Raw genomic sequence first — 56,652 nt, 5'->3', positions numbered from 1 at the left:
CCAGGGTCAGCGTGGCCTTGGCATCGACCCGGCTGCGCAAATCCACGCCCGCGGTGGGCTTGGCGGCAAATTGACTGCTGGTGAGTGTATTCACGCCGCTCAACAGGGGTTTTTGCTGCTTGTTGGCAAGCATCTGGGCATTGGCATAGCTATAAGGCGCGCTGAAATCGAAACGATCCCGCAGTTCAGGAGTCACAGCGATGTGGTTGATCGCCACGTCGTACTTGCCGCTTTCCACACCGGGCAGCAAGTCGCTGTCGTCGGTGGTGATAAAGGAGGCGCGTACGTCCATTTCCCGAGCCAGCAACTCACCCAGGTCCACTTCAAAGCCGGTGAGTTTGTCGCCTTCCTTGAAGTTGAAGGGCGGCGTGTCCGCTTCCAGGGCAATGCGCAGTTCGCCACGGTCAAACACCTCGTCGAACAGTTCGGCGTGAGCCAAGGGGCTCAGCAAAGGCAGCACAAGTAACAGGCCAGGCAAAAAACGCATGGTCACTCCTAAAGAATTCGAAGGTGCGAGACGCGGTTAAGGCTCGCTTTGCTATGGTGTTGAGTGCCTTGGACAACGTTTCGTCACTAAGTTGTCTTAACCCTACAGATTTCATAGAAAAACTGGAGAAGTTAATGAAAGCCATTTTGTCTCGTGCAACCCTGGCCAGCTTGCTGCTGGGGGCTTCAATGCTGGCGTCTGCGGCGGATATCCCGCGCACACCGGCACCCAAAGGGGCTGAAGTGTTCATTGTTTCGCCCAAGGATGGCGCCACCGTCGACAAGACCTTCACCGTCGAGTTTGGCATCAAGGGCATGGACCTGGAGCCCATCGACAAACAAGTCCCGGGTGCAGGCCATCACCACCTGCTGGTCGACCAGGCGCAACTGCCTGATCCAAGCCAGCCGATTCCGGCCACCGACACTGTGATCCACTTCGGCAAGGCGCAAACCAAGACCGAACTGACCCTGGCCCCAGGCAAGCACACGCTGCAACTGGTGGCGGGCGATAACCTGCATCGTCAGTTCGAACCTACTGTAGCCTCAAAAGTGATCACTGTTACGGTGAAGTAAGATTTGTTCAGACGAAAAAAAGGGAGCCCCGTGGGGCTCCCTTTTTCGTGGTGCGCTTGAAACCTTAGAACAACACGCGGCTACGAATAGTACCGCTGATGTGCTGCAGCTTCTCTTGCGCCAGGTCCGAGTACTCGGCGTCTACGTCGATCACCACGTAGCCGACCTTCTCGTTGGTCTGTAGGAACTGACCGGAGATGTTGATGCCGTTTTCCGCGAAGACCTTGTTGATCTCCATCATCACGCCAGGAATGTTCTGGTGGATGTGCAGCAGGCGGTGCTTGCCAGGGTGAGCCGGCAGGGCCACTTCCGGGAAGTTGACCGAGGACACCGACGTACCGTTGTCGCTGTACTTGACCAGCTTCTCTGCCACTTCCAGGCCGATGTTGGCCTGGGCTTCAGCGGTGGAGCCGCCGATGTGCGGGGTCAGGATCACGTTGTCCAGGCCACGCAGCGGGCTTTCGAAGATGTCGTCGTTGGAGCGTGGCTCCACCGGGAACACGTCGATGGCAGCGCCGATCAGGTGCTTGTCCTTGATCGCGTCGGCCAAGGCATCCAGCTCGACCACGGTGCCGCGTGCGGCGTTGATCAAGATCCCGCCCTTCTTGATGGCGCGGATTTCCTTCTCGCCGATCATCCACTGGGTCTCAGCGGTTTCCGGCACGTGCAGGGTGACAATGTCGGACATGCCCAGCAGTTCGGTCAGGCTCGACACCTGGGTGGCGTTGCCCAACGGCAGCTTGGTCAGGGTGTCGTAGAAGAACACCTGCATGCCCAAGCCTTCAGCCAATACCGACAGCTGGGTACCAATGGAGCCGTAACCGACGATACCCAGCTTTTTACCGCGAATTTCGAAGGAATTGGCCGCGCTCTTGATCCAGCCGCCACGGTGGCAGGAAGCGTTCTTCTCAGGGATACCGCGCAACAGCAGGATGGCTTCCGCTAACACCAGCTCCGCCACGGAACGGGTGTTGGAGTACGGGGCGTTGAACACCGCGATACCGCGCTCGCGCGCTGCATTGAGGTCGACCTGGTTGGTGCCGATGCAGAAACAACCGACCGCCACCAACTTCTTGGCGTGGTCGAAGATCTCTTCGGTCAGCTGGGTGCGGGAGCGAATGCCGATAAAGTGCGCGTCGGCGATCTTTTCCTTGAGCTGGGATTCCGGCAGAGAACTGGTGATGTACTCAATGCTGGTGTACCCGGCGGCCTTTAGGACGTCGACGGCCGATGGGTGGACGCCTTCCAGAAGAAGGAACTTGATCTTGCTCTTATCGAGAGAAGTCTTGCTCATCTGCGTAAACCTGTATCCCGGAGAAAAATGGCAGGGAATCGAGCAGCGCAAGCTGACCCGGACGGCAGGAAAGCCGTCACCGCAGAAACGCCCTTGGGCTCTGTCCTGCGGGGGCGGTATGCTAGCATACGCGCCCCGCTAAACACTCATTCCTGCGACGTGAAGCGTTCTCAGGATGACCATGAATTGTTCGAGAGTTCTGTCGATGACCCATCCTGCCCTGATTGATGAGCTAAAGACCCTGGTTGAGCCCGGCAAAGTGCTGACCGATGCAGACTCCCTGGAGGCTTACGGCAAGGATTGGACCAAGCACTTCGCCCCCGCGCCGACCGCTATCGTCTTCCCCAAGACCATTGAGCAGGTGCAGGCCATCGTTCGCTGGGCCAACACGCACAAGGTGGCGCTGGTGCCGTCCGGCGGGCGTACCGGCCTGTCGGCGGCCGCCGTGGCGGCCAATGGCGAAGTGGTGGTGTCGTTCGACTACATGAACCAGATCCTCGACGTGAACCTCACCGATCGCACCGCCGTGTGCCAGCCGGGCGTGGTCACCAAGCAATTGCAGAACGTCGCCGAAGAAAACGGCCTGTACTACCCGGTGGACTTCGCATCGTCCGGTTCCAGCCAGATTGGCGGCAATATCGGCACCAATGCCGGCGGGATCAAGGTGATTCGCTACGGCATGACCCGTAACTGGGTAGCGGGCATGAAGGTCGTCACCGGCAAAGGCGATGTGCTGGAACTGAACCGCGACCTGATCAAGAACGCCACCGGCTACGACATGCGCCAGCTGTTTATCGGCGCTGAAGGCACCCTGGGTTTTGTGGTCGAAGCCACCATGCGCCTGGACCGGGCCCCGAAAAACCTCACCGCAATGGTGTTGGGCACCACCGACTTCGACTCGATCATGCCGGTGCTGCACGCGTTCCAAAGCAAACTGGACCTGACGGCGTTCGAGTTTTTCTCTGACAAGGCCCTGGCCAAAGTCCTCGGCCGTGGCGATGTGCCGGCGCCGTTCGAGACCGATTGCCCGTTCTACGCCCTGCTGGAATTCGAAGCCACCACCGAAGAAGTCGCCAACCACGCCCTGGAAACCTTCGAGCACTGTGTCGAACAGGGCTGGGTGCTCGATGGCGTGATGAGCCAGAGCGAAACCCAGTTGCATAACCTGTGGAAGCTGCGCGAGTACATCTCCGAGACCATCTCCCACTGGACGCCCTACAAGAACGACATTTCGGTCACCGTGTCGAAAGTGCCGGCATTCCTCAAGGAAATCGACGCGATCGTCGGCGAACACTATCCAGACTTCGAAATTGTCTGGTTCGGCCACATCGGCGATGGCAACCTGCACTTGAACATTCTCAAGCCGCAAAACCTGTCCAAGGACGAGTTCTTCGCCAAGTGCGCCACCGTCAACAAGTGGGTGTTCGAGACCGTCGAGAAGTACAACGGCTCGATCTCCGCCGAACACGGCGTGGGCATGACCAAGCGCGATTACCTGACTTACAGCCGCTCTCCGGTTGAAATCGAATATATGAAGGCAGTGAAAGCCGTGTTCGACCCGAACGGGATCATGAACCCGGGCAAGATCTTCGCTGTTTAACCATCACGAAAGAGGAAGCGGTCCATGAGCTATCAGCACAAGTACGTCGACGGCACCAACATCCACTTTCCACTGGGCAAAGTGGTCTGCATCGGGCGCAACTACGCCGAACACACCAAGGAACTGGACAACCCGGTACCGACCGAGCCCCTGCTGTTTATCAAGCCGGGCAGTTGCGTGGTGCCGTTGGAAGGCGGCTTTGCCATTCCAGCCGAGCGCGGTTCGGTGCACTACGAAGCGGAAATCGCGGTGTTGATCGGCAAACCCTTGTCGAAAACCCCGAGCCGTGAAGAAGTGCTGGACGCCATCTCCGGCTTCGCCCCGGCCCTGGACCTGACCTTGCGCGACAAGCAGTCCGAGCTCAAGGCCAAGGGCCTGCCGTGGGAAATCGCCAAGTCCTTCGACGGTGCGGCAGTCATTGCGCCGTTCGTGGTGGGCAGCACCTTCCCCGACCTGACCGATATCGGCATTCGCCTGACCATCAATGGCCAGGTGCGCCAGGACGGCAACAGCGCGCAAATGCTCAACCCGATCGTGCCGATGATCCAGCACATGGCGGGCTGCTTCTCGCTGCAGGCCGGGGATGTGATCCTGACCGGAACCCCTGTGGGCGTGGGCCCGCTGGAAGTGGGTGACGAACTGGTGCTGGAACTGCCGGGTGTCAGCCGCTTCGAAAGCGCCGTACGCTAACTCCCATACTCATGTAGAAGCCGGCTTTAGTGGGAGCTGGCTTGCGTGCGATAGCATCACCGCGGTGTGCCTGATGCACCACGGTGCTTGCATCGCGGGCAAGCCCGGCTCCCACACAAGCTTGTACACAGATTATTTGTGCGTACTGCGCACATCGGGGCTTTGCATTTTTTTCACACTCCATCCGGATAATCCTCGGCCATATGGCACGCAGGCGCTCTGAGCCTGGGCCATCACCTACAGCCGATTATCTGGAATGCCTCCATGGCCGTGCCCCTCCCTTCTGTGAAACCCACTCTTCGTTCGCGCTTGAACATGCGCTGGTATTCCTGGCTGTTCCTGGCCGGGGCGATCATGTACGGGATTTCCTGGTTGATGCACTGGGATGACCGGGGCGCGTTGTGGGTGTTGGAGCGGTTTGAAAGCCCGATGGAGCGTCGCGAGAGCATCTGGCTTCCGGATTACCAGGCGGTGATCGACGCCAAGCCGTTGCCCGGCATGGAAAAGGACGAAGCTTCGGATCTGGCCTACGACCCCAGGACCAAGACCTTGTTCGCCGTCATGGGCAGAAACCCGTTCCTGGTGGAGCTGAGCCTGCAGGGTGATGTGTTGCGCAAGATTCCGATGGTGGGCTGGAGCAACCCGGAAGGTGTGACGGTCATGGAAAACGGCGTGCTGGCCATCGTGGATGAGCGCAGGCACAACGTGACCCTGGTCAAGGTCGATGCCGACACGCGGCAACTGGCCTTCGCTGACTACCCGAGCTACGACCTGGGCCCCTCCAAGAACCAGAACAAGGCGTTCGAGGCCATCACCTGGGACAAGCGCAATCAACAATTGGTGCTGGGTATCGAGCGCCCAGCGCAGCTGTTTACCTGGGCCAGCGACGGCAGCCAGGTCCTGGCGGGCGACAAGCAGAAATTGCCCAGCTCCGAGCTGGATATCCGCAACCTTTCGGCCCTGAGTGTCGATCCGCGTACCGGCCACTTGTTAGTACTGTCCGCCGACTCCCATCTGCTGCTGGAACTGGACGAGAAGGGCGAGCAAGTCAGCTTCATGACCGTGCTGGGCGGCTTCAACGGCTTGAAAAACACCATCCCCCGCGCCGAAGGCGTGACCATGGACGAAAACGGCACCCTGTACATGGTCAGCGAGCCCAATTTGTTCTACCGCTTCGAGAAGCAGAAATAGCCGATTGATTACGTCGGATTCTTCTCTATGAGCGGCATTCCCCAGACACTGAGCTGCGTTTAAGTTTAAATTCAGATGGCTGTGATATTCATTTGCCAGTTTTGACTTTGAGCCAGCCCCCATGCGCCGATTTGCCCGCCCCAAACCTGCCCTTCTTATCCTAGTGTTGATCGCCCTGGTTGCTGTGGGCGTGGTCGCCCAGCAGTTCCGTTTATTCGAGCGCGCCTGGTTCAACTGGCAGACCTGGCGCCAGCCGCTGGATGAACGCTCCATTGGCCTGGCGGACTATGAGGTGGTGCTGGAAGCCCAGGTGATTGAAGGCCTGGATGATGATGTCTCGGCGCTGACCTACGACCCGGTGCGCAAGAGCCTGTTTACCGTGACCAACCAAAACGCCGAACTGGTCGAGTTGTCCCTGGACGGCAAGATCCTGCGGCGCATCAACCTGGTGGGGTTTGGCGATGCCGAGGCGGTGGAGTTCATCAGCGAAAACACCTACGTGGTCAGCGATGAACGCCAGCAGCGGCTGATCAAGATTCACCTGGAGGACGACACGCAGTTTCTCGACGCGGCCGAGGCCGAGCAGATGACCCTGGGTGTGCACCTGAAGGGCAATAAAGGCTTTGAAGGGCTGGCCTATGACTCAGTGGGCAAGCGCCTGTTCGTCGCCAAGGAGCGGGACCCGATGCTGATCTACGAAGTGCACGGCTTTCCCCATTTCAAACCGGAAAAAACCTACTCGGTCCACGTGGTCAACAACCCCCGACGCGATGCCGGGCTGTTTGTACGCGACCTGTCCAGCCTGCAATACGATGAGCGCAGTGGCCACTTGCTGGCGCTGTCCGATGAGTCGTACCTGGTGCTGGAGCTGGATATCGACGGTCGCCCCTTGAGCAGCTTGTCGCTGCTCAAGGGGCGCAATGGCCTGAAAAAACGCGTGCCCCAGGCCGAGGGTATTGCCATGGATGACGATGGCACGTTGTACCTGGTGAGTGAGCCGAACCTGTTCTATGTCTTCAAGAAAAAGCCCGAGCAGCGGTAAGCGCGGATCAGAACATCCACTGCACACCCAACGAATATCCGGTCTGGCTGCCTTCGGCATGGCCCAGGCGGCCGTTCACCTCTGCGTACACCCCAAGCTGCGGGGTGATCGCCAATTGGCTGCCGACCTGTGCGCGGCCAAAGCTCTTGTCCACTGAGCCCAGGCGTGCGGTACGGGCCTGGCCGTCGGCGCGGGCGGTCAGGTCGAGGTCGTCGAGGCGGCCGTCGGCCAATTCCTTGACCCAGGCGATGTCGCCGTAGGGCATCAGGCTCAGGCCATAAGGCAGGGCCACGGCACCGCGCACGCGCCAGCCGAGGCTGGCTTCCAGGGAATCGAAGGACTGTTCTTCATATTCAAGGGCGGTGCGCAGGTTCTGCTTCTCGTGGAACTTGTCGATGCGCGAGTGGCTGTAATCGAGCCCGGCAAACGGCCCGGTCTTGATCGCGCCCAGGTCGAAGTCATAACCGCCGAGCACGCGGGCGCCCAGGGACAGGGCATCGGTCTCGCCAGTCAACTGCTGGTTAAGTAGCACGGGGCCACCGTTGGCCTGGATCAGCAGGTTGCGCTTGGAGTCGAAGCTGCTGTGGCCCACGCTCAGGTCTCCGGCCAGCCAGGTCGGGCCGCCATCGTTCAACAAGGCGTAGACCGCGGCTTGCCAGGTGTCGCTTTGCAGCTTGCCACGGTGTTCCAGCTTGTCGCGGCCGTTGAGGTAGCTCAGGCTGGCGCCGATGTTCAGGCTGCTGCTCAGTTGATAGTCGCCCAGGGCATGCAGGCCCAGGCGCCGGGCCTCTGGGTTGGGGGCGGTGTCGAAGCCGCTGTCCGGGTTGTATTCGCCGTCCACGCCGATCTCGCCATCGAAGCTGCCGACTTCACGGCTGGCCGCTTGCAAAGTCAGCCAGCGACGGTCGTGCAGGCGCACCATGGCCTGGTGCTGGCGCTGCAGGTTGTCCTGCATATTGCGCGCAACCGCGCCGCCCGAGGTGGTGGAAGCCATCAAGTCGGCATTGGTCAGCTCCAGCACCAGGCGACTGAGCAGGCGCGAATAGTCGCGCAGGCGCTGGTCGATGCGTTCCTGGCCGAAGGCGTTGGTCAGGACCGTCTTGTTGTCTTCATTGGGGTCGTGCCACGTCGAGCCGCCGGGGATTGCCGGGTTGTTGGTCTGGGTGTAGCCGTCCAGGGCGCCCAGTTCCCAGTTGGTGGCTTCGATATACAGGATCGGGATGTTCAGCGCCTCGAAGGCCTCGCCGTCACTGCAGCAGCCGGTGCCGGCGGGGTATTGCGCGTCCAGGCCGGGGTTGGTGAACAGGTTGATGTTCAACTCCTTGGCGATCTGGAACGTGTGTTCGCGCAACGACGCCAGGGCCGGATTGGCGGTGCTGTTCTGGCCGGCGTGGGCGTACATCATGTCGCCGGTGATCAGGCTGTCGAGGTTGATCATGGCCAGCATATTGGCGCGTTGGCTGGCGCTCAATGAGTCGACAAACGCCCGGGAGCCGCGCAGGCCTTCCTCTTCGGCGCCGAAGCCGACGATCTGCAGGCCGTTTTCCAGTTGCAGGCCACCGAGGTTCTTCGCCACTTCGGTCAGCACGCTGGCGCCGGAGCCGTTGTCGTCCAGGCCTTGCAGGGTCGGGCGGCCGAAGTAGGTGTCGAAGTGCGCGCCAATCACCACGTATTGCGGTTTGGTGCCGGCGGCGTAGGCCACCACGTTCTGCGAGGCGCGGCTGCCGCCATTCCAGGTGAAGTCCTGGCGGCTGATGTTGTAGGCGCTGCCCATCTGGCTCTGCATCCAGGCGGCGGCCCCGGCAAAGTTGGCCGTGCCGCGATAGCGGCCTGGGTAGTCGGTGATCAGCTTTTCCAGGGTGACATTGGCGTGCTCGCCGTAGTCGTAGGCATGGGATTGAGTCGACAGCAGGGCACAGGCAACGCTGACAGCGAGGGTTAGGGGCTTGATCACAAGGTCTTCCTTGAGGTGGTTGAGGGAGTGGCTCGGCGGGACCGATTGCACAATGCGCGCCTCATTCCATGGGGCGGTCGCGAATTGGCGCGTTGTTGGAAGTGGGGGTCGCCTGGCTATAAGTTGTAACGGATTTGATACCAGATATGGCAGGGGATGCCGTGAGCTGGCGCACAAATTGGGGCAGGCGGGGGAGGGAATGCTGCGAAAAGTAGCGTTTTTGTTACATGTACATCGGATAGGGCGCGGTCAAAAATGTGGGAGCGGGCTTGCTCGCGAATGCGGTGTGCCAGTCACCGATTTTGCTAGCTGACACACCGCATTCGCGAGCAAGCCCGCTCCCACAGGGGTTCTGCGTGTACTTAGGCCTTGAGGGTTTTCACGCCTTCACTGGTCCCCAGCAGCAGTACATCGGCAGGCCGCGCTGCAAACAACCCGTTGGTGACCACGCCGACGATGGCATTGATCTGGGTCTCCAGCTCCACCGGGTTGGTGATCTGCATGTTGAACACATCGAGGATGATGTTGCCGTTATCGGTCAGCACGCCTTCGCGGTACACCGGGTCGCCGCCCAGTTTCACCAGCTCGCGGGCCACGTGGCTGCGGGCCATGGGGATCACTTCGACGGGCAGCGGGAAGTTGCCCAGCACTGGCACCAGCTTGCTGGCGTCGGCGATGCAGATAAAGGTCTTGGCCACGGCTGCGACGATCTTCTCGCGGGTCAGGGCTGCGCCGCCGCCCTTGATCAGGTTCAGGTGCTCGTCGCTTTCATCGGCGCCGTCGATGTAGAACTCCAGGTCGCTCACGGTATTGAGCTCGTACACCGGGATGCCATGGCCCTTGAGGCGCGCGGCGGTGGCTTCGGAGCTGGCCACGGCGCCGTCGAACGCGCCCTTGTGCAGGGCCAGCGCATCGATAAAGCAATTGGCGGTGGAGCCGGTGCCGACGCCGACGATGCTTTTATCGTCGAGTTTAGGAAGGATTAAATCGACGGCGGCCTGGGCCACTGCCTGTTTGAGTTGATCCTGGGTCATGCGGGCTCCGGAACGGGCGGGGAGTAAAGAGGGACGCGAGTATAACCCAACAAAACCTCTGGATTCGTGTGGTCGTCCGGCCAAGAGGCGGGTTAGACTCCTCGGCCCTGCCCAACCCGCCCAGTGATGCTTTCCGATGCTCGAACAGTACGTCAAGAAGATCCTCACCTCGCGCGTTTACGACGTTGCCGTGGAAACCCCGTTGCAGACCGCCCGCCAGCTCTCCGAGCGCCTGGGCAACAAGGTCTGGCTCAAGCGTGAAGACTTGCAGCCGGTGTTCTCCTTCAAGATTCGCGGCGCCTACAACAAGCTGACCCAACTGAGCGCCGAAGAACGTGCCCGTGGCGTGGTCACCGCCTCGGCGGGCAACCATGCCCAGGGCCTGGCCCTGGCGGCCAAGGTGCTAGGGGTCAAGGCCACCATCGTGATGCCCAAGACCACCCCGGAGATCAAAGTCGAAGGCGTGCGTTCCCGTGGCGGCAAAGTGGTGCTGCATGGCGACTCCTTTCCGGAAGCGCTGGCGTACTCGCTGAAACTGGTCGACGAAAAAGGCTACGTCTACATTCACCCCTACGATGATCCACACACCATTGCCGGGCAGGGCACCGTGGCGATGGAAATCCTGCGCCAGCACCCAGGGCCGCTGGATGCGATTTTCGTCCCGGTGGGCGGCGGCGGCCTGATTGCCGGCATCGCGGCGTACGTGAAGTACCTGCGCCCGGAGATCAAGATCATCGGTGTCGAGCCGGACGACTCCAACTGCCTGCAAGCCGCCATGGCCGCGGGCGAACGCGTGGTACTGCCGGCCGTGGGGATCTTTGCCGATGGCGTGGCGGTGGCGCAGATCGGCCAGCACACCTTCGATATCTGCAAGGACTATGTGGATGAAGTGATCACCGTCAGCACCGATGAAATCTGCGCGGCGATCAAGGATATCTACGACGACACCCGCTCCATCACCGAGCCTGCAGGGGCATTGGGCGTGGCCGGGATCAAGAAGTATGTGGAGACCCGTGGCGTCAGCGGCCAGACCTTTGTCGCCATTGATTCCGGGGCCAACGTCAACTTCGACCGCCTGCGCCATGTGGCCGAGCGCGCCGAGCTGGGCGAAGGTCGCGAGGCGATCATTGCCGTGACCATCCCCGAGCGCCCGGGCAGCTTCAAGGCCTTCTGCGAGGCCGTGGGCAAGCGCCAGATCACCGAATTCAACTACCGCTACCACTCCGGCAGCGAAGCGCACATTTTTGTCGGGGTGCAGACCCACCCGGAAACCGACCCGCGCAGCGCGTTGATTGCCAGCCTGAGCGAGCAGGGTTTCCCGGTGCTGGACCTGACCGAGAACGAACTGGCCAAGCTGCACATCCGCCATATGGTCGGCGGGCATGCGGCGCATGTCAGCAATGAAGTGGTGTTCCGCTTCGAGTTCCCGGAGCGTCCTGGGGCTTTGTTCAACTTTCTGAATAAGTTGGGCGGGCGCTGGAACATTTCGATGTTCCACTATCGCAACCACGGCGCGGCCGATGGCCGTGTGGTGGCTGGGCTGCAAGTGCCGGCCAACGAGCGCCACCTGGTGCCAGCGGCATTGGAAGCGATTGGCTACCCGTATTGGGATGAAAGTGACAACCCGGCCTATCAGCTGTTCCTCGGTTGAGCGACTACGCTGACTGGGCGGCCTTTAAGGAATCGAGAGCATGGAATATCTGACGACCCTCAAGACGATCCACATGGTGGCAACAGTGCTGCTGTTGGCCAGTGGCCTGGCGCTGGCCGTACTGAGCTGGCGCAAGCGCGCCGCCGGCCCGGCGGTTACGTTGCACCGGCCATGGCTGTTTGTCTGGTTGTTGATGGGCGTAAGCCTGGTGAGCATGCCGTTTACCGGCTGGTGCCTGGTGCACCTGATCGGCTGGCCATTGGGGCAGACATGGATCCTGGGCTCCAGCGTGATCTACACCGTGGCGGCGCTGGCCTGGTTCTGGCTGGTGGTGCGCCTCAATCGCCTGCGGCTGGGCGGTACGGGCAGTGCGAAATTCACCCTGGCCCTGGCGGTTGTCAGCCTGGTGGGGTTTGTGGCGATTGCCGGGTTGATGGGTGCCAAACCCGTTTAAGGCTTGAAACCGGGTCGCCTTCATTCGCGAGCAAGCCCGCTCCCACATTCCAAAGGTGGAACCCGATCAAATGTGGGAGCGGGCTTGCTCGCGAAAGCTTTATCAGCCGCGCAGGCTAATCACCGGCCAGCCACGCTTCTGGGCCTCGGCCCGCAGATTCGGGTCCGGATCCACCGCCACCGGGTGGGTCACCTGCTCCAGCAGCGGCAGGTCATTCGTCGAGTCGCTATAGAAATAGCTGTCTTGCAGGCTATACCCGGTCTCTTCCAGCCAACGATTCAAGCGCGTGACCTTGCCCTCGCGAAAGCACGGTACATCGGTGCTGCGCCCGGTGTAGCGGCCATCGGCCATCTCGCATTCGGTGGCGATCAGGGTTTCAACCCCCAAACGTGCGGCAATCGGCGCGGTGACAAAGCGGTTGGTGGCGGTGATGATCACCAGCGTGTCACCGGCGGCGCGGTGCTTGGCCAGCAGTTCAGCCGCCTTGGGCAGCATCAGCGGCTCGATGCAGTCGCGCATGAAGTCGCGGTGCCATTCGTCGAGCTGGGCCATCTCGGTGCTGCCGAGGATCTCCAGGCTGAAGTTCAGGTACGCGGCGTTGTCCAGCTTGCCGGCCAGGTAATCCTGGTAGAACTCGTCGTTGCGGGTCTTGTAGGCAACGGCATCGAGGATGCCGCGCTCACACAGGTAATCACCCCAGGCGTGGTCACTGTCGCCGCCCAAAAGCGTGTTGTCCAAGTCGAATAAAGCCAGGCGCATTGCGGTTACTCGCTGAAAAGTCTGTAAAAAGGCGTCCAGAATACGGTCTTTTCACAAGAGTGCACATAAGGTAAGCAGCCTCGTTGCCGCTGCAACAAGCTTTGTGGAACAATGCGGCGACATGCGTTTGCGAGGTTGTTGCCGTGATCGACCCCGATGGTTTCCGTCCAAATGTCGGGATTATTCTTACGAATGATGCCGGACAGGTGCTATGGGCTCGCCGAATCAACCAAGATGCCTGGCAGTTTCCCCAGGGTGGGATCAACCCCGACGAAACCCCTGAAGACGCCCTGTACCGTGAGTTGAACGAAGAAGTCGGCCTGGAGCGCGAAGATGTGCAAATTCTGGCCTGTACCCGAGGCTGGTTGCGCTATCGTTTGCCGCAACGCCTGGTGCGTACCCACAGCCAACCGCTGTGCATCGGCCAGAAGCAAAAGTGGTTTCTGCTGCGCCTTGTCTCCAACGAGCAGCGGGTGCGTATGGATTTGACCGGTAAACCGGAGTTCGATGGCTGGCGCTGGGTCAGTTATTGGTATCCGTTGGGCCAGGTGGTGACATTCAAGCGCGAGGTTTATCGTCGCGCTCTCAAAGAGCTTGCCCCGCGCCTTTTAGCGCGCGACTGACGACGGAGTTCGACCCCGAGCCATGCTCAATACGCTGCGCAAGATCGTCCAGGAAGTTAACTCCGCCAAGGATCTCAAGGCGGCGTTGGGGATTATTGTGTTGCGCGTCAAGGAAGCCATGGGCAGCCAGGTCTGCTCGGTTTACCTGCTGGACCCCGAAACCAACCGTTTTGTGCTGATGGCCACGGAGGGCTTGAACAAGCGCTCCATCGGCAAGGTCAGCATGGCGCCCAATGAAGGTCTGGTGGGCCTGGTGGGGACGCGTGAAGAACCCCTGAACCTTGAAAACGCGGCCGATCACCCGCGTTATCGCTACTTTGCCGAAACCGGTGAAGAGCGCTATGCCTCATTCCTCGGCGCACCGATCATCCACCACCGCCGCGTTGTCGGCGTATTGGTCATCCAGCAGAAAGAACGCCGCCAGTTCGATGAAGGTGAAGAAGCCTTCCTCGTGACCATGAGCGCGCAGTTGGCCGGGGTGATCGCCCACGCCGAAGCCACCGGCTCGATTCGCGGCCTGGGGCGCCAGGGCAAGGGGATCCAGGAAGCCAAGTTCGTCGGCGTACCGGGTTCGCCGGGTGCGGCGGTCGGTACTGCGGTGGTCATGCTGCCGCCGGCCGACCTCGATGTGGTGCCGGACAAGTCCGTCGACGACATCGACGCGGAAATCAAACTGTTCAAGACCGCCCTGGAAGGCGTGCGCGCCGATATGCGCAACCTGTCGACCAAGCTGGCCACCCAGTTGCGCCCCGAAGAACGGGCGCTGTTCGACGTGTACCAGATGATGCTCGACGACGCGTCCCTGGGTAACGAAGTCAAGACCGTGATCAAGACCGGCCAGTGGGCCCAGGGCGCGCTGCGCCAGGTGGTCACCGATCACGTCAACCGCTTTGAATTGATGGACGACGCCTACCTGCGCGAGCGCGCCTCGGATGTGCGTGACCTCGGTCGGCGCCTGCTGGCCTACCTGCAGGAAGACCGCACCACCAACCTGGTCTACCCCGACAACACCATCCTGATCAGTGAAGAACTGACCGCCACCATGCTCGGCGAAGTGCCGGAAGGCAAACTGGTGGGCCTGGTCTCGGTATTGGGTTCGGGCAACTCCCACGTGGCGATCCTGGCCCGTGCCATGGGCATCCCGACAGTGATGGGCCTGGTGGACCTGCCGTATTCCAAGGTCGACGGCATTTCGATGATCGTCGACGGGCACCGTGGCGAGGTGTTCACCAACCCCAGCGAGGTGCTGCGCAAGCAGTACGCCGAAGTTGTCGAGGAGGAGCGCCAGCTGTCCCAGGGGCTCGATGCCCTGCGCGAACTGCCCTGCGTGACCCTCGACGGCCACCGTGTACCGCTGTTGGTCAATACGGGCCTGCTGGCGGACGTGGCGCGTGCGCAACAACGTGGCGCTGAAGGGGTGGGCCTGTACCGCACCGAAGTGCCGTTCATGATCAACCAACGTTTCCCGAGCGAGAAGGAGCAGCTGGCGATTTATCGCGAGCAACTGTCCGCCTTCCATCCGTTACCGGTGACGATGCGCAGCCTGGACATCGGCGGCGACAAGTCACTGTCTTATTTCCCCATCAAGGAAGACAACCCCTTCCTTGGCTGGCGCGGTATCCGCGTTACCCTCGACCACCCCGAAATCTTCCTCGTCCAGACCCGCGCCATGCTCAAGGCCAGCGAAGGCCTGAACAACCTGCGCATTCTCCTGCCGATGATCTCCGGCACCCACGAGCTGGAAGAAGCCCTGCACCTGATCCACCGGGCCTGGGGCGAAGTGCGCGACGAAGGCGCCGACGTGCCGATGCCGCCGATTGGCGTGATGATCGAAATCCCGGCCGCGGTGTACCAGGCCAAGGAACTGGCGCGGCAGGTGGACTTCCTGTCGGTGGGATCCAACGACCTGACCCAATACCTGCTGGCCGTGGACCGCAACAACCCGCGGGTGGCCGACCTCTACGACTACCTGCACCCGGCGGTGCTGCAAGCCTTGCAGAACGTGGTGCGCGATGCCCATGCCGAAGGCAAGCCGGTGAGTATCTGTGGGGAAATGGCCGGTGATCCGGCGGCGGCGGTGCTGTTGATGGCCATGGGCTTTGACAGCCTGTCGATGAACGCCACCAACTTGCCCAAGGTCAAGTGGATGCTGCGCCAGATCAACCTGAGCAAGGCCAAGGATCTGCTGGCGGAACTGATGACCATCGACAACCCGCAAGTTATCCACAGCTCGCTGCAGTTGGCCCTGAAAAGCCTGGGGTTGGCGCGGATGATCAATCCGACCGCGACGAAAACCCTCTAAAAAATGTGGGAGCGGGCTTGCCCGCGATTGCGGTAGGTCAGTCAACTAAGATGCCGACTGATCCAATGCTATCGCGGGCAAGCCCGCTCCCACAGTTGACCTGCGGCGCTGTTAGATCTTGAGTTCCACCTCGCCCAACCGCCCCCCATGGGGCCCAAAGCTGCGTTCGAGCATATGTCGCAGCCCATCGGCATGCACAATCAGCGCGGTACTCGCCCGCGTCCCATAACTGGGGCTGGCGATAAACACACTCGACAACAAACTCTCCGTAGCCAACCCCACCCCGGTATCCGGCAACTCGGCAAAAGGAGCGGTCTGCGGGTCGCTCAAAATTTTCAGCAAGGCATCCGGCTGCGGATCACTCAGCACTTGGGCCAGTGCCGCCTTGGCCTTGAGCAGCTTTGGCCAGGGCGTATCCAGCCCGGCGTTGGATAAACCATAGATCCCGGCCTTCAGTTGGGTGGGGGCCGATTCATTGGCGTTGTAGTGCCACAGCTCGTGCGGCGTGCCAAGCAACAGGTTGAATCCGGCATATTCAATCGATCTGCCGTTAACCTCGGTCAAGTAGTCGGCAACCGGCAGCGAACCACCGAGAAAACGCGCCACCAACTCGCCGCGGGACTTGCGCGCCGGTGGTTGGTGCGGGTCGCGGATATTGGTCAGCGCGGCAAACCGTCCATCGGCGCCGACCCCCAGCCAAGTGCCTCCCGCTTCCTGGTCGCGACCGGCATACACCTGCGGTGCATCCGGCCACTGGGCCAAGGGCAGGCTGGGCCGGGCGTAGAATTCGTCACGGTTGGCCGCGACGATCAGCGGCTGGGCATGGCCCGGCCGCCAGGCGAAAACAATCAGGCACATAAGGCGATCCTTTTGTGTTTTGCTCACTCTACCCATAGAACCGCCGGCTATCCATCGTATCGAAGTTGGGCCAGATGCCTCCCATCCGTTAACATGCCAGGCTGCTTGGCGCGGGTGCGAACTTCTTCATTTGATCGAGCTGCTGTAACGCAGGCTTAATCGTCCACCGGCAAGGTCCGTGCGCAATAACGAATGATTTAACGAGGAGTCGCAATGCTGCCTTACCCGCAGATCGACCCGGTGGCCCTGGCCATCGGTCCGCTGAAAATCCACTGGTACGGGTTGATGTACCTGATCGGCATCGGCGGCGCCTGGCTGTTGGCTTCCCGACGCCTGAACCGCTTCGACCCGACCTGGACCAAGGAGAAGCTCTCCGACATGGTGTTCTGGATGTCGATGGGCGTGATCGTCGGCGGGCGCCTGGGCTATGTGCTGTTCTACGACCTGAGCGCGTACCTGGCCAACCCGACCCTGATTTTCGAGGTATGGAAGGGCGGCATGGCGTTCCACGGCGGCTTTATCGGCGTGATGCTCGCGGCCTGGTGGTTTGGCCGGCGCAACGGTAAGTCGTTCTTCCAACTGATGGATTTTGTCGCGCCGATGGTGCCGATCGGCCTGGGGGCCGGGCGTATCGGTAACTTCATCAACGCCGAGCTGTGGGGCAAGCCGACCGATGTGCCGTGGGCCATGGTGTTCCCGCCGTTCAGCGACCCGGCGCAGTTGGCGCGCCATCCGTCGCAGTTGTACCAGTTCGCCCTGGAAGGCGTGGCGCTGTTCCTGATCCTCTATATCTACTCGCGCAAACCGCGGCCGACCATGGCGGTTTCGGGGATGTTCGCCCTGTTCTACGGGATTTTCCGTTTCATCGTCGAGTTCGTGCGGGTGCCGGATGCGCAGTTGGGCTACCTGGCGTTCGGCTGGCTGACCATGGGTCAGGTACTGAGCATTCCGATGATTCTTGTTGGCCTGGGCCTGCTCTGGTGGGCTTACAACCGCCCACAGGCGATCAAGACCACTGCGCTATAAATTCGAACGCCGAGGCCCGAGGGCGTCGGCTTCACCGATACAGGTAATGTCATGAAGCAATATCTCGAGCTGGTTTCCCACGTCATCAACAACGGCACCAAGCAGGCCAACCGCACTGGCGTGAACACCATCAGCTTCCCCGGTGCGATGTTGCGCTTTGACCTGCAGGAAGGCTTCCCGGCCATCACCACCCGCAAAATGGCCTTCAAATCGGCGATTGGCGAGATGTGCGGCTTTTTGCGTGGGGTGAATAACGCCGCCGAATTCCGCGCCCTGGGCTGCAAGGTCTGGGACCAGAACGCCAACGAAAACGCGCAGTGGCTGGCCAACCCGTTCCGCCAGGGCGAGGACGACCTGGGCGAGATCTACGGCGTGCAATGGCGCAAATGGCCGGCGTACAAGCAGATCCCGCTAAGCAACCAGGCCGCTATCGAGCAGACCCTGGCCCAGGGCTATCGCCAGATCGCCGAAGGCGAGGAAGACGGCCAGGCCTACGTGGTGCTGTACAAGGCCATCGACCAGATCCGCCAGTGTGTCGACACCATCATCAAGGACCCGGGCAGCCGGCGCATCCTGTTCCACGGCTGGAACTGCGCCCAGCTCGATGAAATGGCCTTGCCGCCGTGCCACCTGCTGTACCAGTTCCACCCGAATGTCGAGACCAAGGAAATCTCCCTGACCCTCTACATCCGTTCCAACGACCTGGGCCTGGGCACGCCGTTCAACCTCACCGAAGGCGCCGCGCTGCTGAGCCTGATCGGGCGCCTGACCGGCTACACGCCGCGCTGGTTCACCTATTTCATCGGTGATGCGCACGTCTACGAGAACCACCTGGACATGCTCAACGAACAGCTCAAGCGCGAGCCATTCGCCGCGCCGAAGTTGGTGATCAGCGAGCGCGTGCCGGAGTTTGCCAGGACCGGCGTGTACCAGCCGGAGTGGCTGGAGCTGATCGAGCCTGGCGACTTCTCGCTGGAAGGCTATGAGCACCATGCGCCGATGACGGCGCCGATGGCGGTCTAGTCGAGACCGCATCGTCTGCATCGCAGGCAAGCCAGCTCCTACATGTGACCGAGTACTCAGGCACATGTGGGAGCTGGCTTGCCTGCGATGGCGTCAGCTCAGTTACCCCATTATCTAATGGCCGTGACTACGACCCACATGTGAGTGCTCCGCCTCACTGGCCGCCACACTCCCACTGACCTCCAGCCGCTGCAAAATCCCACACTGGTCGATCTCCGGCCCTTCGCCACAGCGCTGGCGCAGGTCGAGTAGTTGTGTCTGCAAGGCCAGCAACCCGTCAATCCGCGCCTTGACGTGATGGATATGCTCGTCGATCAGTGCATTCACGCTCTCGCACTGGTCCTGGGGGCTGTCACGCAGGCCGAGCAGGCTGCGGATTTCCTCCAGGGTCATGTCCAGGCTGCGGCAGTTGCGGATAAAGGTCAGGCGCTCGGTGTGCGCCTGGGTGTACAGCCGGTAGTTGCCCTCACTGCGCGCCGGTGGTGGCAGCAGGCCTTCTTTCTCGTAATAACGGATGGTTTCCACCGGGCAGTCGGTCAGTTTTGCCAGTTCGCCGATCTTCATCGCAGCAATCTCCAAAAGGGTGCTTGACCCTATAGTGGCTACAGGGTCTTTACTTGGCAACAGGCACCTTCATGGACGCGACACAATGAGCGATTCCCTGCGCACCCCGCACAAGCACGACCACAGCCACGATCATGATCACGACCATGATCACAGCCATCACGACCACGGCCATGATCATAGCCATCATGATCACGCGCAAAAGCTTGCGCCTGTGAAAAAGCATGATCACGGTGGCGGCTCCTGCTGTTCCGGCGCCGCAGCCCCGTCGCTGGTGACGTTGACGCAAGCAACCAGCGCCAACGCGCGCCTGAGTACCTTCCGCATTGAGGCCATGGACTGCCCCACTGAGCAGACGCTGATCCAGAACAAACTGGGCAAGATGGCCGGTGTGCAGCAACTGGAATTCAACCTGATCAACCGTATCCTCGGCGTGACCCACGACCTGCCGAGCACCGCGCCGATCGTCGAGGCCATCAAGTCCCTGGGCATGCAGGCCGATCCGATCGAAGAGGGCGTGCCGGCCGCCGCACCACCGGCCAAGAAGCACTGGTGGCCGCTGGCCCTGTCTGGTTTTTGCGCCCTGGCAGCAGAGGTGATCCATTTCACTGACGCGGCCCCGACCTGGGTGGTGGCGCTGGTGGCGCTGGTGTCGATCCTCAGTGGCGGCCTTACCACCTACAAAAAGGGCTGGATTGCCCTGAAAAACCTCAACCTGAACATCAACGCGCTGATGAGCATCGCCGTGACCGGTGCGATCCTGATCGGCCAGTGGCCGGAAGCGGCGATGGTGATGTTCCTGTTTACCGTGGCCGAGTTGATCGAGGCCAAGTCCCTGGACCGTGCGCGCAATGCCATCAGTGGCTTGATGCAGATGACCCCGGAGCGGGCCACGGTGCGCCAGGCTGACGGAAGCTGGGTCGAACAAGAGGTCAAGACCATTGAACTGGGCGCTGTTGTGCGGGTACGTCCCGGCGAGCGCATTGGTCTGGACGGCGAAGTCACTGCCGGCCAGTCCACCATCGACCAGGCGCCGATCACCGGCGAGAGCCTGCCGATCGAGAAGACCGTGGGCGATAAAGTCTTCGCCGGCACCATCAACCAGGCCGGTTCCCTGGAATACCGGGTGACCGCTGCCGCCAACAACTCGACGCTGGCGCGCATCATCCATGCAGTGGAACAGGCCCAGGGCTCGCGGGCGCCGACCCAGCGCTTTGTCGACAGCTTCTCGAAAATCTACACCCCGGCGGTGTTCCTGTTTGCCCTCGGCGTGGCGGTGATCCCGCCGCTGTTCATGGGCGCGGTGTGGTTTGACTGGATCTACCGCGCCCTGGTGCTGTTGGTGGTCGCGTGCCCTTGTGCGCTGGTGATTTCCACCCCGGTGACCATCGTCAGCGGCCTGGCTGCCGCTGCGCGCAAAGGCATCCTGATCAAGGGCGGCGTGTACCTGGAGGCCGGCTACAAGCTGGACTACCTGGCCCTGGACAAGACTGGCACCATCACCCACGGCAAGCCGGTGCAGACCGACTACCTGGCGTTGTTCCCCAACTTGGAGGACCGCGCGCCGGCCTTGGCCGCCAGCCTGGCCGCGCGTTCCGACCACCCGGTGTCGCTGGCGATCGCCAATGCCGCTGTGGATAAAAAACTCCCGCTACAGGCTGTGGATAACTTCGAAGCCCTGGCCGGGCGCGGGGTGCGCGGCGAGATCAATGGCCAGGTCTATCACCTGGGCAACCATCGCCTGGTGGAAGAACTGGGCCTGTGCTCGCCGGCCCTTGAAGAAAAACTTTTCGCCCTGGAAAAACAAGGCAAGTCGGTGGTGCTGCTGCTCGACACATCTGGCCCACTGGCGCTGTTCGCCGTGGCCGATACGGTCAAGGACAGCAGCCGCGAAGCCATCCAGCAGTTGCACGAGCTGGGCATCAAGACCCTGATGCTCACCGGCGACAACACCCACACCGCCCAGGCAATTGCCGCCCAGGTGGGCATCGACCAGGCCCAGGGCGACCTGCTGCCCACCGACAAGCTCAAGGCTATCGAGGACCTGTACGGGAAAAACCACCGGGTCGGCATGGTCGGCGACGGCATCAACGACGCCCCGGCCCTGGCCCGCGCCGAGATTGGCTTTGCCATGGCTGCAGCGGGCACCGACACGGCCATCGAGACCGCCGACGTTGCGCTGATGGACGACGATTTGCGCAAGATTCCGGCATTCATACGCTTGTCGCGACAAACGTCGAGTATCCTCAAGCAGAACATCGCCCTGGCGCTGGTGATCAAGGCGATCTTCCTGGCGGTCACCTTCATGGGCATGGCCACTATGTGGATGGCGGTGTTCGCCGACATGGGCGTGAGCCTGCTGGTGGTGTTCAATGGTCTGCGCCTGCTGCGCAAATAGTCGATGAGAGGGTGGTGTGCTGAGTGCCGAGTTGAAGGCGTTTTACATGGTTGCCCGCCTGGGCAGTATTACCCAGGCGGCGAAAAAACTCGGCCTGAGCCAACCCACGGTGACCACCCAGATCCGCCATCTGGAAAGCCAGTACGCAGTTGAGCTGTTCTACCGCGGTGGCCGCCGCCTCACCGTCAGCGACGAAGGCGCGCGGTTGATGCCGATGGTCAAGGCGCTGTTGCAGCAGGAAGCGGATATCGAGTTTTTCCTGCGCAACAGTGGCCAGGTCCAGGGCACGTTGCGGATCGCCGCGACCGCGCCCTATTACATCCTCGACCTGGTGAAAACCTTTCGCGAACGCTTGCCCCACGTGGAAGTGGCGGTGGAAATCGGCAATTCCCAGCAGGTCCTCGAAGCCCTGGATGATTACCGGGTGGACGTCGCCGCCTCCTCGCAACTGCTGGACGACCCGCGCCTGATCCGCCGGGTGCTGGGCACCGATCCACTGGTACTGGCGGTGCATCGCAATCACCCGTTGGCCGTGCTGGAGCATGTGCCGCTCAGTGCGCTGGCGGGGCATACCCTGTTGATGCGCGAGGCAGGGTCCACCACCCGGCGCCTGACTGAAGAGATGCTCAAGGGCGCTGGCGTGAGTTATGGGCCGCTGCTGGAAATCGGCAGTCGCGAATCGATTCGCGAGGCGGTGCTGCGCAACATCGGCATCAGTATCATCGCCCGCCAGGAAGTGCCCCATGACCCGCAACTGCGGGTGCTGAGCATCGAGAATGCGCCGCAGATTCCCGAGTACCTGTACTGCCTTAAAGAGCGCAAAGGTGCGCGGTTGCCGGCGGCGTTTCTGGGGTTGGCGCAGGAAATGTCGCCACTCTGAAAGATTTTTGGTGGTTTTGAAATCGCCGTCGCAGGCAAGCCAGCTCTCACATTTTGATCTGTGAATACATTCAAATGTGGGAGCTGGCTTGCCTGCGATAGCGGTAGACCAAACACCCCAAGGCTATACCCCTACCCAAATCCACCAATACCACTATCACCCTCTTTTGCCTTCCTGCCACACCAGGGACGCATTTGCTGCCTAGCATGGCCTTCATCAGTTTGATGAGGTGCCACCATGAACACAGCCCAGCTCAACCCCGGCGCGCCGATGAAGGTGCGTGGTATCCAGAAGCGCTTTGGCGCCTTTACTGCCCTGGACCATGTGTCCCTGGACGTCGCCGCCGGTGAACTGGTGTGCCTGCTCGGTCCCTCGGGCTGCGGCAAGACCACCTTGCTGCGCTGCATCGCCGGCCTGGAGCGCCAGGACAGCGGCGAGTTGTACCTGGGTGATCGCGATGTTTCCCTACTGGCACCCCAGGCGCGGGACTACGGCATTCTGTTCCAGTCCTACGCGCTGTTTCCCAACCTCAGCGTCGAGGCCAACATCGGCTACGGCCTGACCGGCAGCGGTCGCGATGAAGTGCGCAAGCGCGTGGCGCAGATGCTGGAACTGGTGGGCCTGACCGGCAGCGAAAAAAAATACCCCGGCCAACTGTCCGGCGGCCAGCAACAGCGCGTCGCCCTGGCCCGTGCCCTGGCGCCGGCCCCGTCGTTGTTGCTGCTGGACGAACCGATGTCGGCCCTCGATGCCCGGGTGCGCGAGCACCTGTGTACCGAGCTGCGCCAACTGCAACGCCGCCTGGGCATCACCACCCTGATGGTCACGCACAACCAGGACGAGGCCATGCTGATGGCCGACCGCATCGCCGTGATGAACAATGGCAAGGTCGAGCAGTACGCCACCCCGCAAGAAATCTACGACCGCCCGGCCACGCCGTTCGTGGCCGAGTTTGTCGGCCAGGGCAACTGGCTGCCGTTCAGCCGCAACAGCGCCAGCCACGCCCAGGTCGGCGGGATGAACGTGCGCCTGGCCGATGACTGCGGCAAAGCCGCGTCGGGCCGCCTGTTCTGCCGGCCGGAAGCGATCAGCGTCAACCCGCCGGTACACGAAGAAAACCTGTTCCCGGCCAAGGTCCGCGAGATCACCTTCCTCGGCAACCGTTGCCGCATGAGCTTTGAACTGGACCAGTTGCCCGGCCATTCGCTGCTGGCCGAACTGGCGCCGGAAGCCATGCCACGCCTGGGCGCCCAGGATATCTGGGTGGCACTGCCACCGCGCAGCCTGCAGGTGTTTGCCTGAGATGGCCGTTGATATGAGCCTGCCGGTACCCGGCCGCGTGGCCCGTCAGGCTTCCCGTGCGCAAATCGGCGACCGCATTTTTGTGCTGGGCGGCAAGCTGCTGCTGCTGTGCCTGTTGGGCGTCGCCGTGCTGCTGCCGTTGCTGGCGATCTTCTGGCGCGGTTTCAGCGCCGAAGACGGCCAGGGCGGCGGCCTGGTGGCCGCGCGCGAGTTGCTGACCAGCGCCAACTTCCATTGGCTGCTGGGCAATAGCCTGAAGGTTTCCCTGAGCGTCGCGATCATTGTCGTACCCCTGGCCTACCTGTTTGCCTACGCCCTGCAACGCACGCTGATCCCCGGCAAGACCCTCTGGCGCGGCCTGTCGTTGCTGCCGCTGATGGCGCCGTCGATGTTGCCGGGCATCGCCCTGGTGTACCTGTTCGGCAATCAGGGCATGTTGCGCGGGTTGCTGTCAGACAACATCTACGGCTTCTGGGGGATTGTCCTCGGTGAAGTGATCTACACCTTTCCCCACGCGCTGATGATCCTGCTGTCGGCGTTGTCCCTGGCGGACGCGCGGCTGTTCGATGCCGCTTCAAGCATGGGCGCCAGCCCGGCCCGGGCGTTTCGCAGCATCACCTGGCCGGCGACACGCCAGGCCGTGTTCGCCGCGTTCTGCCTGGTGTTCACCCTGACCATCACCGACTTCGGCGTGCCGGTGGTGGTGGGCGGCGACTATCAAGTGCTGGCGCTGGAAGCCTACAAGGCCGTGGTCGGCCAGCAGCAATTCGGTCGTGGTGCCCTGATCGGCATGGTGCTGCTGTTGCCGGCGCTGCTCAGTTTTGCGGTGGATACCTGGCTGCGCCGGCGCCACGGCGACTCCATGAGCGGCCGCGCCCAGGTGTTCCAGCCGGCGCCATCGCGCCTGCGTGATGGCTGCTACCTGGCGATTGTGCTGCTGATCTGCGCGGTGCTGCTGTTGGTGTTCGGCATGGCGGTGTATTCGTCGCTGGTGAAGTTCTGGCCGTACAACCTGTCGCTGTCGCTCAACCACTATCAGTTCAATGACACCGCCGGCGGCGGCTGGCTGGCCTATCGCAACAGCCTGACCATGGCGATCTGCACCGCACTGATCGGCAGCGTACTGATCTTCACCGGCGCTTATCTGATGGAAAAGACCAAGGGGCAAAAAGGCCTCAACCTGGCGCTGCGCATGCTCAGCTTTGTGCCGATGGCGGTGCCGGGCCTGGTGCTGGGCCTGGGCTACGTGTTCTTTTTCAACCTCAACGGCAACCCGCTGCATGTGCTCTACGGGACCATGACGCTGCTGGTGGTGTGCACCATTGCTCACTATTTGACCACCGCGCAAATGACCGCCACCACGGCCCTGCGCCAACTCGACGCCGAGTTCGAAGCCGCCGCGCTGTCGCTCAAGGCGCCGCTGTACCGCCACTTTTTGCGGGTCACCGTACCGATCTGCCTGCCGGCGCTGTTGGACATCCTGCGCTACCTGTTTGTCTCGGCGATGACCACCGTATCGGCAGCGATCTTTCTCTACAGCCCCGACACCATCCTCGCCGCAGTGGCCGTGCTGAACATGGACGACGCCGGCAACGTAGGCGGCGCGGCGGCCATGTCGACCCTGATTCTGTTCACCTCAGCCAGCGTCTCGCTGCTGCTGGCGTGGGCCTCACGCGGTTTGTTGCGCCGCTCCCAGGCCTGGCGCCAAACCGCGCCCGGTCAATAACTCTGCCCTCCACAAGGAAACGCACCATGTTCAAGCCCCTGGCCCTCGCCGCTGCTGTGCTCACCGCGTTCAGCCTGAATGCCTTTGCTGCCAAGACCGAGTTGACCGTGTACACGGCCCTTGAAGCCGAGCAGTTGAAGACCTACAAAAAAGCCTTCGAGGCGGCCAACCCGGACGTCGAGATCAAGTGGGTGCGCGACTCCACCGGCATCATCACCGCCAAGCTGCTGGCAGAAAAAGCCCGCCCGCAAGCCGATGCGGTGTGGGGCCTGGCGGCTTCCAGCCTGGCGATCCTCGATCAGCAAGGCATGCTGCAAAGCTATGCGCCAAAGGATCTGGACAAGATTGGCAAGAACTACCGCGACGCCGCCAACCCACCGGCCTGGGTCGGCATGGACGTGTGGGCCGCGACGATTTGCTTCAACACCGTCGAAGCCGAGAAACAGGGCTTGAGCAAACCCATCAGCTGGCAGGACCTGACCAAGCCCGAGTACAAGGGCAAGATCGTCATGCCTAACCCGGCGTCGTCCGGCACCGGCTTTCTCGACGTCAGCGCCTGGTTGCAGACTTTCGGTGAGAAGCAGGGCTGGCAGTACATGGATGACCTGCACCAGAACATCGGCCAGTACGTGCACTCCGGTTCCAAGCCGTGCAAGCTGGCGGCTTCGGGTGAGTTCCCGATCGGCATTTCCTTCGAATACCCGGCGGTACAGTTGAAACGCCAGGGCGCGCCGCTGGACATCGTCTTGCCCAAGGAAGGCCTGGGCTGGGATATCGAAGCCACTGCGCTGATCAAGGGCACGGCCCACCCGGAAGCAGCGCAGAAACTCGCCGACTTCTCCGCCAGCCCCGCAGCGATGGAGCTGTACAAGGAAAACTTCGCGGTGCTGGCCCAGCCGGGCATTGCCAAGCCGCAGACCGAATTGCCGGCGGACTATGAGCAGCGCCTGATCAAGAACGATTTTGCCTGGGCCTCGAAGAACCGTGACAACATCCTGGCTGAATGGCGCAAGCGCTATGACGGCAAATCGGAGAAGGTGGCGGGTCAGTAACTGTTCGATGGGCTGAGGGCCTCATCGCCGGCAAGCCAGCGCCTACATTTGAAGGTATTCACAATTCAAAATGTGGGAGCTGGCTTGCCTGCAATAGTGGTCTGCAATTCGCTACATCACTTAATTCTGGGGAGAGGCCTAATGAAAGCTGAGCAGGTAGTCGCCGAGGTCTTTGCTCTGTATGAACAGCATGGCGCTGCCGATTATATCGGCGAGCCGGTGTCGCAGATCGAGCATATGTCCCAGGCCGCGCAACGGGCCATGGCCGAAGGCTTCGACGATGAAGTGGTGCTGGCGGCGTTCTTTCACGACATCGGACATATCTGCGGCCAGGGTGGCGCGAACATGGGTGGCTACGGCGTGGTCAGCCACGAACGCCTGGGCGCCGATTACTTGCGGCGCGCCGGGTTCAGCGAGCGCCTGGCGAAACTGGTGGAGTATCACGTGCAGGCCAAGCGTTACCTGACCTTCAGCCAGCCGGACTATTACGCACGCTTGAGCGAGGCCAGCCGCCGCACCCTGGGTTATCAGGGCGGGGTGATGACGGCCGACGAGGCCCGCGCGTTCGAGCAGGACCCGCTGTGCGCGGTGAGCCTGCGCATGCGCCACTGGGATGAACAGGCCAAGGAAATGCACGTGCCGCTGCTCGACCTTGAGGTGTTGAAGGCCAAGGCCCGGCAACTGCTGGCGGCCTAGGCCTCGTCCAGGCGTTGGGCCAGGGCCTCGATCTGTTCCTGGCGCTCGGCCTGGCTCAACCTTGGGTGAGGGTTGAGCGATGACCATTGCGGATGGGCGCGCGCCTTGTGCAAGGCGTCGGGCAGTTTGCCTTCGCGCCAGCTCTTGTCCTGCGGGGTGTCGACCTTGATGCTGTGCAGCGCCGCATGCCCGCGCAGGTTCAGGGCCTTGAGCAACTGGCGCTGGCGCAGGGCCAACAGGCGCAACACGCTGTCATCCACGGTCAGTTCGCGCTGGCCCTTGATCTTGCCCAGCAGACGGCTGCCGTAGCTGCGCGCGGTTTGCAGCGCGCCGCCGGCAATCGCCCCGGCCAGGGCGGCTGCGCCCAGGGTCAGGCCGCCCACCAGCAAATCCACACCGGCCCCGGCGGCGGCCCCCGCGGCAATCCCGCCGCCGACCCGCACCCCCAGTTGCTTGAGGGTTTCGGGGTTGAACAAATCATCACCCCAACGCCCGTCCAGCAACGGCAGGTCGCTGGCCGCAGCGTCTTGCGGGCGGAAGCCGTAGAGTTTGAGCAGGGCCTCGACGCAACGTTGTTCGCGCTGGCGCACGGCCTTGCGCAGATCGCTGATGGCTTGCTGTTCATCCTCGGTGACCACGCTGCGCCGGCACGCGGCGCAGTCGATCAGCAGCTCGGCGATCAGGCGCGCGGCGCTTAGCTGGCGCGCCTGGCGCTGGGCTTCCTGGTCGAGGATCAGCCGTTCCAGCTGTGGCCGCGAGCTTTCCAGCAACAGGGCGAGGCTTTCATACAACCGCCGCTCGCCATCTTCGGGGGGCGCCACGCTGTCAAAGCGCACCAGCGCGTGCAGGCCCAGGCGGGCCAGGGCTTCACGCCAATCCGGCTCGCGGTGTTCGGCGCTGCTGACAAAGTTGAGCACCGGCAGCAGCGGTTTGCCGCAACTGGCCAGCACTTGCAGCTCGTCGCGGTACTTGGCCAGTACCGGCTCCCGGGCGTCAATCACGTACAGGCCGGCGTCGGACGCCAGCAACTGACGCAAGACCTTGGCCTCCTGCTCAAAGCGCTGGCGGGCTTCGCTGCCTTCGAGGAAACGCGCCAGGCGCGCCGGGCCATCCAGGCGTTCACCGGGGCGGTCGAGGCGTTCGAGGTAGTCGAGCAGGGCGATGGCATCTTCCAGGCCTGGGGTGTCGTACAACTCCAGCAAGGCTTCGCCGTCGACCGACAAGCGTGCACCTTCGACATGCCGGGTGGTGCTGGGGCGGTGGGACACTTCGCCAAAGCCCACGTCTCGGGTCAGGGTGCGCAGCAGCGAGGTCTTGCCGACGTTGGTGTGGCCGACCACCGCCAGTTTCAGGGGTTTAGTCATGACCGGACTCCAGCCAGGTGAGCGGCGCGCAATCGGCGAAGGGCAAGTCCAGTTGCTGCAACGCGCTGTGCCAATCGCCGAGGCGCTCGGCATCCAGCGCCTGGCCCGGTGGCGCTTGCAGCAGCCAGACGCGGGTAGCGCTGGCGCTGCGGGCCAGCTCGCCGATCAGCGCGAGGCTGCCGCGATCCGGCGAGCGGCGTGGGTCGCAGGCGATCAGCAGGCGTGCCGGCGGGAAGCGGGTCAGTTGCTCCAGCAGTTTGTGGCGCGATTCGCGGCTATCGAGGATGCCGGCGTCCTTGACCGTGGCCGGCAACTTGGGCGGCCAGGGGCGCTGGTCGTCCAGTTCGATGGCCACCAGCAGGGCGCCATCGCTGTGCAGGTCGCTGGCACCGCCGCTGACGTGGTGCAACTGCGGCGGCGCGGCATCGTTGACGCCAAGGCGTTCGCTGCTGGGCATCAAGGCTTCGCGCAAGTGGCTGTAGCCGGGCAGGTTGAGGTCCAGGCCCAAGGCTGCGCGCCCGCGTTTCCAGCGCCATAGGCACAGCACGGCGAGGATCAGCCTTGGCAGCAAGCCATAAACCAGCAACACCCCTACCAGCCACGCAGCCCAGGCCTGGCGGGCGCTCTCGATATTCAGCGCCGAATCGCCGCTGGCGCGGATCATCTCCACGCTGGGTACGCTGAAACCGAGCAGCGCGGGCAGGCTGCCCAGGGCCTGGGTCACGCTGACAAAGGTGTCGGCGCCAAGGATGGTGGTTTCCCAGACAAACCCGTAGCGCCGGGTGGCCATCAGCGTCAGCAGGATCACCAGCGCGCTGCACAGTGCCAGCAGCCACAGGCCATTGACCAGCACACCCACCGCCCAGCGGTTGAGCTTATGGCGTTGCAGCAGCAACAACAGCGCTGGCGCCAGTTGCGCGGCCTTGGCATCGCGGGCGAGTTTTTCGCTGAGCCACAACCACAGGCGGCCGAGGCTGGCGCTGTGTTCGCCGGCAAACAGCAAGCCCAGGGCCCAGCTCAGCAGCAGGATCAGGTTCAAGCCCAGCAGGCTGCCCAGGGCCCAGAACACATTGACCGGGGCCAGGCCGTTGCCCAGGGCGGCGAAGGCCAGGCCAGCGCCGCTGACGATGGCCAGCACCATCAGCACGATCAGCGCCAGGCGTGCGCCTTGCAGCCAATGCAGCAGGGCGGCGCGCAGGCCGTCACGCTCGGCCAGCCACAACGCGCGGTTTTGAATGCGCGTCGGCAGGTCGCCGTCGCTGCTGCGGGCCAGGCGATTGGCTTCCTGGTCTTCCAGGGGGCCGGCGTGTTCTTCACGCAGGCGCACGGTTTCCGTCAGCCAGAGTGTGTGCAGGGGGTTCAGAGCAGTCACGCGCCGTCCTGTTGTGTCAGTGAGCCTGGAGCATAACCGCTGGCCCGCGCCTCTGGTATTCTCGTCGCCATGAAAAAAACTTTCCCTTTAAGCCTGATCGCAGCCCTCGGTGAAAACCGCGTGATCGGCGTCGACAACAGCATGCCCTGGCATTTGCCGGGGGATTTCAAATATTTCAAGGCCACCACCCTGGGCAAGCCGATCATTATGGGGCGCAAGACCTGGGACTCCCTGGGTCGACCGTTGCCGGGTCGCTTGAACATAGTGGTCAGCCGTCAGACCGATCTGGTGCTCGAAGGTGCGGAAGTTTTTCCGTCCCTCGATGCGGCAATTGAGCGGGCCGAGGCCTGGGCGCTGGAGCAGGGCGTGGATGAGCTGATGCTGATCGGCGGCGCGCAACTGTATGCGCAGGGGCTGGAGCAGGCGGATCGCCTGTATCTGACGCGGGTTGCGTTGAGCCCGCAGGGGGATGCGTGGTTTCCGGAGTTTGACTTGAACCGGTGGACGCTGGTGTCGAATGTGCAGAATCCGGCAGAAGGCGACAAGCCGGCATACAACTTCGAAGTCTGGGAAAAGGCCTAAAAGCATCGCCGGCAAGCCGGCTCCTACAGGACCGTGTAGGAGCCGGCTTGCCGGCGATAGCGCTCTATCAGGCCTGCGCCAACTCAGCATGCTCATCGGCATCGAGCAGCTTTTTATCGGTCTGCTGCATGATCTGGCTGGTAATCGCCCCGGCGGTCATCGAACCATTCACGTTCAACGCCGTGCGGCCCATGTCGATCAGCGGCTCCACGGAAATCAGCAACGCCACCAACGCCACCGGCAAGCCCATGGCCGGTAGCACGATCAGCGCGGCAAACGTCGCACCGCCGCCCACACCGGCCACGCCGGCTGAACTCAAGGTCACAATCGCCACCAATGTTGCGATCCACAGCGGGTCCAGCGGGTTGATGCCCACGGTCGGCGCCACCATCACGGCCAGCATCGCCGGATACAGGCCGGCACAGCCGTTCTGGCCAATCGTCGCGCCGAACGAGGCGGCGAAGCTGGCGATGGACTGCGGGATGCCCAGGCGGCGGGTCTGCGCCTCGATGCTCAGCGGGATGCTCGCCGCGCTGGAGCGGCTGGTGAAGGCAAAAGTCAGCACCGGCCATACTTTGCGAAAGAAGCGCAGCGGGTTGATCCCGGCCAGCGACAGCAGCAGGCCGTGGACCACAAACATCAGCCCCAGCGCCAGGTAGGACACCAGCACAAAACTGCCGAGCTTGATGATGTCTTGCAGGTTGGAACTGGCGACCACTTTGGTCATCAGTGCCAGCACCCCGTAAGGAGTCAGCTTCATCACCAGGCGCACCAGGCGCATCACCCAGGCTTGCAGGGTGTCGATGGCGTTCAGCACCTTCTGGCCTTTTTCCACATCGTCCTTGAGCAGTTGCAGCGCGGCAACCCCCAGGAACGCAGCGAAGATCACCACACTGATAATCGACGTCGGCTTGGCCCGGGCCAGGTCGGCAAACGGGTTTTGCGGGATAAACGACAGAAGCAACTGCGGGATATTCAGGTCGGCGACCTTGCCCGCGTAGTCACTCTGGATCACCTGCAGGCGTGCCAGTTCCTGGGTGCCGGCCACCAGGCCTTCGGCGGTGAGGCCGAACAGGTTGGTCAGGCCGATACCGATCAGCGCCGCAATGGCGGTGGTGAACAGCAGCGTGCCGATGGTCAGGAAGCTGATCTTGCCCAGGGACGCGGCGTTGTGCAGGCGGGCCACGGCGCTGAGGATCGAGGCGAACACCAGCGGGATCACGATCATCTGCAACAGCTGCACATAACCATTGCCCACCAGGTCGAACCAACTGATCGAGGCCTTGAGCACCGGATGGCCGGCGCCGTAGATGGTGTGCAGGACCACACCAAACACCACCCCGAGCACCAGGGCCAGCAAGACCTTCTTGGCCAGGCTCCAGTGGGTGCGACGGGTTTGGGCCAGGCCTAGCAATAAGGCCAGGAACACCAGCAGATTGAGAATCAGCGGCAGATTCATTGAAGCTCCAAGTAAATGGCTGCCAGTCGCCTGAGCGTGCGACTGCGAACCGGAAAGCCTAACAGCTTGAAATATATTGATTTAATACCTTTATGGAATGACTACTGTCGTTTTTGGAATAAGGGCCTGGCGCCCTGACATATGCTGGTGGCGGTTTCAGGACGCAGACGGTCGTGCTGGTGCCGGGAACGGTCACACGGATTTGTTAGCGTCGATGTCTTTCACTCAGGGAGAAAACGCACATGAAGCTCACGTCGAGACTGTTTGCCGCCGCGCTGTGCCTCGGGCTTGCCAGCCAGGTCATGGCCGCCACCGAGTTGAAGCACTGGCCGGCACCCGCCGCCAAGCAACTCAATGAAATGATTGCGGCCAACGCCAACAAGGGCAATTACGCGGTGTTCGACATGGACAACACCAGCTACCGCTTCGACCTCGAAGAGTCGCTGTTGCCGTACATGGAAAACAAGGGCCTGATCACCCGCGACAGTCTCGATCCATCGCTCAAGCTTATGCCGTTCAAAGACACCGCCGAGCACAAGGAAAGTCTGTTCAGTTACTACTATCGCCTGTGCGAAGTGGACGACATGGTCTGCTACCCGTGGGTCGCCCAGGTGTTTTCAGGCTTTACCCTCAAGGAACTCAAGGGTTACGTGGATGAGTTGATGGCCTCCGGCAAACCGGTGCCGGTCACCTACTTTGAAGGCGATGTGGTGAAGAACATGGAGGTGCAACCGCCGAAAATCTTCACCGGCCAGACCGAGCTGTACAACAAACTGATGGAAAACGGCATCGACGTGTACGTGATGACCGCCGCCTCTGAAGAGCTGGTGCGCATGGTCGCCTCCGATCCGAAGTACGGCTACAACGTCAAGCCGCAGAATGTCATCGGGGTCAGCCTGTTGCTCAAGGATCGCAAGACTGGCGAGCTGACCACTGCCCGCAAGCAGATCAGCGCCGGCAAATACGATGAAAAGGCCAACCTCGGCCTGGAACTGACCCCCTACCTGTGGACCCCGGCGACCTGGATGGCCGGCAAGCATGCGGCGATCCTCACCTACATCGACGAGTGGAAAAAACCGCTACTGGTCGGCGGCGACACCCCTACCAGCGACGGCTACATGCTGTTTCACGATGTGGACGTGGCCAAGGGTGGCATCCACTTGTGGATCAACCGCAAGGACAAGTACATGACCCAGCTCAACGGCATGATGGCCAAGCATGCGGCGGCCCAGGCCAAGGAAGGGCTGGCGGTGACGGCGGACAAGAACTGGGTGATCGTCAAGCCCGATGAAATCCAGTAACCCTGTGGGAACTGGCTTGCCTGCGATGGCATCACTGCGGTGTGGCAGGCAGACCGAGTCGCCTGGATCGCAGGCAAGCCAGCTCCTACATTTGATCTCCTGTGGTTTGGCAATTCAGGCAGGCAAAAAAATGCCCCGCACGTGGCGGGGCATTTTTATGGGCGGGGCTTACAGGCCGTCGAGCATGGCCTTGTTACGCACCGCACCCTTGTCGGCACTGGTGGCCAGCAGGGCGTAGGCCTTGAGGGCGGTGGTGACTTTGCGCGGACGCTTCTCCACCGGTTTCCAGCCTTTCTTGTCCTGCTCGACCCGGCGTGCGGCCAGTTCTTCGTCGCTGATCAACAGGTTGATCGAGCGGTTCGGAATGTCGATCAGCACCTTGTCGCCATCCTGCACCAGGCCAATCGCGCCACCGGCAGCGGCTTCTGGCGAAGCATGGCCGATGGACAGGCCCGAAGTGCCGCCCGAGAAGCGCCCGTCGGTCAGCAGCGCACAGGCTTTGCCCAGGCCCTTGGATTTCAGGTACGAGGTCGGGTAGAGCATTTCCTGCATACCCGGGCCGCCTTTCGGGCCTTCGTAGCGGATGATCACGATGTCGCCTTCTTTCACTTCGTCGGCGAGGATGCCGCGCACCGAGCTGTCCTGGCTTTCGTAGATCTTGGCGCGACCCTCGAACACGTGGATCGACTCATCCACGCCAGCGGTCTTCACCACACAGCCGTCGAGGGCGATGTTGCCGTAGAGCACGGCCAGGCCGCCTTCTTGCGAGTACGCGTGTTCGACACTGCGGATGCAGCCGTTTTCACGGTCGTCGTCCAGGGTGTCCCAACGGGTCGACTGGCTGAAGGCCGTCTGGGTCGGGATGCCGGCCGGGCCGGCCTTGAAGAAGGTGTGCACGGCTTCGTCGTCAGTCTGGGTGATATCCCACTTGGCGATGCCCTCGGCCATGGACGTGCTGTGCACGGTCGGCAGGTCGGTGTGCAGCAGGCCGCCACGGGCCAGGGAGCCTAGGATCGAGAAGATCCCGCCGGCGCGGTGCACGTCTTCCATGTGGTACTTCTGGATGTTCGGCGCGACCTTGCACAACTGCGGCACGTGGCGGGACAGGCGGTCGATGTCGCGCAGGTCGAAGTCGATCTCGGCTTCTTGCGCTGCGGCCAGCAAGTGCAGGATGGTGTTGGTGGAACCGCCCATGGCGATATCCAGGGTCATGGCGTTTTCGAACGCCTTGAAGTTGGCGATATTGCGTGGCAATACCGACTCGTCGTTGTCGGTGTAGTAACGCTTGCACAGTTCGACGATGGTGCGGCCGGCCTGCAGGAACAGCTGCTCGCGGTCGCTGTGGGTGGCCAGTGTCGAACCGTTGCCCGGCAAGGCCAGGCCCAGGGCTTCCACCAGGCAGTTCATCGAGTTGGCGGTGAACATGCCGGAGCACGAACCGCAGGTCGGGCAGGCGCTACGCTCGTATTCCGCGACTTTCTCGTCAGAAGCGCTGGAATCGGCGGCGATGACCATGGCGTCCACCAGGTCCAGGCCGTGGGAGGCGAGTTTGGTCTTGCCGGCTTCCATCGGACCGCCGGAGACGAAGATCACCGGGATGTTCAGGCGCAGGGAGGCCATCAGCATGCCGGGGGTGATCTTGTCGCAGTTGGAGATGCAGACGATGGCGTCGGCGCAGTGGGCGTTGACCATGTACTCCACGGAGTCGGCGATGATCTCGCGGCTCGGCAGGGAATACAGCATGCCGTCATGGCCCATGGCGATGCCGTCATCCACGGCAATGGTGTTGAATTCTTTTGCTACGCCGCCAGCACGTTCGATCTCGCGGGCGACCAGTTGGCCCAGGTCCTTGAGGTGGACGTGGCCCGGTACGAACTGGGTGAACGAGTTGGCAATCGCGATGATCGGCTTCTTGAAGTCGTCATCTTTCATCCCCGTGGCACGCCACAGTGCGCGGGCGCCGGCCATGTTGCGGCCATGGGTGGATGTTTTCGAGCGGTAATCTGGCATGGAGCACTCCGGGCGGCTAATCAGGTACTAAATAGGGGAGTGAGCTTCTATTGACGTCTGGAACACTCAGAAATAGCCGTGTGTCCGGAAGTTGCCGCAAACGTTACGGGATCGCCGTGCGCATTGGCCTTGAGCTCATAAACCCGCCGGGGGATGACTGGCGATGAATAGGGTCGATTCTACACCGCTGGCGTCGGGAGGGAATGGCGAGAAGCATGTCCCGGGGCTTTATCGCCCGACCCTCGTATTTGTCAGCCAGCCCCAGAGGCTGAAGACGATAAAGCTTGCGGCAATGGTCATCAGCAAATGCGTTCCGGTTTGCGCAAGGGCTGCGCTGCTGATGGCGGCCGTCAGGAACATGATGCTGTTGCCCGCCGAGGCGGCCGTGCCCGCGCTGCTTGAGAACAACAGCATCGCCGCCGAAATGGCCGCCGGGCGCACCAGGGTCACGGCCAGGGCGCTGATCAGCATCGGGATCAGCAGGGTTATGGTGGTGATGGCGTCAAGGCTGACGATCAGCATCAGTAGCACACCGGCCACCAGCAGTAACCCCAGGCCGATATTGATTTGCCGGGCCAGCGAGATGCGTTTTTGCAGAAACGAGGCCACCATGCCGCCCAGCAGATAGGCCACGCCGTAGACCATCAGCACCAGGGCGTACTGGTATTCGGACAGTTTCAGCCCATCCATGAACATCAGGGGTGTGACGCTGATCAAGGCGAAGTAGCAGGCGAACACCAGTGCGGCGATCCACCAGTAGCGCAGGAAGTCCCGGTTGCCGGCCACGGCTTTCAACGTGGCAATGATCGACACCGATGCGCGATGGGGGCTGGCGGACTTGGTGGGCAGGATGCACAGCGCATGGATCAACATGCCCAATGCCATCACCGCGAACCCGTAGAAGCTGCCTTGCCAGTCAAAGGTGGTTTGCAGCCAGGAGCCGATCAGCGGCGAAAGGGCGACGAACGAGCCGCTCAGGGTCATGTAATACAGGCGCACGCGAGCCCGGTCCTGCTCCTCGAACAGGTCTTCCACCAGGGCGTGGCCCAGCACGAAGAAGCCACAGCCCATGGCCTGCACGCTGCGAAACAGCAGGAAGGTCAGGTAGTCCGGTGCCAGCGTGCAGCCTATCGCCCCCAGGATCGACAGTGTGATGCAGCCAAGCAGGACTTCCTTGCGCCCCCATTTATCCGAGAGTGGGCCGGCGATCAGTTGGGAGACCGAAAAGACCAGGGTAAACAGGCTGATGGACAGCGCGACATTGGCGCTGGGCGTGTCGAACCTGGCGGCGAGGGCCGGAAATGAAGGCAGCAGGATATTGATCGGGAAGAAACTGATCAGGGAAATGCAGGTGATCAGGATGAAGCGGGAAAAATACTGGCGTTTGGCTGGGCCATCGAGGACGGGCGAGCAGGTGGAATCAGACATTGTTTTTGTTTTCCGCAGTAAAGCCAGAAACCGATACTAGTCTGCAAAAAGTGGAATTCAATCAAAACCTTTGAAGGAAATTTCCTGGGGGCGCGTGGCTGGCGAAGGTAGGAAAATCTTTCTGACACTGCACAAAAAAAGGTGGGAGCTGGCTTGCCTGCGATAGCGGTGTAACAGATTAAAAATCTGTAACTGATACACCGCTATCGCAGGCAAGCCCACTCCCACCTTTGATCTGCGTGTTACTTAGCTATTGGGCAGCAACCGGCACGTGATGCTCTTGATGTAGCGCGTCTCGGCAATCGCCGGGTGCACCGGGTGGTCCGGGCCCTGGCCGCCACGTTCGAGCATCTGGATATTGCGGTCCAGATGGCGGGCGCTGGTCAGCAGGATGTTTTGCAGGTCGTCTTCAGGCAGGTGCATGGAGCACGAGGCGCTGACCAGGATGCCGTCCTTGCTGAGCAGGCGCATGGCTTGCTCGTTCAGGCGGCGGTAGGCGCCCTCGCCATTTTTCATGTCTTTCTTGCGTTTGATGAAGGCCGGTGGGTCGGCGACGATCACGTCGAAGCGCTCTTCGCTGGCTTTCAATTCTTTGAGGGCTTCGAACACGTCGCCTTCGATGCAGGTCATTTTCTCGGCAACGCCGTTCAGCGCGGCGTTGCGCTCTACGCCATCCAGAGCAAAGGCCGAGGCATCGACGCAGAACACTTCACTGGCGCCGAACGCTGCAGCTTGCACGCCCCAGCCGCCGATGTAGCTGTACAGGTCGAGAACGCGCTTGCCTTTGGCATACGGGGCCAGGCGTGCACGGTTCATGCGGTGGTCGTAGAACCAGCCGGTCTTCTGGCCCTGGATCACCGGGGCTTCGAATTGCACGCCGTTTTCTTCCAGGGCAACCCACTCTGGCACCAGGCCGAACACGGTTTCGACGTAGCGGTTGAGGCCTTCGGCGTCGCGCGCGGCGGAATCGTTCTTGAACAGGATGCCGCTGGGCTTGAGCACTTGGGTCAGTGCGGCGATCACGTCTTCTTTATGGGCTTCCATGGTCGCCGAGGCGATCTGCACCACCAGGATATCGCCGAAACGGTCGACCACCAGGCCCGGCAACAGGTCGGAGTCGCCGTAGACCAGGCGGTAGAACGGCTTGTCGAACAAGCGGTCGCGCAGGGACAGGGCGACGTTGAGGCGGTGCACCAGCAGCGACTTGTCCAATGGCAACTTGATGTCGCGCGACAGCAGGCGCGCGCAGATCAGGTTGTTTGGGCTCATGGCCACGATGCCCAGGGTCTTGCCACCGGCCGCTTCGAGGATGGCCTGGTCGCCTGCCTGGAAGCCGTGGAGTGGGGTGGCGGCCACATCGATTTCGTTGCTGTAGACCCACAGGTGGCCGTTGCGCAAACGACGATCGGCGTTGGCTTTGAGACGCAGGCTTGGCAGGGACATGACGTCGCTCCGGAAAAAAGAGCGGGAGTATACCGTGTTGTGTCGTTGTTGGCCGCGCCGCCGGACATGTGGGAGCTGGCTTGCCTGCGATCCAGGCGACTCGGTCTGTCTGTCGCACCGCAGCGATGCCATCGCAGGCAAGCCAGCTCCCACATTTTGCTCCGGTTTCCAATCCGGCTTTTGAGGTGTCGGTCAGGTTCCCATCGGGGTTAGAATCGCCCCCTAGCCCAGAGTGTGTATTTATGTCCCAAGAGCTTTCCGCCGAACAGATCCAACAGGCCCTGCAAGGCATCAGCGTGCCGCCCCAACCGCAAATCATGGTGGATTTGCAGATGGAGCAGTACATGCCCGATCCGGACCTGGAGGTGATTGCGCGGCTGATCTCCCAGGACCCCGGCCTGTCTGGCTCGCTGCTGAAAATCGTCAACTCGCCGTATTACGGCCTGAGCAACAAGATTGCCTCGATCCAGCGCGCGGTGAACCTGTTGGGCAGCCGCTCGATCGTCAACCTGATCAACGCCCAGTCGATCAAGGGCGAGATGAGCGACGACACCATCGTCACCCTCAACCGGTTCTGGGACACCGCCCAGGATGTGGCGATGACCTGCCTGACCCTGGCCAAGCGCACCGGCTCCCAGGCGGTGGACGAAGCTTATGCCCTGGGGCTGTTCCACGATTGTGGCGTGCCGCTGATGGTCAAGCGTTTCCCGGACTACATGAGCGTGCTGGAAGACTCCTACGCCAAGGCAGGGCCCGATTGCCGGGTGGTCGACACCGAGAACCGTGCGTTCCACACCAACCACGCGGTGGTGGGCTACTACACTGCCAAGTCCTGGCGCCTGCCGGAGCATGTGACCAACGCCATCGCCAACCACCACAACGCCCTGGCGATTTTCAGCGATGAGTCGGCGCGCAACAGCCCGCTGAAAAACCTGCTGGCGATCCTGAAGATGGCCGAGCACATTTGCGCGTCCTATCGGGTGCTGGGCAACCAGACGGTGGACCATGAATGGGACAGCATCGGCCACCTGGTGCTGGATTACGTGGGCCTGTCGGACTACGACTTCGAGAGCCTGAAGTTGTCGATCCGCGAGCTGGGCGCGCACTAACCTTTCTATCGCGAGACGAATATGCCTGAGCTGCCAGAAGTCGAAACCACCCGGCGCGGAATTGCGCCGCACCTGGAAGGCCAGCGGGTCAGCCGCGTGGTGGTGCGTGAACGGCGCCTGCGCTGGCCGATCCCCGAAGACCTCGATGTGCGGCTGTCCGGGCAGCGCATCGTGCTGGTGGAGCGGCGGGCCAAGTACCTTTTGATCAACGCCGAAGTTGGCACCTTGATCAGCCACTTGGGCATGTCGGGCAACCTGCGCCTGGTGGAAGTCGGCCTGCCGGCGGCCAAGCACGAGCATGTGGATATCGAGCTGGAGTCGGGCCTGGCCCTGCGCTACACCGACCCCCGGCGCTTTGGCGCGATGCTCTGGAGCCAGGACCCGCACAACCACGAACTGCTGTTGCGCCTGGGGCCGGAGCCGTTGACCGACCTGTTCGACGGCGAGCGCCTGTTCCAGCTGTCCCGTGGGCGCTCGATGGCGGTCAAGCCGTTCATCATGGACAACGCGGTGGTGGTGGGGGTGGGCAATATCTACGCGACCGAGGCGCTGTTTGCCGCCGGGATCGACCCGCGCCGGGAGGCCAAGGGCATTTCCCGTGGGCGTTACCTGAAGCTGGCGATCGAGATCAAACGCATCCTCGCGGCCGCCATCGAGCGCGGCGGTACGACATTGCGCGACTTTATCGGTGGCGATGGGCAGCCGGGGTATTTCCAGCAGGAACTGTTTGTCTACGGTCGGGGTGGCGAGGCGTGCAAGGTCTGCGGGAGCGAATTGCGCAATGTGATGCTGGGGCAGCGGGCGAGTGTGTTTTGCCCCAAGTGCCAGAGCTGATTGTGTGTGACGGCGGCTGCCGTCATCGCGGGCAAGCCCGCTCCCACATTTTGACTTGTGAACACCTTCAAGTGTGGGAGCGGGCTTGCCCGCGATGAGGCCCGCCCAGCCACCACAAGGTCTCAGGCCTTACCGGTAATCAACCGGTACTTCTCCATCAACTGCTCTTCAGTCTCAGGGTGTGCCTCATCCAGCGGGATGCAATCGACCGGGCACACTTGCTGGCACTGGGGTTCGTCGTAGTGGCCGACACACTGGGTGCACAGGTTGGGGTCGATCACGTAGATCTCTTCACCCTGGGAAATGGCAGCGTTCGGGCACTCGGGTTCGCAGACGTCGCAGTTGATGCAATCGTCGGTGATGATCAGGGACATGGAAACTCCTGCCAGGGCGCTCTGCCAAGGCATCTGAAAAACTAATGCGCGCAATTGTGCCGCATTGGCGCCCGCAGTGCGAGCGGGCGCCGGTCGAGCGGTCTTACTTCTTGAAGCGCAGCGTCAGCGCATCGGCGACCGCAGGGTGCACAAACTTGGTGATATCCCCACCCAATGCCGCGATTTCCCGCACCAGGGTCGAGGAAATGAACGAGTAACGCTCCGACGGCGTAAGAAACAGGCTCTCTACGTCCGGCGCCAGTTGGCGGTTCATATTGGCCAGCTGGAATTCATATTCGAAGTCCGACACCGCCCGCAGGCCACGCAGGAACACATTGGCGTTCTGCTCCTTGGCAAAGTGCGCCAGCAGCGTCGAAAAGCCCACCACTTCCACGTTGGGCAGGTGCTTGGTGACCTCGCGGGCCAGCTCCACGCGCTGTTCCAGGGGAAACAGCGGGTTTTTCTTGGGGCTGGCCGCGACCGCGATGATCACATGGTCGAACAAGCGCGAGGCGCGTTCGACCAGATCGCCATGGCCTTTGGTAATCGGGTCGAAGGTACCTGGGTACAACACTCGGTTCATCGCGTCGTCCTGGCGGAGTCCGTTGGGGAACCGGATGGTATCGCAGCCATCCCGGTCGGCCAAGTCAACTTATTCAGAAGAAAGCACTATAGACACCGCGAATACCTGGTTTTTTCATGCTGTTTTCAGACGTTCAGCCAGCGCCGTCGCCAGTTGCGCAGTCAGGCCGTACACCGAAAGCTGGGGGTTGGCGCCGATGCTGGTGGGGAACAGCGAGCCGTCGTGGATCGACAGGTTACGCAGTTGGTGATGCCGCCCAAGGCTGTCGGCCACGGCGTTTTTCGGCTCTTCGCCCATGGCGCAACCGCCCATCACATGGGCGCTGCCCAGGCAGGTGCGATGCAGTTCCAGGTTCAGGCCGTCAATCAGGCTGCGGGCCTGCGCCAGTGTGTTGACGTAGCGCGCGTCGTGGTGCAACGGCTTGACCGACTTTGCGCCGGCGGCAAACTGGATCTCGGCCATGCTGTGGAAAGCCCGGCGCAGGCCGTCCCAGGCGTAGGGCGAGACCTCATAGTCGAGCACCGGCGTGCCATCGCCGCGCAGGCCGACGCTGCCGCCCTGGCTGTCGGGGTGGAAGCCGTCGCGCAGCAGCGCCAGCATGGCGTGGGTCTTGGGCAACTGGCTCATGTCCAGGGCGTTCTGCGTGCCATAACCCCCGAACAATGTGCTGGCCAGCGCCGGGTGCAACGGCGGCGCTTCGAGCTTGTAGGACATTTTGCCGGTGGTGCCGTCCTGCCATTGGAAGTGGTCGGAGTAAATCGACTGCGGCGCGCCGTAGAACGGGTTGATCACCTCGTCGAACAGCCCCGCAGAAAAATTCACCAGATGCAGGAACGTGCGCTTGCCCAGGCGCGAATGCGGGTCGGGTGCGTCCGAGCGCATCAACAGCGCCGGGCTGTTGATGCCGCCGCCGGCCAGTACGTAATGCTTGGCTTTGACCGTGATCTTGCGGCCGGTAGGCGCTACGCAGCGCGCATCCATGGCCACGCATTCGAGGCTGGTGATGGTGTCGCCGCTGAACTTCAGGCGCTCGGCGCGGGCCAGGTACAGCAACTCGCCGCCTTGCTCCAGGGTCGAGGGAATGGTGGTCACTAGCATCGATTGCTTGGCGTTGACCGGGCAGCCCATGCCGCAATAGCCCAGGTTGAAGCAGCCGCGCACGTTGCGCGGGATCACGTGCCAGCTGTAGCCGAGCTTTTCGCAGCCTTGGCGGATCACATCGTTGTTGGGGTTGGGCGGCACGGCCCAGGGCGCGATGCCCAGGCGCTGTTCCATCTTTTCAAACCACGGTGCCATCTCGGCGCTGCTGTGGCCCTTGACCGCGTACTCGCTGGCCCAGTGGGACAGCGTCGGGTCGGGGGTGCGAAAGCTCGAGGTCCAGTTGATCAGCGTGGTGCCGCCCACGGCGCGGCCTTGCAGGATGGTGATGGCGCCGTCCTTGCTCATGCGGCCGATGCCTTCCTGATACAGGCTGGCGTAGGCCTCGTCTTCCAGCAGCTTGAAGTCGCTGCTGGTCTTGAGCGGGCCTTCTTCGATCAGCAGCACCTTGTAGCCGGCGGCGCTGAGAATCTCTGCGGTAGTGCCGCCGCCTGCGCCGCTGCCGATGATCGCGACATCGGCTTCCAGCACCATGTCCTGGTCGAGGGCGGCGCCGTTATGGGTTTTCCAGCCGCGGGCCATGCCATCGCGGAACACATCAGGTACGGGCATTAGCTTGTTCTCTTATTGTTTTGGCTACGGAGTGGCTATCAAAGTGGGTTGCCAAGGTCAGATCTTCGGTGGCCCTGGGTACCCGCAATGGGCCCAGGACTCGGGCCGAAAGTACCAGGCCATGATCACCAGCTTGAGCAGCGAGCCCTGGCCCATGCGCAGTAGGTTGAGGAAGCTGTTCTCCCAGCGATGCAGGAAGTTGCGGATCTGCTCGCTGCTGGCATTTTCCCAACTGCCCCAGATGCCGGTCAGCGGGCCACGGGTGACGGCCATGCCCAGTACGTCGAACAACTGCTGGGTCAGCTTGAACATCTCCGGTGACAGGTGCTGCAGGCTGTAATCGAGTTTTTTCAGGGTGTCTTCAATGCCTGCCGCCACTACCTCGGCGCTGGCCGCGCCTTCGAGTAACACCGGGATCACTGCGCGCAAAAACGGCAGGTCGCTGTTGCGCAGCATGGCAAAGCCGCTGGCGGGGGTGCTGCTGGAGCAACCGCTGAGGCTGGCGCCAAGGCCTGCGGTGGCCAGGAAGGCGCTGGCGCACAGGCCGATTTTCAAGACGCCGCGCCGTGACAGCGCGGGTGATTCAGTCAGGCTAGGGTTCATTTTTATTGTGGTCCCGGTGGTAACGGTTTTAGCGCACGAACAGCTTCTGGATCAGTTTCTGGATGGCTTTGCCATACGGTGGGTAAATCAGCTTGGCCGCATTCAGGCGTTGCTTGATCAGCACCCCCTTGGCCTTGCTGAACGTGAGGAACCCTTCATGGCCGTGATAGTGGCCCATGCCCGACGGGCCGATGCCGCCAAAGGGCATATCGTCCTGGGCCACGTGCAGCAGGGTGTCGTTCAAGCACACGCCGCCGGAATGGGTCTCGTGGAGTACGCGATTCTGTTCGGCCTTGTTGTAGCCGAAGTAATACAGCGCCAGTGGGCGAGGGCGTTGGTTGATGTAGGCAAAGGCCTGGTCGATCCCGCGATAGGGCACGATGGGCAACACCGGGCCGAAAATCTCGTCCTGCATCACGGTCATTTCATCGCTGACATTCAGCAGCAGGCTATGGGCCATGCGCCGTGCCTGGCCCTGGTCATAGAGCGGCACCAGGGTCGCGCCCTTGTCGGTTGCGTCCTTGACGTAGGCATTGAGTCGGGCGAGTTGTCGCTCGTTGATGATGGCGGTGTAGTCCGGGTTGTCGGCCAGGGTCGGATAAAACCCACGTACCGCCTGGGTGTAGGCCTCGACGAAGCCGTCCACACGGTCTTCGGGAACCAGCACGTAGTCCGGCGCCACACAGGTTTGCCCGGCATTCAGCGCCTTGCCGAATGCGATCCGTTCAGCGGCATCCTTGAGCGGCACATCGGCCGAGACAATCGCCGGGGATTTACCGCCCAGCTCCAGGGTGACCGGGGTCAGGTGCTCGGCGGCGGCGCGCATCACATGCTTGCCGATGCTGGTGGCACCGGTGAACAGCAGGTGATCGAACGGCAGCTTGGAGAACGCCATGCCCACTTCTGCTTCGCCGAGCACCACGCACACCAGGTCTTCGGGGAAGATTTGCGCCAGCAGGGTCTTGAGCAACTGGCCAGTGGCAGGGGTGGATTCGCTGAGCTTGAGCATCACCCGGTTGCCCGCCGCCAACGCGCCGACCAGCGGGCCGATGGCCAGGTACAACGGGTAGTTCCAGGGCACGATCACCCCGATGACGCCCAGGGGTTGATAGATCACTTTGGCAGATGCCGGCTGGAAGGCTATACCTACAGCGCGGCGCGACGGTTTCATCCAGCCCTTGAGGTGTTTGCTGGCGTAGTGAATGCCATGCAGGCTGGGCATCAGTTCGGCGAACAGGGTTTCGTCGGCACTGCGATGACTGAAATCGCTGCTGATGGCCTCGATCAGCGCCTGGCGCTCATCGCTGAGCAGGTCGCGCAAGGCCTTGAGCCACTGCTGGCGCTGCGCCGCCGTTGGCATCGGGTTGGCCGCGTAGGCGCGGCGCTGAGCAGCGAACAGGTCCTGGAGTTGGTCCAGCGCCTGGGAATCTTGCAGGTAGGCAACGTTGGCAGACATGGCGCAGTTCCCGATTGTTATTGGAATACCTGCGTTTTTAGAGTTATTGCTCTATTTTGTCAAATGACTTCGCGGCAACATGCAGTTTTATCCTGGCAAGGATAGACCGTAAGATGTTTGCATCAGGATTCCAGAAGCCGATACCCCATGGCACCACGAGTAAAGACCAGCGAACGCATTGTGCAAACCAGCCTGGAGCTGTTCAACCAGCAGGGCGAGCGCAGCATCAGCACCAACCATATTGCCGCCCACATGGAAATATCCCCCGGCAACCTGTACTACCACTTCCCGAACAAGCAGGCGATTATCGCCGTGCTGTTTCGCGAGTACGAGGCCCTGGTAGACAGCTTCCTGCGCCCGCCCCAGGGGCGGGCCATGGTGGTCGAGGACAAGCGCTTCTACCTGCAGGCGGTGTTGGCCGGCATGTGGCGCTACCGCTTTTTGCACCGCGACCTTGAGCATCTGCTGGAAAGCGACCCGGAACTGGCCACCGGCTACCGGCGCTTTTCCCAGCGCTGCCTGATCCAGGGCGGCGCGATTTACCGGGGGTTTGTCGAGGCCGGGATCCTGAACATGGACCCGGTGCAGACCGAAGCCTTGACCCTCAACGCCTGGATCATCCTCACCTCCTGGGTGCGCTTTTTGTGCACCACCAACGAGAACTCCGCACACCTGAGTGCCGAGGCGATCAAGCGCGGGGTGTATCAGGTGCTGGTGCTGGAGGCGGGGTTTATCACGCCCCAGGCCAAAGAAGCCGTGGACGCGTTGTTCAAAGAATTTTACGTGCCTCTAAGTCAGGCACTGGAAGAAGTGAAGTAGGCCCTTTCCCGAACGTATTTCCAGGAGTCCGTCATGCCGCTTGCGCAACTGATCAGCCCGGAACAACTGGCCGAACGCCAGCAGCACGCAGGCTTAGTCATCCTCGATTGCCGTTTTGCCCTGGAAGACCCGGATTACGGGCGTTGCAGCTATGCCGAAGGGCATATCGAGGGGGCGCAGTATGCGGACCTGGAGCGCCATCTCAGTGGGCCAGTGACCAAGGGCGTGACTGGTCGCCATCCGCTGCCGGCGCCCCAGGTGCTGGTCCAGCAGTTACAGGCCTGGGGCGTCAATGCCGACAGCGAAATCGTGCTGTATGACGACGGCCCTGGCGCGTTTGCCGCCCGTGCCTGGTGGCTGCTGGTGTGGCTGGGCAAGCGTGACGGTGTGTCGATCCTCGATGGTGGCCTGAAGGCCTGGCACAGCGCCGGTTTCCCCTTGAGCCTGGATGCGCCGAGCACCGAGCCTGGCACCTTTGCCGGCAGCCCGGACAACCATCTTCTGCTGGACGCCGAGCACCTGCAAAAACGTCTGGGCCAGCCGGGCCTGACCTTGATCGACGCCCGTGCCTTGCCGCGCTTTCGCGGTGAAGTGGAACCCATTGACCCGATTGCCGGGCATATTCCCGGCGCGCAATGTGCGGCGTTCAGCGAGAACCTGGGCAGTGACGGGCGCTTCTTGCCGGTGTCGCAGCTCAAGCAACGGTTTACAGAAAAGCTGCAAGGCCGCTCGCCCCAGGAATTGGTGGCGTATTGCGGCTCGGGTGTGACGGCGTGCCACAACCTGTTTGCCTTGAGCCTGGCGGGGTATCCGTTGGGCAAGTTGTATGCGGGGTCGTGGAGTGAGTGGATCAATGATCCGCAGCGCGAAATTGCTACCGGCGATTAAGTGGGTAATCCCCGATCAAATGTAGGAGCGGGCTTGCCCGCGAATGCGGTGTGCCAGCCACCGAATTTATTAGCTGAAACGCCGCATTCGCGAGCAAGCCCGCTCCCACATGATTAACCGTGTTTTACCCGTAACCAATGCGGGATCCGCCGCTCCAGGTAGTACCCAGGCGTCTTCAGCGAACCCTCGACAAACCCCACATGCCCACCCTTGGCCTGCAGTTCAAACTCGATGCAGTCCGACAGTTCGCTGGCCTGGGGCAAGCTGTGGGCAAACACAAAAGGATCATCCGCCGCCTGGATGATCAGCGTTGGCGTGCGAATCTCCCCCAGGAAGTAACGACTCGACGCCCGCCGGTAATAGTCCTCGGCGCTCAGGTAGCCATGCAGCGGTGCGGTGACGCGCCCATCAAAATCCCAGAATGTGCGCATCTTCTCCAGCGAGCCCAGATCGGCCAGGGTCTTCAGTGCGTCTTCGCGCCCGTCCTGGGTGAATTGGCGCTGCTTGACCCGGATATAGCTGAGCATCTCGCGCATGAAGTGCTTCTGATAGACCCGTGAGAAGCCCAGGCCGATGCGGTCGGCGCACTGATCCAGGCGAAACGGCACCGATACCGCCGCCGCGCCTTGCAGGCCGCAGTGGTCGCCGGTTTCGCCCAGGTGCTTGAGCAGCACATTGCCGCCCAGGGAGTAACCCACGGCATACAGAGGCGCCAAGGGTCGCTTGGCCCGCAGGTGCGCGATGGCGGCGGCCAGGTCTTCACTGGCGCCGGAGTGGTAACTGCGGGCCAACAGGTTGGGTTCGCCGGAGCAGCCACGCCAATTCAGCGCGACACTGGCCCAGCCCTGGCTGGCCAGGGCTTTTTGCAGGCCGGCAACGTAGGGCGAGTTGGACGAACCGGTCAGCCCGTGCAGCACCAGCACCAAGGGCGCATGCGGGTCGTGGGGGCCGTGCCAGTCGAGGTCGAGAAAATCGCCATCTTCCAGCCACAGGCGCTCGCGCTGGCGCTCGAGGTGGGTGGTGGGGCGCCAGAGCGGGCCCCACAGCGTTTGCAGATGTGGGTTGCCGAGGCCGAAGGCGGGGGTGAAGCGGTTTGCTGGCGGTGTCATGAATACCTGTCCTGTAGGCGCGGGCCTGCCCGCAGACAAACTCGCGCCTACAGCGTTTTCAGTGGGTCAGAGCCGTACGTTGCCACAACGCGTAATACACCCGCCCGGACTTTTGCTCGCGGTGCAGGCGCCAGTTGCCCGGCAGGCCCAGGGTTGATGGCGCGGTTTCGCTTTCGGTGTAGACCCAGGCGTCATCGGCCAGCCATTGGCGCTCTTCCAGCAGGGTGCAGACGGTCGGCAGCAGGTTCTGGTTGAACGGCGGGTCGAGGAACACCACGTCGAATGCACTGGCCGGCTGGGTTTCCAGGTAGCGCAGGGCATCGGCGGTTTGGACGTGACCGGTGGTGCAACGCAGGGTGCCCAGGTGTTCACGCAGGCTGGAAACCGCCACGTTGCTCGCGTCCAGCGCCTGGCCCAGGGCGGCGCCACGGGACAGCGACTCGAGAAACAGCGCGCCGCTGCCGGCGAACGGGTCAAGCACCTTGGCCCCTTCGATGTACGGCGCGAGCCAGTTGAACAGGGTCTCGCGGACCCGGTCCGGGGTCGGGCGCAGGCCCACGACATCGGGGAAGCTCAGCTTGCGGCTGCGCCATTGGCCGCCAATGATGCGCAGTTGGCCCACACCGTTATGAACGTTGTGGACAGGTTTTTTAGGGCGCGATGGACTAGCCATTAATGCTCCGGAACCCCGAGCGGCTGCTCGGCAGGTTTATCAGTGGGGGGCGGTAGTGGCTTTTGCGCGGTGGTGGGACCAGCGGTCACGATCACCATTTTATCGCTGCTCAAGTGCTTGTTCAGTGCAGCCTTGACCTGTTCGGTGGTCAGGGCCTGGGATTGCTTCATGAAGTCTTCCAGGTAATTGAGCGGCAGGTTGTAGAAACCCATGGCGCCCAGTTGCCCGACGATATCGGCGTTGCTCGCGGTAGACAGCGGGAAGCTGCCGGCCAGTTCACGCTTGGCGTCATCCAATTCTTTTTGCGTCGGCCCGGTCTTGAGGTAGTCGGCCAGCACTTGCTCCACCAGGCGCAAGGTGCCGCCGCTCATTTCGGCGCGGGTCTGCAGGTTGATCATGAAGGGGCCACGTACCTGCATCGGCGAGAAGCCGGAGTACACGCCATAGGTCAGGCCGCGCTTCTCGCGCACCTCGCTCATCAAGCGGGTGCCAAAGCCACCGCCGCCAAGGATCTGGTTGCCCAGGGACAGGGCGGCGTAGTCCGGGTCGGCACGGTCGATGCCCAGTTGCGCGAACAGCAAGTGCGTCTGCTTGGAGGGAAACTCGATGTGCCCCAGGCCGGCCTTGGGCTCGGTCGGCTCGGCGATTTTCGCCAGTGCCGGGCCCTTGGGCAGGGACGCGGACACCTTGGCTGCCATGGCTTCGGCGTCGGCACGGGACAGGTCGCCGACCATCGCGATCACCGCGTTGCCGGCGGCGTAGGCCTTGGCGTGGAATGCCTTCAACTGTGCCTGGGTAATGGCCGGTACGCTCTCTGGTGTGCCTTCGCTCGGGTGCGCATAGGGATGATCGCCGTACAGGCGCTTGAACAGCTCGATGCTCGCCAGCTTGCTCGGGTTCTGTTTCTGGTACTCGAAGCCTGCCAGCAACTGGTTCTTGATCCGCGCCAGGGAGTCGGCAGGGAAGGTCGGCTGGCCGATCACCTGGTCAAACAGCGTGAGGGCGGCCTCGCGCTTGTCGGCGGCACTGAGGCTGCGCAGCGACACCAGCGCCATGTCGCGGTAGGCACCGTTGCTGAAATCCGCGCCCAGGCCTTCAAAACCGGCGGCAATCTGCCCCACATCCTTGCCCGGCACGCCTTCGTTGAGCATGGCGTTGGTCAGCAGCGCCAGGCCCGGCGTGTTGCCGTCCTGGCTGCTGCCGGCGGCGAACAGGATGCGCATGTCGAACATCGGTAGCTCATGGGCCTCGACGAACAGCACCTTGGCGCCCTCGGCGGTGTTCCAGGTCTGCACGTTGAGCTGGCGATTGGTCGGGTTCTTGCCGTCCAGTTCCGCCAGGGATTGCAGGGTCTTGCTGGACTTGGCCTGCTCCAGCGCTGGGCTGGCGACGGAATCATCCGGGCGACCGATATACACCGCGACCGCTGCCACCAGGGTCACGACGATCAGGCCAGGCAGCACCAGGCGGTTGTTTTTGCTATCACTCATGAGTGGTCTCCTCGGGCATGACATGGGCGACACTCAGGCGTTCGCGGGTGAAATACGTACGCGCGGCTTTCTGGATGTCCTCGGGCGTCACGCTCTGCAGTTCGGCCAGCTCTGTGTCCATGAGCTTCCACGACAGGCCGACCGTTTCCAGGGAGCCAATGGCCGTGGCCTGGCTGGTGATGGAGTCGCGCTCGTAGACCACGCCGGCAATGACCTGGGCGCGAATACGCTCCAGTTCCTCGGCGGTCGGTGGCTTGGCCTTGAGTTCGTCCAGCAGGCGCCAGAGCCCGGCTTCGGCCTGGGCCACGGTTTTCTGCTTCTGCTGGTTGGGCGTGGCGCTCAAGGTGAACAGGCTGTCGCCGCGGGTGTAGGCGTCGTAGTTGGTCGAGGCGGCGGACACCAGTTCTTCACCGCGCTCCAGCTGGCTCGGGATGCGCGCGCTGTAGCCGCCATCGAGCAGTGCCGAGATCAGGCGCAGGGCGTTGACCGAACGCTTGTCTTCGGCAGTGGCCAGGCCCGGTACGTTGAAGCCCAGGATGACGCTCGGCAATTGGGTCTGCACGTGCATGGTCAGCAGGCGTTCGCCCGGCGCGGCCAATTCCAGGGGCTTTTTCGCCGGTGGCACGTCACGCTTGGGGATCGGGCCGAAGTAACGCTGGGCCAGGGTTTTCACCTCGTCCGGGGTCACGTCGCCGACCACTACCAGGGTGGCGTTGTTCGGCACGTACCAGGATTGGTACCAGTGGCGCAGTTCCTCGACCTTCATGCGGTCCAGGTCGGCCATCCAGCCGATGGTCGGCGTGTGGTAGCCGCTGGCCGGGTAGGCCATGGCCTTGAAGCGTTCGAAGGCCTTGGACATCGGGTTGTCATCGGTGCGCAGGCGGCGCTCTTCCTTGATGACTTCGATCTCGCGGCTGAATTCGTCGGCCGGCAGGCGCAGGGTAGCCATGCGGTCGGCTTCCAGTTCCAGGGCCACGCCCAGGCGGTCGCGGGCCAGCACTTGGTAGTAGGCGGTGTAGTCGTCGCTGGTGAAGGCGTTTTCTTCGGCGCCCAGGTCGCGCAGGATCAACGAAGCTTCGCCTGGGCCGGTCTTGGAGCTGCCCTTGAACATCATGTGTTCCAAGGCATGGGACAAACCGGTCTGGCCAGGGGTTTCATAGCTGGAGCCGACCTTGTACCAGACCTGCGAGACCACCACCGGAGCGCGATGGTCTTCGCGCACGACGACCTTGAGGCCGTTGTCCAGGGTGAATTCATGGGTGGGTTGAGGGTCGGCAGCCAAGGCTGAAAGGGGCAGACAAACTGTGCTGAGCAGCAGGCCTGCGGCGCGGCGGGCTAGAGCATTCATTCGTTTTTAAACCTGTTGGGCTGCCCGCTTGGTCTTAGCGTCGGCGGGCGAGGAGGTGCTAGGATACTGGTCCGTATTAGCGGCGGCCACTGCGGCTGTCATATCGTTTCGGATCCAGTCGTCGTGAAGATGGAGTTATCCGTGGGGTTCCCCGGTTTTAATCCGCTTTTCGCCGATTTTATCGCTTCAGTCCTATATTGAATCGATTTGTTGAGGCTGTATTCACGCCTCACAAAATACTGCGCATGAACAAGCTGGCTAAAAAACAGTCTGTTGCGCATCGAATATTATTTACCGAGGCGCCACCTTGGCGCGTCGCTACCGTGAGATAGCCGTCCTCCATGTTTGGTTCCAACGACGACAAGAAGAGCCCAGCTGCGGCTGGCGAAAAAAAAGGCCTGTTCGGATGGCTGCGCAAAAAGCCGCAGGAAACCGTCGTCGAACAGCCGCAAGTCCAACCTGAGCCCGTATCCGAGCCTGTTTTGCAGGCGCAACCTGCGATTGAACCGGTGGCCGAGCCTGTCGTCGAGGCGCCGGCGCCTGTGGTGCTGCCTATCGCCGAGCCGGTCTTGCAGCCGGTGGTGGAGGCTGCGCCAGAGCCAGAGCCAGAGCACAAGCCGTGGCCGCCATTGCCGGTGGCTGAAGAGCCTGTCGCGCTGGTCGAGGATGTGCAGGCCGAACATGTGGCACCACCGATTCCTGTGGTTGTGGAGCCGGTCGAGGTGGTCGCCGAGCCCCTGCCCGTTGTGGTCGAACCGGTGATTGTCGAGCCCGTAGCCGTAGTTGCCGAGCCTGCCACCGCACCTGCCGAAACCAGCAAGACCGGCTTCTTCGCCCGACTCAAGCAAGGCCTGAGCAAGACCAGCGCAAGCATCGGCGAAGGCATGGCCAGCCTGTTCCTCGGCAAAAAGATCATCGATGACGAGTTGCTCGAAGATATCGAGACCCGCCTGCTGACCGCTGACGTGGGCGTCGAAGCCACCGCCGTGATCATCCAGAGCCTGACCCAGAAGGTCGCGCGCAAGCAGCTCACCGACGCCGACGCGCTCTATAAGTCATTGCAGGCCGAACTGGCCGCCATGCTCAAGCCAGTGGAAGCGCCGCTGGTGATTACCGAGAAAAAACCCTTTGTGATCCTGGTGGTTGGCGTCAACGGCGCCGGCAAGACCACCACCATCGGCAAGTTGGCGAAGAAGCTGCAACTGGAAGGCAAGAAAGTCATGCTCGCCGCCGGTGACACCTTCCGCGCCGCTGCCGTGGAGCAATTGCAGGTGTGGGGCGAGCGCAACAAGATCCCGGTGATCGCCCAGCACACCGGCGCCGACTCCGCCTCGGTGATCTTCGATGCCGTGCAGGCCGCCAAGGCCCGTAACGTCGATGTGCTGATCGCCGATACCGCCGGTCGCCTGCATACCAAAGACAACTTGATGGAAGAGTTGAAGAAAGTCCGCCGGGTGATAGGCAAGCTCGACGCCGACGCGCCCCACGAGGTGCTGTTGGTGCTGGACGCCGGGACCGGGCAGAACGCGATCAGCCAGGCTAAGCAATTCAACCAGACAGTCCAGCTGACTGGCCTGGCGTTGACTAAGCTCGATGGCACGGCCAAGGGTGGGGTTATTTTCGCCCTGGCTAAACAATTCGGGCTGCCGATTCGTTATATCGGTGTCGGCGAAGGCATTGATGACCTGCGCACGTTTGAGGCCGAACCCTTTGTCCAGGCACTGTTTGCCGAGCGGGAGCGTTCATGATTCGTTTTGAACAGGTGGGCAAGCGCTACGCCAACGGGCATGTCGGCTTGCATGAGCTGAGTTTCCGGGTGCGCCGTGGCGAGTTTTTGTTTGTCACCGGTCACTCCGGCGCCGGCAAAAGTACCTTGCTGCGCCTGTTGCTGGCCATGGAGCGTCCGACCACCGGCAAATTGCTGCTGGCGGGCCAGGACCTGGCCACCATCAGCAATGCACAGATCCCGTTCCTGCGCCGGCAGATCGGCGTGGTGTTCCAGAACCACCAGTTGCTGTTCGATCGCACAGTGTTCAATAACATTGCCCTGCCATTGCAGATCCTCGGGCTGTCCAAGGCCGAAATCGTCAAGCGTGTGGATTCGGCCCTGGAGCGGGTGGCGCTGTCGGACAAGACCGACCTGTACCCCGGCGACCTGTCCACCGGCCAGCAACAGCGCGTCGGCATTGCCCGCGCCATCGTCCATCGCCCGGCCTTGCTGCTGGCGGACGAACCCACCGGTAACCTCGACCCGCGCCTGGCTGCAGAAATCATGGGTGTTTTTGAAGACATCAACCGCCTGGGCACCAGCGTGCTGATTGCCAGTCACGACCTGGCATTGATCGCGCGCATGCGCCATCGCATGCTGACCCTGCAGCGCGGCCGCCTGATTGGTGACGGGGAGGCTGGCGTATGAGTGCCACACGCAGCCCTAAAGTTTCCGAGCGCGTAGCGCCGAAAGCGGCCGACCCGCAACCGCAGAAAAAGAAACGCGACGATGATGACGGCCCTGACTTCAGCACCTTGCTGCACGCCTGGATCGAAAGCCATCGCGCCAGCCTGGTGGACAGCCTGCGCCGCCTGGGCAAGCAGCCGATTGGCAGCTTTTTCACCTGCCTGGTGATGGCCGTGGCGTTGAGCCTGCCGATGGGCTTGTCGTTGCTGCTTAATAATGTCGAGCGCCTGGGCGGTTCCTGGCAGCGCGCGGCGCAGATTTCCCTATATCTGCAACTGGATGCCAGCGCCACTGAAGGCGAGGCCCTGCGCGAGCAGATCAAGAACCTGCCGGGCGTGGCGGATGCCGAGTACATCAGCCGCGACCAGGCGCTGGAAGAGTTCCAGCAACAGTCCGGCCTGGGTGAGGCGCTCAAGGAGCTGCCGCAGAACCCGCTGCCGGGGGTTGTGTTGGTCACGCCCAATGAAATCGACAAGACGGCCCTTGAAGCATTAAGACAAAAATTGGCTGAATTGCCCAAGGTACAGCAGGCGCAGCTTGATCTGGTGTGGGTCGAGCGTCTGGCGGCGATTCTCAAGCTGGGCGACCGGTTTGTCTTTGGCCTGACGGTATTGCTGGTTTCTGCATTACTTTTGGTGATAGGCAATACCATTCGTCTTCATATTGAAAACCGCCGCACCGAGATAGAAGTGATTAAACTGGTCGGCGGCACAGACAGCTATGTGCGTCGTCCTTTTCTGTACATGGGCGCGCTTTATGGCTTTGGTGCGGGGATTCTGTCCTGGGGCGTATTGGCGTTTGGCCTGGATTGGCTGAACGACGCGGTAGTCGGCCTGGCTGGTTTGTATGGCAGTGATTTTGCCCTGGCTGGCGTACCCGCTGCCGATGGTCTATCACTGTTGCTTGGCGCGGTGTTGTTGGGGTATATCGGTGCTTGGATTGCGGTCGCACGGCATTTACGTGAGCTGGCGCCGAAGTAGTTAATGTCAGATTAATGTGGTTTCGTTTGTATTGACCGTATCAGTGGTTTAGGGAACTTGTCCTACGGTTTCCGGTCAATTTTCGCAGTGCTGAACTGCACGAGTTATGTGAGTCGGAGGTTTTTTCGTATGACCACTTCTTTGCAACCTGCTTATGCTCTGGTCCCAGGCGCGAACCTGGAAGCCTATGTGCACACGGTCAACAGCATTCCATTGCTGACGCCCGAGCAGGAGCGTGAACTGGCCGAGAGTCTCTACTATGAGCAGGATTTGGGGGCGGCTCGGCAGATGGTGCTCGCCCACCTGCGTTTTGTCGTACATATCGCCCGTAGCTATAGCGGCTACGGCCTGGCCCAGGCTGACCTGATCCAGGAAGGCAACGTCGGCCTGATGAAGGCTGTGAAACGCTTCAACCCGGAAATGGGTGTGCGCCTGGTGTCGTTCGCCGTGCACTGGATCAAGGCGGAAATCCACGAGTTCATCCTGCGCAACTGGCGCATTGTGAAAGTGGCGACCACCAAGGCCCAGCGCAAGCTGTTCTTCAACCTGCGCAGCCAGAAAAAACGCCTGGCGTGGCTGAACAACGAGGAAGTCCATCGTGTGGCCGAAAGCCTCGGCGTGGAGCCTCGGGAAGTGCGCGAGATGGAAAGTCGCCTGACCGGCCATGACATGGCCTTTGACCCGGCCGCTGAAGCGGACGACGACAGTGCTTTCCAATCGCCGGCCAACTATCTGGAAGACCACCGGTATGACCCGGCGCGTCAACTGGAAGATGCCGATTGGAGCGACAACTCCAATCACAATCTGCACGAAGCACTGGAAGTGCTGGACGACCGCAGCCGTGACATCCTCTACCAGCGCTGGCTGGCAGAAGAAAAAGCCACGCTGCACGACCTGGCGCAAAAGTACAATGTGTCGGCCGAGCGTATTCGTCAGCTTGAGAAGAGCGCGATGAATAAGCTGAAACTGTCGATCGCCGCCTAACACGCAACGAACGAGCAAAAAAATGCCCCGATCGAAAGCTCGGGGCATTTTTGTTCGTGCCGCGCCCCTGTAGGAGCCGGCTTGCCGGCGATGGCGATCTACCGGCTCTCAATGATTGGCTGATACAGCGCCATCGCCAGCAAGCCGGCTCCTACAGGTTTTATGTTGCGTCAGTTGGCCCACGGCGCCTTTCGCGTACTGTTCAGCTCATTCAAATAGCCAGTACCACCCAACTGCCCCATCTGCTGGCGAATCCACGCCGCCCGCCGCGCCACATACGCCGTCGGATGGCTGGCACTCCACACCCTTGGATTGGGCAGTACCGCTGCCAGATAACTGGCCTGCTGCCGCGAAAGCCCCTTGGCACCCACGCCAAAATGATGCCGCGCTGCCGCCTCTGCGCCAAACACACCTTCGTCCCATTCCACGCTGTTGAGGTACACCTCAAGGATCCGCTGCTTGGGCCAGAGGATTTCGATCAGCCCGGTAAACCAGGCTTCCAGGCCCTTGCGCACATAACTGCGGCCGGCCCACAGGAACAGGTTTTTCGATACCTGCTGGCTCAGCGTACTGGCGCCGCGAATCGAGCCGCCGCGCTCGTTATGCAGCAGCGCAGCCTGGATCGCCCCGAAGTCAAAACCCCAATGCTGTGGGAAGCGCTGGTCCTCGCCGGCCATCACCGCGACTTTCAAGTCATCGGAGATCTCATCCCACGGCACCCAGGTACGTTGCAGGTCAATGGGCTCGCCATCGACCCAGGACTCGATCTTGCGCTCGACCATCAGTGCGGTAAACGGCGGCGGGACGACACGAAACAGCAGCACCAGCAAAACGCTGCCGATGACAAACCATTTCACGACTTTGAGAAAACGACTGAAGAGGACACGCAGCATAGAGATGGCTTGGCCGAACCCGTTGAGCGGGCCATTATACAGACCCGGCCCTTTGAGTCTGACTGGAGTTCCTCATGCTGCGTGGCTTTCTGATGTTGGCGGCCTTTTTCGGCTTTACCGGTGTTGCCCTCGGCGCGTTCGCCGCCCATGGCCTGAAAAAAAGCCTGACGGCTGAATACCTGGCGATATTCCACACCGGCGTGACCT

51 protein-coding genes (2 of these 51 cut by a window edge) are annotated in these 56,652 nt (G+C 62.0%); 28 read left to right on the top strand and 23 right to left on the bottom strand.

Features of this window, described 5'->3' with window-relative positions:
- Positions 1-487, bottom strand: the 5' portion of a protein-coding gene (locus HBO05_RS18705; RefSeq protein ID WP_172313682.1) for a transporter substrate-binding domain-containing protein. The gene continues 137 nt to the left of window position 1, outside the view; 487 of the gene's 624 nt are visible here — the first part of the coding sequence; it begins with the start codon at positions 485-487; the stop codon falls past the left edge of the window.
- A gap of 134 nt (positions 488-621) precedes the next feature.
- Between HBO05_RS18705 and HBO05_RS18700 the strand changes: the two genes are divergently transcribed.
- The gene (locus tag HBO05_RS18700; protein ID WP_169954973.1) at positions 622-1,059 is read left to right on the top strand and encodes a DUF4399 domain-containing protein; all 438 of its coding nucleotides are present in this window, start codon (positions 622-624) and stop codon (positions 1,057-1,059) included.
- A gap of 64 nt (positions 1,060-1,123) precedes the next feature.
- Here the strand turns inward: HBO05_RS18700 and serA are convergent, their stop codons facing one another.
- Positions 1,124-2,353 carry a phosphoglycerate dehydrogenase gene (gene serA, locus HBO05_RS18695; protein WP_029289418.1) on the bottom strand — a complete coding sequence of 410 codons (1,230 nt, stop codon included), beginning with the start codon at positions 2,351-2,353 and terminating at the stop codon, positions 1,124-1,126.
- Positions 2,354-2,558: 205 nt separating this feature from the next.
- Here serA and HBO05_RS18690 point away from each other — a divergent pair, with 205 nt between their 5' ends.
- From HBO05_RS18690 to HBO05_RS18675, 4 genes are all read left to right on the top strand, one after another.
- On the top strand, positions 2,559-3,953 hold the full coding sequence (locus tag HBO05_RS18690) for an FAD-binding oxidoreductase (RefSeq protein WP_169954972.1): 1,395 nt from the start codon (positions 2,559-2,561) through the stop codon (positions 3,951-3,953).
- A 24-nt stretch (positions 3,954-3,977) separates the two neighbouring features.
- A complete protein-coding gene (locus HBO05_RS18685; RefSeq protein ID WP_172313680.1) occupies positions 3,978-4,643 on the top strand; it encodes a fumarylacetoacetate hydrolase family protein in 666 nt (221 codons plus the stop codon).
- Between the two features lie 264 nt (positions 4,644-4,907).
- The gene (locus HBO05_RS18680; RefSeq protein WP_169954970.1) at positions 4,908-5,834 is read left to right on the top strand and encodes an SdiA-regulated domain-containing protein; all 927 of its coding nucleotides are present in this window, start codon (positions 4,908-4,910) and stop codon (positions 5,832-5,834) included.
- 121 nt (positions 5,835-5,955) lie between these two features.
- Positions 5,956-6,876: an SdiA-regulated domain-containing protein gene (locus tag HBO05_RS18675; RefSeq protein ID WP_169954969.1), complete on the top strand. Its 921-nt coding sequence runs from the start codon at positions 5,956-5,958 to the stop codon at positions 6,874-6,876.
- Positions 6,877-6,883: 7 nt separating this feature from the next.
- On the opposite strand, the gene HBO05_RS18670 is transcribed toward HBO05_RS18675, so the two are convergent.
- On the bottom strand, positions 6,884-8,830 hold the full coding sequence (locus tag HBO05_RS18670) for an autotransporter domain-containing protein (protein ID WP_172313678.1): 1,947 nt from the start codon (positions 8,828-8,830) through the stop codon (positions 6,884-6,886).
- 362 nt (positions 8,831-9,192) lie between these two features.
- Entirely contained in the window at positions 9,193-9,864 is a 672-nt protein-coding gene (gene rpiA / locus HBO05_RS18665; protein WP_029289406.1) for a ribose-5-phosphate isomerase RpiA, read from the bottom strand.
- A 136-nt stretch (positions 9,865-10,000) separates the two neighbouring features.
- Between rpiA and ilvA the strand changes: the two genes are divergently transcribed.
- Both ilvA and HBO05_RS18655 read left to right on the top strand, forming a co-directional pair.
- Positions 10,001-11,515: a threonine ammonia-lyase, biosynthetic gene (gene ilvA / locus HBO05_RS18660; RefSeq protein WP_169954967.1), complete on the top strand. Its 1,515-nt coding sequence runs from the start codon at positions 10,001-10,003 to the stop codon at positions 11,513-11,515.
- Positions 11,516-11,555: 40 nt separating this feature from the next.
- Positions 11,556-11,969, top strand: a complete 414-nt coding sequence (locus tag HBO05_RS18655; RefSeq protein ID WP_172313676.1) for a DUF2269 family protein — start codon at positions 11,556-11,558, stop codon at positions 11,967-11,969.
- 102 nt (positions 11,970-12,071) lie between these two features.
- Here HBO05_RS18655 and HBO05_RS18650 read toward each other — a convergent pair whose 3' ends face one another.
- Positions 12,072-12,728, bottom strand: coding sequence for an HAD family hydrolase (locus HBO05_RS18650; RefSeq protein ID WP_172313674.1), 657 nt, complete (start codon positions 12,726-12,728; stop codon positions 12,072-12,074).
- Between the two features lie 143 nt (positions 12,729-12,871).
- Here HBO05_RS18650 and HBO05_RS18645 point away from each other — a divergent pair, with 143 nt between their 5' ends.
- Both HBO05_RS18645 and ptsP read left to right on the top strand, forming a co-directional pair.
- Entirely contained in the window at positions 12,872-13,351 is a 480-nt protein-coding gene (locus tag HBO05_RS18645) for an RNA pyrophosphohydrolase (protein ID WP_032858866.1), read from the top strand.
- Positions 13,352-13,373: 22 nt separating this feature from the next.
- The gene (ptsP, locus tag HBO05_RS18640; protein ID WP_169954964.1) at positions 13,374-15,653 is read left to right on the top strand and encodes a phosphoenolpyruvate--protein phosphotransferase; all 2,280 of its coding nucleotides are present in this window, start codon (positions 13,374-13,376) and stop codon (positions 15,651-15,653) included.
- A 111-nt stretch (positions 15,654-15,764) separates the two neighbouring features.
- Here ptsP and HBO05_RS18635 read toward each other — a convergent pair whose 3' ends face one another.
- Entirely contained in the window at positions 15,765-16,511 is a 747-nt protein-coding gene (locus tag HBO05_RS18635; protein ID WP_169954963.1) for an NRDE family protein, read from the bottom strand.
- Between the two features lie 213 nt (positions 16,512-16,724).
- Here HBO05_RS18635 and lgt point away from each other — a divergent pair, with 213 nt between their 5' ends.
- Together lgt and HBO05_RS18625 are read left to right on the top strand one after the other, a co-directional pair.
- Complete coding sequence (lgt, locus tag HBO05_RS18630) at positions 16,725-17,537, top strand: prolipoprotein diacylglyceryl transferase (RefSeq protein ID WP_169954962.1); 813 nt, start codon at positions 16,725-16,727, stop codon at positions 17,535-17,537.
- Between the two features lie 51 nt (positions 17,538-17,588).
- On the top strand, positions 17,589-18,560 hold the full coding sequence (locus HBO05_RS18625; RefSeq protein ID WP_172313672.1) for a thymidylate synthase: 972 nt from the start codon (positions 17,589-17,591) through the stop codon (positions 18,558-18,560).
- Between the two features lie 114 nt (positions 18,561-18,674).
- Here HBO05_RS18625 and cadR read toward each other — a convergent pair whose 3' ends face one another.
- Complete coding sequence (cadR, locus tag HBO05_RS18620; RefSeq protein WP_169954961.1) at positions 18,675-19,124, bottom strand: Cd(II)/Pb(II)-responsive transcriptional regulator; 450 nt, start codon at positions 19,122-19,124, stop codon at positions 18,675-18,677.
- Positions 19,125-19,209: 85 nt separating this feature from the next.
- Here cadR and HBO05_RS18615 point away from each other — a divergent pair, with 85 nt between their 5' ends.
- The 6 genes from HBO05_RS18615 to HBO05_RS18590 all read left to right on the top strand — a co-directional run bounded on the left by HBO05_RS18615 (position 19,210) and on the right by HBO05_RS18590 (position 27,178).
- Positions 19,210-21,522 carry a heavy metal translocating P-type ATPase gene (locus HBO05_RS18615; protein ID WP_170042138.1) on the top strand — a complete coding sequence of 771 codons (2,313 nt, stop codon included), beginning with the start codon at positions 19,210-19,212 and terminating at the stop codon, positions 21,520-21,522.
- 16 nt (positions 21,523-21,538) lie between these two features.
- On the top strand, positions 21,539-22,402 hold the full coding sequence (locus HBO05_RS18610; RefSeq protein ID WP_172313670.1) for a LysR family transcriptional regulator: 864 nt from the start codon (positions 21,539-21,541) through the stop codon (positions 22,400-22,402).
- A gap of 237 nt (positions 22,403-22,639) precedes the next feature.
- Positions 22,640-23,704 (top strand): putative 2-aminoethylphosphonate ABC transporter ATP-binding protein, encoded by a 1,065-nt coding sequence (locus HBO05_RS18605; RefSeq protein ID WP_169954958.1) that lies wholly within the window; start codon positions 22,640-22,642, stop codon positions 23,702-23,704.
- Between the two features lies 1 nt (position 23,705).
- Positions 23,706-25,430, top strand: coding sequence for a putative 2-aminoethylphosphonate ABC transporter permease subunit (locus tag HBO05_RS18600; protein ID WP_170057574.1), 1,725 nt, complete (start codon positions 23,706-23,708; stop codon positions 25,428-25,430).
- Positions 25,431-25,456: 26 nt separating this feature from the next.
- A complete protein-coding gene (locus HBO05_RS18595) occupies positions 25,457-26,482 on the top strand; it encodes a putative 2-aminoethylphosphonate ABC transporter substrate-binding protein (RefSeq protein ID WP_172313668.1) in 1,026 nt (341 codons plus the stop codon).
- A 141-nt stretch (positions 26,483-26,623) separates the two neighbouring features.
- Positions 26,624-27,178 (top strand): phosphonate degradation HD-domain oxygenase, encoded by a 555-nt coding sequence (locus tag HBO05_RS18590; protein ID WP_172313666.1) that lies wholly within the window; start codon positions 26,624-26,626, stop codon positions 27,176-27,178.
- Here the strand turns inward: HBO05_RS18590 and HBO05_RS18585 are convergent.
- Positions 27,175-28,542, bottom strand: coding sequence for a DUF3482 domain-containing protein (locus HBO05_RS18585; RefSeq protein ID WP_169954954.1), 1,368 nt, complete (start codon positions 28,540-28,542; stop codon positions 27,175-27,177). The genes HBO05_RS18590 and HBO05_RS18585 overlap by 4 nt on opposite strands.
- Positions 28,535-29,914 (bottom strand): DUF2868 domain-containing protein, encoded by a 1,380-nt coding sequence (locus HBO05_RS18580; protein WP_172313664.1) that lies wholly within the window; start codon positions 29,912-29,914, stop codon positions 28,535-28,537. The genes HBO05_RS18585 and HBO05_RS18580 overlap by 8 nt, the downstream gene beginning before the upstream one ends.
- A gap of 69 nt (positions 29,915-29,983) precedes the next feature.
- Between HBO05_RS18580 and HBO05_RS18575 the strand changes: the two genes are divergently transcribed.
- Positions 29,984-30,496 carry a dihydrofolate reductase gene (locus HBO05_RS18575; protein WP_172313662.1) on the top strand — a complete coding sequence of 171 codons (513 nt, stop codon included), beginning with the start codon at positions 29,984-29,986 and terminating at the stop codon, positions 30,494-30,496.
- A gap of 67 nt (positions 30,497-30,563) precedes the next feature.
- On the opposite strand, the gene HBO05_RS18570 is transcribed toward HBO05_RS18575, so the two are convergent.
- Entirely contained in the window at positions 30,564-31,955 is a 1,392-nt protein-coding gene (locus HBO05_RS18570; RefSeq protein WP_170042142.1) for an L-cystine transporter, read from the bottom strand.
- 302 nt (positions 31,956-32,257) lie between these two features.
- Between HBO05_RS18570 and HBO05_RS18565 the strand changes: the two genes are divergently transcribed.
- The gene (locus HBO05_RS18565; RefSeq protein WP_169955047.1) at positions 32,258-33,256 is read left to right on the top strand and encodes a haloacid dehalogenase-like hydrolase; all 999 of its coding nucleotides are present in this window, start codon (positions 32,258-32,260) and stop codon (positions 33,254-33,256) included.
- A 168-nt stretch (positions 33,257-33,424) separates the two neighbouring features.
- On the opposite strand, the gene ilvD is transcribed toward HBO05_RS18565, so the two are convergent.
- From ilvD to HBO05_RS18550, 3 genes are all read right to left on the bottom strand, one after another.
- Entirely contained in the window at positions 33,425-35,266 is a 1,842-nt protein-coding gene (gene ilvD / locus HBO05_RS18560; RefSeq protein WP_169954950.1) for a dihydroxy-acid dehydratase, read from the bottom strand.
- A gap of 228 nt (positions 35,267-35,494) precedes the next feature.
- Positions 35,495-36,694: an MFS transporter gene (locus HBO05_RS18555; protein ID WP_172313660.1), complete on the bottom strand. Its 1,200-nt coding sequence runs from the start codon at positions 36,692-36,694 to the stop codon at positions 35,495-35,497.
- A gap of 246 nt (positions 36,695-36,940) precedes the next feature.
- Complete coding sequence (locus tag HBO05_RS18550; RefSeq protein WP_057960898.1) at positions 36,941-38,137, bottom strand: class I SAM-dependent rRNA methyltransferase; 1,197 nt, start codon at positions 38,135-38,137, stop codon at positions 36,941-36,943.
- 296 nt (positions 38,138-38,433) lie between these two features.
- Between HBO05_RS18550 and HBO05_RS18545 the strand changes: the two genes are divergently transcribed.
- Both HBO05_RS18545 and mutM read left to right on the top strand, forming a co-directional pair.
- Positions 38,434-39,246: an HDOD domain-containing protein gene (locus HBO05_RS18545; protein ID WP_172313700.1), complete on the top strand. Its 813-nt coding sequence runs from the start codon at positions 38,434-38,436 to the stop codon at positions 39,244-39,246.
- Positions 39,247-39,267: 21 nt separating this feature from the next.
- A complete protein-coding gene (gene mutM, locus HBO05_RS18540) occupies positions 39,268-40,080 on the top strand; it encodes a bifunctional DNA-formamidopyrimidine glycosylase/DNA-(apurinic or apyrimidinic site) lyase (RefSeq protein WP_057440389.1) in 813 nt (270 codons plus the stop codon).
- A 122-nt stretch (positions 40,081-40,202) separates the two neighbouring features.
- Here mutM and HBO05_RS18535 read toward each other — a convergent pair whose 3' ends face one another.
- From HBO05_RS18535 to HBO05_RS18515, 5 genes are all read right to left on the bottom strand, one after another.
- Entirely contained in the window at positions 40,203-40,454 is a 252-nt protein-coding gene (locus tag HBO05_RS18535) for a YfhL family 4Fe-4S dicluster ferredoxin (RefSeq protein ID WP_003213796.1), read from the bottom strand.
- 103 nt (positions 40,455-40,557) lie between these two features.
- Positions 40,558-41,037 carry a pantetheine-phosphate adenylyltransferase gene (gene coaD, locus HBO05_RS18530; protein ID WP_003176711.1) on the bottom strand — a complete coding sequence of 160 codons (480 nt, stop codon included), beginning with the start codon at positions 41,035-41,037 and terminating at the stop codon, positions 40,558-40,560.
- A gap of 114 nt (positions 41,038-41,151) precedes the next feature.
- Positions 41,152-42,747 (bottom strand): GMC family oxidoreductase, encoded by a 1,596-nt coding sequence (locus tag HBO05_RS18525; RefSeq protein WP_172313658.1) that lies wholly within the window; start codon positions 42,745-42,747, stop codon positions 41,152-41,154.
- A gap of 57 nt (positions 42,748-42,804) precedes the next feature.
- Complete coding sequence (locus HBO05_RS18520; protein WP_170042145.1) at positions 42,805-43,350, bottom strand: twin-arginine translocation pathway signal protein; 546 nt, start codon at positions 43,348-43,350, stop codon at positions 42,805-42,807.
- A gap of 28 nt (positions 43,351-43,378) precedes the next feature.
- Entirely contained in the window at positions 43,379-44,806 is a 1,428-nt protein-coding gene (locus HBO05_RS18515) for a coniferyl aldehyde dehydrogenase (RefSeq protein WP_169954944.1), read from the bottom strand.
- Between the two features lie 147 nt (positions 44,807-44,953).
- On the opposite strand from HBO05_RS18515, the gene HBO05_RS18510 reads away from it, so the two are divergent.
- Together HBO05_RS18510 and HBO05_RS18505 are read left to right on the top strand one after the other, a co-directional pair.
- Positions 44,954-45,625: a TetR/AcrR family transcriptional regulator gene (locus HBO05_RS18510; protein ID WP_029300622.1), complete on the top strand. Its 672-nt coding sequence runs from the start codon at positions 44,954-44,956 to the stop codon at positions 45,623-45,625.
- Positions 45,626-45,658: 33 nt separating this feature from the next.
- The gene (locus HBO05_RS18505; protein ID WP_172313656.1) at positions 45,659-46,513 is read left to right on the top strand and encodes a sulfurtransferase; all 855 of its coding nucleotides are present in this window, start codon (positions 45,659-45,661) and stop codon (positions 46,511-46,513) included.
- Between the two features lie 113 nt (positions 46,514-46,626).
- Here the strand turns inward: HBO05_RS18505 and HBO05_RS18500 are convergent, their stop codons facing one another.
- The 4 genes from HBO05_RS18500 to HBO05_RS18485 are packed head-to-tail and all read right to left on the bottom strand — an operon-like array spanning position 46,627 to position 51,133.
- Positions 46,627-47,622, bottom strand: a complete 996-nt coding sequence (locus tag HBO05_RS18500) for a hydrolase (protein ID WP_172313654.1) — start codon at positions 47,620-47,622, stop codon at positions 46,627-46,629.
- Between the two features lie 58 nt (positions 47,623-47,680).
- Positions 47,681-48,295: a 16S rRNA (guanine(966)-N(2))-methyltransferase RsmD gene (rsmD, locus tag HBO05_RS18495; protein WP_169954941.1), complete on the bottom strand. Its 615-nt coding sequence runs from the start codon at positions 48,293-48,295 to the stop codon at positions 47,681-47,683.
- Positions 48,295-49,785 (bottom strand): pitrilysin family protein, encoded by a 1,491-nt coding sequence (locus tag HBO05_RS18490; RefSeq protein ID WP_172313652.1) that lies wholly within the window; start codon positions 49,783-49,785, stop codon positions 48,295-48,297. The genes rsmD and HBO05_RS18490 overlap by 1 nt, the downstream gene beginning before the upstream one ends.
- On the bottom strand, positions 49,778-51,133 hold the full coding sequence (locus HBO05_RS18485; RefSeq protein WP_170057583.1) for a pitrilysin family protein: 1,356 nt from the start codon (positions 51,131-51,133) through the stop codon (positions 49,778-49,780). The genes HBO05_RS18490 and HBO05_RS18485 overlap by 8 nt, the downstream gene beginning before the upstream one ends.
- A 341-nt stretch (positions 51,134-51,474) precedes the next feature.
- Here HBO05_RS18485 and ftsY point away from each other — a divergent pair, with 341 nt between their 5' ends.
- The 4 genes from ftsY (at position 51,475) to rpoH (ending at position 55,552) form a co-directional block, all read left to right on the top strand.
- On the top strand, positions 51,475-52,881 hold the full coding sequence (gene ftsY / locus HBO05_RS18480) for a signal recognition particle-docking protein FtsY (RefSeq protein ID WP_172313650.1): 1,407 nt from the start codon (positions 51,475-51,477) through the stop codon (positions 52,879-52,881).
- Entirely contained in the window at positions 52,878-53,549 is a 672-nt protein-coding gene (ftsE, locus tag HBO05_RS18475) for a cell division ATP-binding protein FtsE (protein ID WP_003213784.1), read from the top strand. Before ftsY ends, ftsE begins: the two co-directional genes overlap by 4 nt.
- On the top strand, positions 53,546-54,568 hold the full coding sequence (gene ftsX, locus HBO05_RS18470) for a permease-like cell division protein FtsX (RefSeq protein ID WP_057440383.1): 1,023 nt from the start codon (positions 53,546-53,548) through the stop codon (positions 54,566-54,568). Before ftsE ends, ftsX begins: the two co-directional genes overlap by 4 nt.
- A gap of 129 nt (positions 54,569-54,697) precedes the next feature.
- Positions 54,698-55,552, top strand: coding sequence for an RNA polymerase sigma factor RpoH (gene rpoH / locus HBO05_RS18465; RefSeq protein ID WP_003176698.1), 855 nt, complete (start codon positions 54,698-54,700; stop codon positions 55,550-55,552).
- Positions 55,553-55,722: 170 nt separating this feature from the next.
- Here the strand turns inward: rpoH and mtgA are convergent, their stop codons facing one another.
- Positions 55,723-56,445, bottom strand: a complete 723-nt coding sequence (mtgA, locus tag HBO05_RS18460; RefSeq protein ID WP_169954937.1) for a monofunctional biosynthetic peptidoglycan transglycosylase — start codon at positions 56,443-56,445, stop codon at positions 55,723-55,725.
- Positions 56,446-56,519: 74 nt separating this feature from the next.
- On the opposite strand from mtgA, the gene HBO05_RS18455 reads away from it, so the two are divergent.
- Positions 56,520-56,652: the beginning of a DUF423 domain-containing protein gene (locus HBO05_RS18455; RefSeq protein ID WP_076963151.1), read on the top strand. The gene runs 248 nt beyond the window's last position; the window shows 133 of its 381 coding nt (coding positions 1-133); its start codon is at positions 56,520-56,522; its stop codon lies beyond the right edge, outside the window.

Origin of the sequence: Pseudomonas sp. WS 5079 (genome assembly GCF_012985465.1) — a bacterium.
Taxonomy (GTDB): Bacteria; Pseudomonadota; Gammaproteobacteria; order Pseudomonadales; family Pseudomonadaceae; genus Aquipseudomonas.
Note: the sequence above shows the minus strand (reverse complement) of the source record. Positions and strands in the feature narration are given on the sequence as shown.

Coding starts and splice junctions, on each gene's coding strand:
- ilvD (WP_169954950.1), bottom strand. CDS start 35,266: ATGCCAGATTACCGCTCGAAAACATCCACCCATGGCCGCAACATGGCC.
- coaD (WP_003176711.1), bottom strand. CDS start 41,037: ATGAACCGAGTGTTGTACCCAGGTACCTTCGACCCGATTACCAAAGGC.
- HBO05_RS18590 (WP_172313666.1), top strand. CDS start 26,624: ATGAAAGCTGAGCAGGTAGTCGCCGAGGTCTTTGCTCTGTATGAACAG.
- HBO05_RS18485 (WP_170057583.1), bottom strand. CDS start 51,133: ATGAATGCTCTAGCCCGCCGCGCCGCAGGCCTGCTGCTCAGCACAGTT.
- ftsY (WP_172313650.1), top strand. CDS start 51,475: ATGTTTGGTTCCAACGACGACAAGAAGAGCCCAGCTGCGGCTGGCGAA.
- HBO05_RS18490 (WP_172313652.1), bottom strand. CDS start 49,785: ATGAGTGATAGCAAAAACAACCGCCTGGTGCTGCCTGGCCTGATCGTC.
- HBO05_RS18515 (WP_169954944.1), bottom strand. CDS start 44,806: ATGTCTGCCAACGTTGCCTACCTGCAAGATTCCCAGGCGCTGGACCAA.
- mutM (WP_057440389.1), top strand. CDS start 39,268: ATGCCTGAGCTGCCAGAAGTCGAAACCACCCGGCGCGGAATTGCGCCG.
- HBO05_RS18675 (WP_169954969.1), top strand. CDS start 5,956: ATGCGCCGATTTGCCCGCCCCAAACCTGCCCTTCTTATCCTAGTGTTG.
- ftsX (WP_057440383.1), top strand. CDS start 53,546: ATGAGTGCCACACGCAGCCCTAAAGTTTCCGAGCGCGTAGCGCCGAAA.
- HBO05_RS18600 (WP_170057574.1), top strand. CDS start 23,706: ATGGCCGTTGATATGAGCCTGCCGGTACCCGGCCGCGTGGCCCGTCAG.
- rsmD (WP_169954941.1), bottom strand. CDS start 48,295: ATGGCTAGTCCATCGCGCCCTAAAAAACCTGTCCACAACGTTCATAAC.
- mtgA (WP_169954937.1), bottom strand. CDS start 56,445: ATGCTGCGTGTCCTCTTCAGTCGTTTTCTCAAAGTCGTGAAATGGTTT.
- HBO05_RS18680 (WP_169954970.1), top strand. CDS start 4,908: ATGGCCGTGCCCCTCCCTTCTGTGAAACCCACTCTTCGTTCGCGCTTG.
- HBO05_RS18605 (WP_169954958.1), top strand. CDS start 22,640: ATGAACACAGCCCAGCTCAACCCCGGCGCGCCGATGAAGGTGCGTGGT.
- HBO05_RS18700 (WP_169954973.1), top strand. CDS start 622: ATGAAAGCCATTTTGTCTCGTGCAACCCTGGCCAGCTTGCTGCTGGGG.
- cadR (WP_169954961.1), bottom strand. CDS start 19,124: ATGAAGATCGGCGAACTGGCAAAACTGACCGACTGCCCGGTGGAAACC.
- ftsE (WP_003213784.1), top strand. CDS start 52,878: ATGATTCGTTTTGAACAGGTGGGCAAGCGCTACGCCAACGGGCATGTC.
- HBO05_RS18535 (WP_003213796.1), bottom strand. CDS start 40,454: ATGTCCCTGATCATCACCGACGATTGCATCAACTGCGACGTCTGCGAA.
- HBO05_RS18690 (WP_169954972.1), top strand. CDS start 2,559: ATGACCCATCCTGCCCTGATTGATGAGCTAAAGACCCTGGTTGAGCCC.
- HBO05_RS18550 (WP_057960898.1), bottom strand. CDS start 38,137: ATGTCCCTGCCAAGCCTGCGTCTCAAAGCCAACGCCGATCGTCGTTTG.
- ilvA (WP_169954967.1), top strand. CDS start 10,001: ATGCTCGAACAGTACGTCAAGAAGATCCTCACCTCGCGCGTTTACGAC.
- HBO05_RS18555 (WP_172313660.1), bottom strand. CDS start 36,694: ATGTCTGATTCCACCTGCTCGCCCGTCCTCGATGGCCCAGCCAAACGC.
- HBO05_RS18585 (WP_169954954.1), bottom strand. CDS start 28,542: ATGACTAAACCCCTGAAACTGGCGGTGGTCGGCCACACCAACGTCGGC.
- HBO05_RS18570 (WP_170042142.1), bottom strand. CDS start 31,955: ATGAATCTGCCGCTGATTCTCAATCTGCTGGTGTTCCTGGCCTTATTG.
- HBO05_RS18685 (WP_172313680.1), top strand. CDS start 3,978: ATGAGCTATCAGCACAAGTACGTCGACGGCACCAACATCCACTTTCCA.
- serA (WP_029289418.1), bottom strand. CDS start 2,353: ATGAGCAAGACTTCTCTCGATAAGAGCAAGATCAAGTTCCTTCTTCTG.
- rpoH (WP_003176698.1), top strand. CDS start 54,698: ATGACCACTTCTTTGCAACCTGCTTATGCTCTGGTCCCAGGCGCGAAC.
- HBO05_RS18525 (WP_172313658.1), bottom strand. CDS start 42,747: ATGCCCGTACCTGATGTGTTCCGCGATGGCATGGCCCGCGGCTGGAAA.
- rpiA (WP_029289406.1), bottom strand. CDS start 9,864: ATGACCCAGGATCAACTCAAACAGGCAGTGGCCCAGGCCGCCGTCGAT.
- HBO05_RS18565 (WP_169955047.1), top strand. CDS start 32,258: ATGGCCGCCACCGAGTTGAAGCACTGGCCGGCACCCGCCGCCAAGCAA.
- HBO05_RS18520 (WP_170042145.1), bottom strand. CDS start 43,350: ATGAACCCTAGCCTGACTGAATCACCCGCGCTGTCACGGCGCGGCGTC.
- HBO05_RS18625 (WP_172313672.1), top strand. CDS start 17,589: ATGAAGCAATATCTCGAGCTGGTTTCCCACGTCATCAACAACGGCACC.
- HBO05_RS18505 (WP_172313656.1), top strand. CDS start 45,659: ATGCCGCTTGCGCAACTGATCAGCCCGGAACAACTGGCCGAACGCCAG.
- HBO05_RS18650 (WP_172313674.1), bottom strand. CDS start 12,728: ATGCGCCTGGCTTTATTCGACTTGGACAACACGCTTTTGGGCGGCGAC.
- ptsP (WP_169954964.1), top strand. CDS start 13,374: ATGCTCAATACGCTGCGCAAGATCGTCCAGGAAGTTAACTCCGCCAAG.
- HBO05_RS18510 (WP_029300622.1), top strand. CDS start 44,954: ATGGCACCACGAGTAAAGACCAGCGAACGCATTGTGCAAACCAGCCTG.
- HBO05_RS18655 (WP_172313676.1), top strand. CDS start 11,556: ATGGAATATCTGACGACCCTCAAGACGATCCACATGGTGGCAACAGTG.
- HBO05_RS18595 (WP_172313668.1), top strand. CDS start 25,457: ATGTTCAAGCCCCTGGCCCTCGCCGCTGCTGTGCTCACCGCGTTCAGC.
- HBO05_RS18635 (WP_169954963.1), bottom strand. CDS start 16,511: ATGTGCCTGATTGTTTTCGCCTGGCGGCCGGGCCATGCCCAGCCGCTG.
- lgt (WP_169954962.1), top strand. CDS start 16,725: ATGCTGCCTTACCCGCAGATCGACCCGGTGGCCCTGGCCATCGGTCCG.
- HBO05_RS18575 (WP_172313662.1), top strand. CDS start 29,984: ATGAAAAAAACTTTCCCTTTAAGCCTGATCGCAGCCCTCGGTGAAAAC.
- HBO05_RS18500 (WP_172313654.1), bottom strand. CDS start 47,622: ATGACACCGCCAGCAAACCGCTTCACCCCCGCCTTCGGCCTCGGCAAC.
- HBO05_RS18615 (WP_170042138.1), top strand. CDS start 19,210: ATGAGCGATTCCCTGCGCACCCCGCACAAGCACGACCACAGCCACGAT.